Genomic DNA, 55770 nt, shown 5'->3' on the forward strand with positions numbered 1-55770 from the left:
GGGCAGCGCCCCCCGACGCCCGGCCGGCGAGGCCAACGGGGGCAAGGGGGCGAAGCCCCCATTAGGAACGGAAAGGCGGGGACTCACGCGAGCCACACACCACGGCGGCGCCCCAAGGCGCCACCCGCACCTCACCACGAACGGCACCTCCGGTGAGAAGGTCCACGCCGTCCCAGGGCAAAGGCACACACACCTCCTCGTCCCCGTGGTTGAGGACAAACAAATACGAGGACTCATCGGACCCCCGCACCACAACCTCGACGGAGTCGGGAACCCCAGCCACAACCGGCCGCACACCAGCCCCCTCAAGGGCAAGCTCAAGAACATCCCCGATACGTTCACCCAGATGGCACCCGACATACCAGGCGGCCCCCGCCCCGCGGGCCCGCCGCGTAACAGCGGGCACCCCCCTCAGCGGCCCCGACCCGTACGCCGCAACAACATCGGCCCCCTCAAGACAGAGCCACTCACTCCAGAGGGTCGCGGACGCGGACGCAGACGCGGCCCCGGACGCAGACGCGAACGCAGACGCAGCCCCACCCGAAAGCCCCACCTCCCAGGACTCCCCATCGGCCACAGGCCACCACTCATCAACGGCAACCCCCAACACCTCCCGAAGAGGCCCAGGCGCACCCCCCGGGTGAACATGATCATGCTCATCCACCACAGAAGAGAAGGGCCCACACACGAGGTGCCCACCACCTCGTGTGTACGCGTCCAGCGCGCCAGCATCCTCGCCCCGCAGCAGATAAAGATTCGGCGCGAGCAGCACCCGATAAGCGCCCAGCTCCACACCCCCCGCCCCCGGCCGGACGAAATCCACGGTGACGCCGCGCGCATACAGCGCGGCGTACCAGGGCCGGAGCAGCTCCCGCCAGCGCATCCGCGCCGAAGGCCGATCATCGAGCTCAAGGGCCCACCAGGACTCCCAGTCCAGCAGAATCCCCACCTCAGCCCGAGTGCGGGACCCCGCAACCCGCGCGAGCCGCGCCAACTCGGCGCCGAACCGCACAGTCGAGGCCCACCCACGCGACCCCGTCCCCCGGTGCGGCAGCATCGCGCTGTGGAACTTCTCCGCACCGGCGACGGAGGCCCGCCACTGGAAGTACATGATCCCGTCGGCGCCCCGGGCAAGCGCCTGGAGCGACCACAACCGCTGCAACCCAGGCGGCTTGGGAACGTTGACGGGCCGCCAGCTGACGGCCGACGGCGCCTGCTCCATGAGCAGCCATGGCCGCCCCCGCTTGAGCGACCGCATGAGGTCGTAGTTGAGCGCCGCCTCGACATGCGCGCGGGGATCGGCGGGATCCGGATAGGCGTCGTCGGAGACGACGTCTTCCTCGGCGGCCCAGGCCCAATAGTCCAGCGGCTTGAACATCGACATGAAGTTCGTGGTGACGGGCGTACCGGGCGCGACCTCGTCGAGAACGGCCTTCTCCGCCCGGTAACAGGCCAGCAGCGCGTCGGAACAGAAGCGGCGCCAGTCCAGGCCCTGCGTCGGATTGCCGGGCCCCGGCGCACGGCGCGGCGGCTCGATCTCCTCGAACGCCCCGTACCGCTGCGACCAGAACGCCGTGCCCCAGGCATGGTTCAGCGCGTCGAGGGTCCCGTAGCGCGCCCGCAGCCAGCGGCGGAAATCGGCGGCCGACTCGTCGCAGAAGCACTCGGTGACGTGGTCGCCGTACTCGTTGTGGATGTGCCACAGGGCGAGCGCCGGATGGCCCGCGTACCGTTCGGCGATCTTCCGGGTGAGGGTGACGGCGGCCGAACGGTAGGCGCCGGACGAGGGGCAGTAGTGCTGCCGCGAGCCGAACTCCAGGCGTACGCCGTCGGCGGTGACCGGCAGGATCCCGGGGTGGGCACGGATGAGCCAGGCGGGCGGCGAGGCGGTCGCGGTGGCGAGATCGGCGGCGACGCCATGGTCATGGAGCAGGTCAAGAAGCCGGTCGAGCCACCCGAAGTCCCATTGGCCGGGCCCGGGTTGAAGACGGGCCCACGAGAACACACCGAGGGTCACCATGGTGACCCCGGCCTCGCGCATCAGCGCGGCGTCCTCGGCCCACACGGCTTCGGGCCACTGCTCGGGATTCCAGTCGCCGCCGTACAGCAGCCCGGGAACGCGGGTGAGGAAGTCACCGGGAACACGGCTGAGGGGGTCAGGGGCCTCGGAGGCACGGGGAGTAGTCATCGTGCGGAGCGTCCTTCCAGCGTCATATGCAAACTTCCACCTCTCGACATCGCGCGCGCGTGGCCTCACCCCTTCAGCGCGCCCCCCAGCAAGCCCGCCACGAACTGCCGCTGGAACAGCAGAAAGACGACCAGCAGCGGAAGCGTGGCGAGAAGAGAGCCCAGCATCAGCCCGGAGTAGTCGACGTGGGTGAGCCCGGTGAGGGTGTTGAGCGCGACGGGGACGGTGTACTTGTCCTCGGTGTTGAGCATCAGCAGCGGCCAGATGAAGCTGTTCCACTGCGTCATGAAGGTGAAGATGACGAGGGCGCCCAACTGCGGCCGTACACACGGCAGGACGATGCCGTAGAACGTACGCAGCTCGCCCGCACCGTCGATACGCGCGGACTCCAGCAGCTCGTCGGGAAAGTCCAGGAAGCCCTGGCGCATGAGCAGGATGCCGAAGGAGTTGGCGAGGAACGGGATGATGACGGCCTGGTAGGTGTTGACCCAGCCGAGGCTGGCCATCATCTGGAACAGCGGCACCAGAAGCACCTGAAGCGGAATCATCATGGTGGCGAGGATGGCGCCGAGGAGCAGGCCCCTCCCCCGGAACCGGAACTTGGCCAGCCCATAGCCGCACATGGCGGACAGCAGGGCGCTGAGCACCGTGTGGACGACGGCTATGCCGAGGCTGTTGGCCATGACACGGCCGAAGCCGACGGTGTCCTGGAGCCTGGCGAGGTTGCGCAGCAGCTCACCGCCGGGCAGGAACGGCGGCGGCGAGTGGAAGAGGTCCCCGGTCCTGTGCGTGGAGGCGATGGCCATCCACAGGAACGGAATCAGACTGAGCACGGCACCGGCGAGAAGCAGGACACCCAGCAACCGGCGGCCGGTACGCGCGGGGTCGAACCTGAACCGCGCGGGACCGGTACGGCGGCGCGCGGGGTCGGAACCGGAACGCGCGGGGACGGAACCGGAACGCGCGGGGACGGAACGACGGCGGCGCGCGGGGTCGAGACGGAGGCCGGTCACCGTTTGCGCTCCCTTCCGAAGAAGCGGAACTGGAGGAAGGAGATCACCGCGATGACGGCGACCACGACCCAGGCGATGGCGGCGGCGTAGCCGAAGTCCATCTGCTGGAAGCCGACTTTGTAGAGGTAGAGGACGGGCGTGAGGGTGGCGTCGTCGGGGCCGCCCTTGGTGAGGGTGTAGTTCTCGTCGAAGAGCTGGAGCGTGCCGATGGTCGAGGTGATGACGCAGAAGAGCACCACGGGTCTGAGCTGGGGCAGGATCACCTTGGTGTAGGTGGTGAGCGTGCCGGCTCCGTCGATGGCGGCTGCCTCGTGCTGTTCGCGGCCGATGGACTGGAGCCCGGCGAGCAGGATGACGGCGTTGTACCCGGCCCAGCGCCAGGTCATGGAGCCGATGAGGGCGACGCGGGCCCAGGTGGGGTCGTTGAGCCAGTCGATCGGGGAGAGCCCGAGTGCCGTGGCCGTCTGGTTGACGAGGCCGCCGTCGGTCTTGAGGAGGACCTGGAAGACGACGGCGTAGGCCACGAGCGTGGTGACGGCCGGCAGGAAGTAGACGGCACGCCAGGTGCCGCGGAAGCGCAGCCAGGACTGGTTGAGGAGGACGGCGAGCACCAGCGCGAGGCCGATCATCAGCGGGACCTGGACGACGAGGATGAGCCCGGTGTTGACCATGGAGTCCAGGAACGACGGGTCGTGGAGCATCCGCGCGTACTGGCTGAGTCCGACCCAGGTGGTGCGGCCGTTCTCGGTGCTGGTGAAGCTCTGGTAGAAGCTGGCGCCGAGGGGATAGGCGAAGAAGACGGCGAAGAGCACGGTGGCGGGCCCGGCGAAGATCCAGTGGGTGAGCCGGGGGCGTCTGGGATGCCGTGCCCGCGCGGGCGCCGGTAGGGGTACGGGGGGCGCTGCCGGGGTCTGGACGGCCATGGGGTGCCCGCTTACCTGAGGGAGCCGGAGACGGTCTCGCGGCCGGTGGCACCGGCCAACTGTGCGGCGGCAGCGCGCAGTTCGCCCGCCGGGTCGTGGCCGCGCAGCACCGCGCCGCTGACGGCCTTGTTGGCGATGTCCTTTGCCTTGGCGCCGTCCTTGTTGCGCTCGACGGGCGGGATGTGCGGGGCGAGGTCGGCGAAGACCCGCCAGGCGCGCTGTCCTCCGTAGTAGTCCTGCGGGGCGCTGAGATAGGGGTGTTTGAGGGCCGGGAGGTAGGCGGGGAAGAGCCCCTCGCGTTTCAGCATCGACACCTGGTTGTCCTTGTCGGTGAGGAGGAAGCGGGTGAAGGCCCAGGCGAGGCGGGGGTTCTTGCTCTGGGCCGGTATGCACAGGGTGGAGCCGCCGTCGTTGGAGGTGCGGGGCCCTCCGGGGGTGAAGGCGGGCAGTGGTACGACGCCGAACTTGCCCTTCAGCTCGGGCATTTCGCCGGTGAGGGTGCCGCTCCACCAGGCGGCGTAGGGCGTGCTGGCGACCTTGCCCTCTTTCGTCGCGGTGACGAGTCCGTCCCAGCCGCGCTCCCAGCGGATGAGGCCGCGGTCGCCGAGCGCCTTGATGAGGGTGAGGGCGCGTACGGCCTGGGGGGTGCCGAGGGCGACCTTGCCGCCGTCCTTGTACCAGCGGTGGCCCTGCTGCTGGAGGAGGCAGGGGAAGAAGGAGTCCTCGTTCGGGTCCATGATCAGGAGCTTGGTGCCGGTCTTCTCCTTCACCGCGACCCCGGCCTTGACGTAGTCGTCCCAGGTCCTGAGCGAGTGCGGGTCGACGCCCGCCCTGGCGAACAGGTCGGAGCGGTAGTAGAGCGCGAGCGGGCCGATGTCCCAGGGCAGCGCGAAGGCCCGGCCCTCCTCGGAGACGACGGTCTTCCACGCGGCCTTGTCGAAGTCACCGGCGTGCCGGCCGACGAGGTCGGTCAGGTCGTGCAGCCCCTTGGGGAAGTTGCCGATGTAGGCGGGCAGTTGGGAGCCCTCGACGGTGAGCAGGTCGGCGAGCCCGGTGTCGGCGCGCAGCCCTACGGTGATCTTGTCGTAGGCGTTGTCGTAGCCGATGTCGACGACGTGGACGGCCGTGCCGGGGTGCCGGGCCTCGAACTTCTTCGCGAGCCTGGTGAGCGCCGCCGCGGCCGAGTCCCAGGACCACACGGTGATCCGGCCGCGCAGCGGGCCGGTGGCTCCGGGCGCGAGGCGTACGGCTTCGCGGTTGCTGATCCCGCCGGTGGCGCAGCCCGCGACGCCGGTCAGGGCCGCGGCACCGCCTGCCGCCAGTAGCGCTCTGCGGGTCAATTGTCCGTGCACCCTTGCCTCCTGACGCCCGAGCACTTAATTCTGTATACAGAACACTGAATGACGCCCCGTGCGTCAAGACACGTACACCGAGCAACTTCTGTTTCCGGCCGAGAAGTTGTTGATCAACTGTTTCCGCACCAGAAGTTGTTGATCGACAAGTCCCCGGCCTGTTGATCACCAAGCCGTTGCCCCACCACGCCCCGGAAGGCGGCTCCATGACCGCGACTCCCCCGTCAGGCCCTGCCCCCCGGGCCGCACAGGCCCCGCACGCACACCCGTACATCCCCAACTCGGCGCCCGAGGTGAAGCGGGCCATGCTGGAGGCCATCGGCGCCGCAGGCGTCGAGGACTTCTACGCCGACATCCCCGAGGAGCTGCGGCTGCGGCGCCCGCTCGACCTGCCCGCTCCGCTGCGCTCCGAGGCCCAGCTCGTACGGCACGTCGGCGGGCTCCTGGCCCGTAACACCTCCACCCGCGAGGTGCTCTCCTTCCTCGGCGCAGGGTGCTACCCGCACCACGTGCCCGCCGTGGTGGACGAGGTCGTCAACCGCAGCGAGTTCCTCACCGCCTACGCGGGCGAGCCGTACGAGGACCACGGCCGCTTCCAGGCCATGTGGGAGTACCAGTCGCTGATGGCCGAGCTGCTGGCGGCCGAGGTCGTCAACGTGCCGGTCTACGACGGCTTCCAGGCCGCGGGCACGGCGCTGCGCATGGCGGGGCGCTGTACCGGACGCGCCCGCGTGCTGGCCGTCTCCGACACCGGGCCCGACAAGCTCAGCAAGGTCGTGGACTACCTGCGGCCCGAACACCAGCTCGTCACCGTCCCGGTGCGCGCCGACGGACGCGCCGACCTCGACGCCGTACGCGCCGAGCTGGCAGCGGGCGACGTGGCCGCCGTCTGGGCCGAGGCACCCGGGTACGCGGGGCTCGTCGACGAGGGCCTGCCCGAGCTGGGCGAACTCGCCCACGCCGCAGGCGCGTTGTACGTCGTCGGCTGCAACCCCGCCTCGCTCGGCGTGCTCGCGCCCCCGTCCTCGTACGGCGCCGACATCGCCTGCGGTGACATCCAGCCGCTCGGCATCCATATGAGTTACGGCGGCGGCAACGCGGGCTTCGTCGCCACCCAGGACGACGAGCGCCTCGTCGCCGAGTTCCCCACCCGGCTCTTCGGCCTCGTGCCCACCGCCGTCGAGGGCGAGTACGGATTCGGCGACGTGGCCTTCGAGCGCACCTCGTTCGCCGTGCGCGAGGAGGGCAAGGAGTGGGTCGGCACCGCGGCTGCCCTGCACGGCATCGCCGCCGGGGTCTACCTCTCCCTCATGGGCCCGCACGGCATGCGCGAGCTGGGCGAGACGGTGCTCGCGCGTACCGCGTACGCCAAGCAGCGCCTCGCGGACGTGCCGGGCGTCGCGATACCGCACGCGGACGCCGTGCACTTCGCCGACTTCCCCGTCCGCTTCACCGGCTCCCGCACCGCCGGCGAGGTCAACGCCGCGCTGCGTGAACGCGGCATCTTCGGCGGCGCCGTACGCACGGACCGCGACCCCCGCGAAGCGCTCTACTGCGTCACCGAGACCCACACGGCCGACGACATCGACCTGCTCGCCGACACCCTCAAGGAGATCGCCCAGTGAGCGCACCCAAGCCGGCCACCGAGCCGACCCGCGAGGAAGCCCGGATCGCGCCCAAGCCGCCGCTGCGCCGCTTCCACCAGGCGCGCTGGGACGAGCAGTTGATCTTCGAGCTGGGTACGCCGGGCGAACGCGGCATCTCCGTACCGGCGCCCGAACCCGAGGTGCGGGAAGCCGTCGGCGACCCCGCGGCTGCGCTGCCCGCCGCACTGCGCCGCAGCACGCCGCCCGCGCTGCCCGAACTGGGCCAGCAGCAGGTGCTCAGGCACTATCTGCGGCTCTCCCAGGAGAACCTGGGCGCCGATCTGAACATCGACGTCGGCCAGGGCACCTGCACCATGAAGTACAGCCCCAAGGTCAACGACACCTTCACCCGCGACCCCCGCGTCGCCGCGCTGCACCCGCTCCAGGACGCCTCCACCGTGCAGGGCGTACTGGAGATCCTGCACCGGCTGGAAGGGCTGCTCAAGGAGATCTCCGGCATGGACAGGGTCTCCCTCCAGCCGGCGGCGGGCTCCTCGGCGATCTGGACCAACGTGGCCATGATCCGCGCCTACTTCGCGGCACGCGGCGAGGCGGAAGAGCGCGACGAGGTCATCACCACCTCCTTCTCCCACCCCTCGAACGCGGCCTGCGCCAAGACCGCCGGATACCGCGTGATCACCCTGCCGCCCGACGCCGACGGCTACCCCGACATCGAGGCACTGCGGGCAGCCGCGGGACCCCGTACGGCCGCGCTGCTCATCACCAACCCCGAGGACACCGGGATCTACAACCCCCGGATCGCGGAGTTCGTCCGCATCGTGCACGAGGCGGGCGGACTGTGCGCCTACGACCAGGCCAACGCCAACGGCATCCTCGGCATCACCCGCGCCCGCGAGGCGGGCTTCGACCTGTGCCATTTCAACCTGCACAAGACCTTCTCGACCCCGCACGCCTGCGGAGGGCCCGCTGCGGGCGCCTGCGGCGTCACCGAGGCGCTGGCGCCCTATCTGCCCAGCCCCACCGTCGAGTTCGACGGCACCGACTACCGCCTGGAAGCCGACCGCGCCGAGTCCATCGGCTCCGTACGCCCCTTCTACGGCGTCATCCCGAACCTCGTACGCGCCTACGCCTGGATCATGTCGCTGGGCGCCGAGGGCCTGCGCGAGACAGCGGAGATCGCCGTACTCAACAACAACTACCTGCTCGCCAAGGTCAGCGCGATCCACGGCGTCTCCGTCCCCTATGCGCAGGGGCGGCCCCGGCTGGAGCAGGTCCGCTACTCCTGGGAGCGGCTGCACGACGACACCGGCGTGCACAGCGAGGAGATCGGCCTGCGCGCCGCCGACTTCGGCACCCACTACTGGACCAGCCACCACCCGTATCTCGTGCCCGAACCCATGACCCTGGAGCCCACCGAGTCCTACTCGCGCGCCGACCTCGACGAGTACGCGGCGATCCTCACGGAGGTCGCACGCGAGGCGTACGAGGACACCGGTACCGTCCGCACGGCGCCGCACCGCTCCACCGTCCACCGCACCAAGGAGGACACCCTGGAGTCCCCCGCCACCTGGGCCGTCACCTGGCGTGCCTACCGGCGCAAGATCCTCGGCGAGAGCGTGTGAGCGCCGTCCGTATCGGCCTCGTGGTCAACCCGGTCGCCGGCCTCGGCGGCCGGGTCGGCCTCAAGGGCAGCGACGGCGCCGCCGTACAGACCCGGGCACTCGCCCTCGGCGCCGTCCCGTGCGCGGGTGAGCGTGCCGCCGTCGCGCTCGCCGAACTGCGGGCGCGGGGCGGCGAGTTCGAGCTGTACACCGCGGCAGGCCCGATGGGCGCCACCCTCGCGGGAACGGCCTGCCACACCGTTCACCGGCCCCCCGCCGTCACGTCGCCCGACGACACGGTCGCCGCCGTACGCGCCCTGGTGGCGGCCGGGGTCGGCCTGCTGCTGTTCGCCGGGGGCGACGGCACGGCGCGCGATGTCCTGCGCGCCGTCGGGGACGGCTCGACCCTGCCCGTGCTCGGTGTCCCCACCGGCGTCAAGATGCACTCCGCCGTGTTCGCCGTGAACCCGCGGGCCGCCGGGGAGGTCGCCGCCGCGTATCTGCGCGGCGGCGTGGACGTACGCCGCTGCGAGGTCATGGACCGCGACCCGGAGGCGCTGCGCGCCGGCCGGCTCGCTTCGAGGCTCTACGGCTGGCTGTCCGTCCCGCACGTCCCCGTACGGGTGCAGTCACGCAAGGCGGGCAGTGCGGCCGTCTCCCCCGAGTCGGCCGGCGGGATCGCGGCGGAGCTGCGTGCCCGGATGTCCCCCGGTTCGCTCCTCGTCCTCGGGCCCGGCACCACGACCCGGGCCGTGGCGGCTGCGCTGGGCGTTGACGTGTCACCGGACGGCGTCAACGTGCTGGAGACGGGACGCGGTTCGGCCGCGCTCCTCGCACAGGACGCGAACGCCGACGGCCTGCTCGCCCTCACCCACGCGCGCGAGGCACACCTCGCGCTCACCCCCATCGGCGGCCAGGGCTTCCTGCTGGGGCGGGGAAACCAGCAGCTCACCCCGGACCTGCTGCGCCGGGTGGGCCCGGCCAGGATGGCGATCGTCTGCACGGAGGCGAAGCTCGCGGCGCTGGGCGGGCGCCCGCTGCTCGTGGACACGGGGGACGAGGAACTCGACGCTGCCCTCACCGGACACCACCGGGTGATCACAGGACGGCGCACCACCACGATGTACCGGCTCGTCAGCTAGCGGCACCGTCAGCCGGCGGCACCGTCAGCCGGCGGCACAGGAAACGTCAGCCGACACAGCAGTGCGGCACGCACACAGGAAGAACAGGAGCCAGCAATGATCGACCTCACAGGGAAGAGCGCCGTCGTCACGGGAGCCGCCTCCGGGATCGGGCGGGCCACGGCCGGCGTGCTCGCCGAGCTGGGCGCCCATGTCGTGCTCGCGGACGTGGACAAGGCCGGCGGCGAGGAGGCCGCGAAGGAGACCGGCGGGACGTTCGTGCGCTGCGACGTGTCACGGCGCGAGGACTGCGAGGCGGTGGTGCGTACCGCCGTGGAGACGTACGGCGGTGTGGACGTGCTCTTCAACAACGCGGGCATCATCCGCCGTTCGACGGTCTGCGAGATCACCGAGGAGGACTGGGACCTGGTGATGGCGGTGAACATCAGGTCCGTCATGCTGCTGAGCAGGCTGGTCATACCGTTGATGGCGGAGAAGGGCGGCGGCAGCATCGTCAACACCGGCTCGGGCTGGGGCATCAAGGGCGGTGGACAGGCGATCTCGTACTGCGCCTCCAAGGGCGCCGTGGTCAACATGACCCGGGCCATGGCCATCGACCACGGCCCGCAGAACATCAGGGTCAACTGCGTCTGTCCCGGTGACACGGCAACGGGCATGCTCGCCGACGAGGCCAGGCAGCTCGGTGAGAGCGCCGACGCGTTCTACGACGACGCGGCGGACCGGCCGCTGGGCCGCATCGGGCAGCCCCGCGACATCGCACAGACGGTCGCCTTCCTGGCGAGCGACGCCTCCGCCTTCGTCAGCGGCGCCGTCATAGCCGTCGACGGCGCGGGGACCGCCTGACCGCCCGAACGGAGCCGCCACGAGCTGACGGATAATCGGGGGACCGAACGAGACCGAGAAGGGGACGCTTCAGATGGGTATCGAGCGGCGGCCACTGCGCGAGCAGGTGAAGGACGAGATCCTGGAGTTGCTCGGACAGGGGCGGCTCGACGCGGGCGAGCCGATCAATGAGATCCAGCTCGCCGAGGAGGTCGGCGTGAGCCGGACCCCGCTGCGTGAGGCGCTGATCTCCCTCGAACGCGAGGGGATCATCACCAGCGAACGCGGCAAGGGGTTCAGGTTCGCGCCGATCGGCGCCCGGGAGCTGCGGGATGTCACGGCGATCCTGATCTCGCTGGAGTCGCTGGCGCTGGAGCTGTCACCCCCGGAGCACCTGGCGACGATCGCGCCCAGGCTGCTGGAGGAGGCCCGCGCCTTCTCCGCGCCGCAGGCCCCGCACGGCACGATCGAGCGGCACGACGACGCCTGGCACGACCTGCTGCTCTCCGGCTGCCCCAACGAGCGGCTGATGGACATGATCGCGTCGTTGAAGCTGACGCTGCACCGCTACGAGCGGGTGCTCGTGCCCGACGAGGAGATACTGCAGCGGGCAGCCGAGGAGCATGAGCTGATCGCCCAGCACCTCCAGGCGGGCCGCCTCGGCGAGGCGGTCGTGGCACTCAAGGCCAACTGGACGGGCGGCATGAACCGCATCCTGGAGCGGCTGACCCCCGCGGAGAACGTGTGAGCTGAACGCACCGCGCGCCGCGCGCCGCCCCGAAGCGGCGCGGCCGAGCGTGTGTCGTCGCGGCTGGTGGGAGGGGTGCGGGCCAGGATGGTCAGGTCCCATCGCCGCACCTAGGATCGCCCTGATGGCCAAGCGCACGCCGAAGTCGAACCGCTCGCAGGGCCGGCCGAAGCAGCTGTCCCTCCGTGTCTTCCTGCTGTGGGGGGTCGGACTCTCGGCGCTCGTTCTCGGGCTCAGTCTGCTGGCCGGTTCCGAGGCGCGGCTGCTCGGCCTGCTGATCTTCTTTCCCGCCATCGCGGCGAGCGTGGGCACCGTACGGCAGACCGTCGCCGCCTCCACCTGGACGGCACTGGCCGCGCTCGGATCGGTGATCCGCGCCCCCACGCCTCACCCCATGGAGGGCGTGCTGGTCGTCCTGCTCACCGTGGTGTTCGGGGCGATGGCGGTGTACGGGTGCCACTGGCGGGTGGCGCGCGAGACGGAGCTGGTACGGCTGCGGTCGACGGCAGCCGTGATCCAGCAGCACATCCTGCACCCGCTCCCCGAACTGACCGCGTGGGTGCTGGTCGACGGGGTCTACGAACCGGTGCACGAGGACAAGCTGTTCGGCGGGGACATCTACGACGTGGCCGACACCCCCTACGGAACGCGGGTGCTCATCGGCGACGTACAGGGCAAGGGCCTGTCGGCCGTGGGCATCGGCTTCGCCGTCCTCGGCTCCTTCCGCGAGGCGGCACACCGGGAGCCGACCCTGGCAGGGCTGGTGGAGGCGCTGGAGACCTCCGTCGTACGGGACAACGCCTACGCGCACCAGGCGGGCGAGCCGGAGCGGTTCGTCACGGCGCTCATCCTGTGCATCAACGGCCCCGAGTCGGCGCAGGCCGTCAACTGCGGCCACCTCGCGCCGTATCTGCTGGGCCCGACGGGAACCGAGCGTGGACAGGTGAGGCTGAACCCGACGAGCGTGCCGCTGGGCCTCGCCTCGCTGATCGAGGAGCCGCGCGGCATCGCCTCGTTCGACTTCCCGTCCGGGTCGACGCTGCTGCTGTACACCGACGGGCTGAGCGAGGCACGCAACAAGGACGGCGCGTTCTATCCGCTGGAGCGGCGACTGGCCGACCTGGCGCCGGTCCACAGGACACCGGCCTCCCTCACCCACGCGATCCGCGACGACGTACGCAGCTTCACCCGCACCCAGCAGCAGGACGACATCGCCATCCTCGCGCTGCGGCACGCGCCGGACCTGGGACGCCCCGGGAACTGACGGCGAGGACGACGGACGGCTCACGGAGAAGGACAGGCGGGGACACGGGGGTTCCGGTGGTGATGGCCTCGCTGGACGAGGGCGGCTGCGACCACGGGGGCCCGGCCGCGCGGATCGCCACGGCCGGCGAGGCCGCTGCCTGGACACCGCGCCGCGTCAGGCGCTCTTGGGCGGCGGGTGACCTCCACTTCCCCGCCGCCCGGACCACAGGGCCGCGCTACGGCTTGCGGCCGACGCCGCCGTACGCGTCCACGGGGGCCGCGTTCATCGACGTAGTACCAAGCGGCACTCGGACCGGAGACCACCTTGCCCAGATAATGCCGGTAATTCGTGGGGCACCTCATGAATTCTGCCCGTGTTAAGGGTGGACCCGCCACTTGTGCCGGGTGAGTTTCACATTCTCATCGGTGGCCGCGCTGTAATCGCGACGATAGAAGGCAGCTTCCCGTTCCTGGGCGAACTCGTCACAGGCGGGGCAGCCGGGCACGCCTTCGGGCCAGCTCGGGGACTTCGTCGTCGCGCACACGTTCTCCATTTCCAGGTCCGTTCCATGCCGGCGTCGGGGGTGCGTGTCAAGGCTGCAACGCGATCCGACGTGCTGAACAGCGTGCCGATGTAGGGTTTTTGCGGATTCCTACGGAGAAGGGAAGGGGCGGGTGGACCAAGCGAGCAGCAGGGCCAATCCCCTGCAAGGGATGACCAGTCGTGCCCCGAGCGCATTGGGGTTCTTGACGCTGAAGTTGGAGGAACTGCGTAAGGAACGGGGCCTCTCCTTCGAGGCGCTTGGCAAGCAGATCGGCTATGACCGTGCCGACCTGCACAAGCTGGAGAAGGGCACGAAACTCTGCTCCACGTACGTGATCGGAAAACTCGACGGGTTCTACGGAACCGGTGACATGTTGAGCATGCTGTACGAACTGGCCAAGAAAGAGGGCCTGCTCGACACCTACAACGCGTACAGAAGGTTGGAGGGCAGCGCCGCCGTCCTACATCAGTACGCGATGGGGAGCATGCCGGGGTTGCTCCAGACGGAGGCGTATACCCGCACTCTGCTTCGAACGGCTCCCGCCTGGGACGAGCGGGAGGTGGAGGCGACGGTCGCGGACCGGAGCAACCGTCAGCAGCGGCTCACTGGACCAGAGCCGGTGCACTACCGGGCCATCCTGGATGAGTCGTGCCTGCGCCGGATGCCGGCGGCTGACGGCTCGGAGGAGATCCGGGCAGGGCAACTCGCACGCCTTGTGGAAGTGGCGCAGTTGCCGAACGTCGCGATCGAAGTCCTGCCGTACGCTGCGGGGCTCCACAACCTGATGGACAGCAATCTGATTCTGCTGTGGCAGCCTGCCGGGCAGCATCACGCGTACCAGGAGAGCAGCCACTCAGCGCGACTGGTGGAGGAAGCGAAAGCCGTGGCTGAACTGCGGCTGTCCTACGATGCTTTGAGAAACGCGACGCTCCGGCCCGGTGAGTCGCTGGAGTTCCTGCGACAGATGGAGGCATGTACGACATGCTCATCCCCCGACCCGACCTGACCGCCGCACAGTGGCGGAAGTCCAGCTACAGCAACGCCCAGGGGGCCGAGTGCGTGGAAGTCGCCGACGGCTTCCCCGGCGTTGTTCCCGTCCGCGACAGCAAAGTCCCGCACGGGCCTGCACTGATCATCCCGTCGGCAGCGTGGTCCGCGTTCGTGGAGTCTGTGAAGTAGCCGAACCCGTTGCCTGCCAGCACGTCGTCGGACGCCGCGCCGCGTCAGGCGCTCTTGGGCGGCGCCGGGTGACCGTCGCCGCCCCGCACGCCCGGGCTACGGCTTGCGGCCGACGCCGCCGTACGCGTCCACGGGGGCCGCGTCCGTGAGGGGGGCCACCTCGCGTCGCCAGTCGGGGCAGGGGACGACGCCGGGTTCCACCAGTTCGAGGCCCTCGAAGTAGCCGGCCATCTGCTCGGGTGTGCGCAGGTGGTAGACGACGCCGCCGCCCTCGTTGTCCTCGTTGTGCGCCTGCTGGGCCTCCAGCAGCTCCGCGTTGGTTGCCGTGCCGTCGCAGACCAGCAGGTAACTGCCGGAGGGCAGCGCATTGAGCAGGTCGGCGACGATGGCGCGGGCCTCCTCGTAGTCGGCGACGTGTCCGAGGATGCCGCTGAGAATGAGCGCGACGGGGCGCTCGAAGTCGAGGGTCCTGCGGGCCCGTTGGAGGATGGTGGCCGGGGCGCGCAGATCGGCGTCGAGGTAGTCGGTCACGCCGTCGGGGTGGCTGGTCAGCAGCGCGTGCGCGTGCAGCAGCACCAGCGGGTCGTTGTCCACGTAGACGATGCGCGCCGCGGGATTGACCCGCTGGGCGACCTGGTGGGTGTTGTCGACGGTCGGCAGGCCCGTGCCGACGTCGAGGAACTGGTCGATCCCCGCCTCGCCCGCCAGGTGGCGGATGGCGCGCGCGAGGAAGTGGCGGAAGGCCCGTGCGTTGTCGACGATGCCGGGGAACGCCTCGCGGAACTGTTCCCCCGCGACGCGGTCCACCTCGTAGTGGTCCTTGCCGCCGAGCCAGTAGTTCCAGATCCGGGCCGAGTGCGGCTCGGTGGTGCTGATCTGTGCCGACTGCTCGTCGTGAGCGTCTGTCATGGGAACTCCGCGCGTCGGGCCTGCTGTTGCCGCCGCCCAACCTAGCGAACGGCCCCGGGGGAGTTCGCACGGGTGTGCCTCCACCCCGGCGCACGCGGCGGCCCGCGGGCAGCGGTGCGGCATCGGCAGCACGCGGTGCGGCATCGGCGGCAACGGGGCGTCCGGTCGGGAACCGTGGCCTGACAGGGTCGCGTCCCCCGGGAGACCGTCGAAAGGACGCCCATGAGGATCGACGCACGCCGCCCGGACGGGCGGTCGCCGTACGGCAGGCCGCTGAGGCCGTACACGCCGATGCGGCGACGGCTGCGTGAGGACGAATGGCCGCCACTGGGCGAGGTGTTGCGCGGGCGGCGGGAGCAGATACCCCGCGGGCTGCTGCTGGTGCTGCTCCTCCCGTGCCTGTGGTGGCTGACCGTGCCTCTGCTGGCCGGGTACCAACTGGCCCGCCCGGCCCGCCGTATGGCGCGACGGATCTTCCCCGTACACCCGGCAGGGCACGTCGAGGACACGGCGGTGCGCCGGGTGCAGCGGGTGCGGGCCTGGGTGGCCCTCGGCATGTCGGTGGTGCTGCTCGTCGGGTTCGGTGGCTGGCAGGACGTGGGGGACGCACAGGCGCAGCTCCTGCAACGGCTGGTGCTCGCGCCGTGGTTGGCGCTGCTGAGTGCGGCGGTGGTGATGGCGGTGTTCTTCTGCGTGGCCAGGCCCGGGACGCGGCGGGCCATGCGGACGCGGTTGCGGCCGGCCGGCCGGTCGGCCCTGTGGTACTTCGGCGCCTGGGCGCTGGTGCCGCTGCTGTTCATGGCGGCGGCCAAGGGGACGGCTCTGCTGCCCAACAGCTTCATCGGGAAGTCAGGGCTGCTGCTCATGGTGGTCGTGATGTTCGTGAGCTTCGCGTTCTGGGCGCCGTTCTGGGGGGTGATCTTCTTCCTCTGCTTCGCCTCCGCTCCGGCGCTGCGCCATGCCTTCAACCTGACCGCCGTGCACGCGGCGCTGCCCGCGCTGGTCACCTCCGTCCTGGTCTGGATTTTCGCCTTCCTCGGCCTGTCGACGGGCGGTCTGCCGCCGGGCCCGGTGCCGCTCGCGGTCGGTGCGCTCCTCGGTGGCCCGGTGTCGGTGACAGCGGTGGCCTGGTGGGAGATCCACCGGCTGCGGCAGCGGAGTTAGGGCCCTTCTGACGGAACGTGCCGGGCTCGCCGCCGCGCGGCTCCGTGTCCCGCGGGTCTGCACCCCGCGGGTCTGCACCCCGCGGCTCTGCACCCTGCGGCGGGCGCACAGCCCCGAAGCGGCGCGCCGGCACCACCGGGGTCAGCGGTGCAGCGGTGCCTGACCAGGACCCCACGGGCACCAGCAGACATCAACGGGCAGGACGGCAACGGGCGTGCGAGGCTGCGGGTGTGACAGAGAACTCGCCAGGAGGGCCGGCGCCCGGTGTACGGACCGCTACGGGCCTCCGCCCGGCTGGGCGCCGGACGACCACTTTCGGCGTGGAGGAGGAGTACCTGCTGATCGCCGCGGACAGCCTGCGGCCCGCGCCGCTCAACAGCCGGGTACTGGCCGAGGCACGCGCCGCGCTGGGGAGCGGTCCCGGTGATCTGTCGCCGGAACTGCTGCGGTCGCAGATCGAAATCGCCACGCCCGTGTGCCGGGAGCTGGGCGAAGTGGCCGGGCACCTGGGGCGGCTGCGCCGCCTGGTCGGCGACGCCGCTGCGGCCGTCGGATGCCGGGTGGCGGCGACCGGGGCGGCGCCGGAGCAGGGCCCTGGCCCGGTCCTGGTGACGCAGGGCGTGCCGTTCGACGACCTGTCCGCCGATACCCCGCCGTTCATCCATCAGCACATGATCAACGGCATGCACGTCCACGTCGGCGTCGAGGACCGGAACCTGGGCGTCCAGGTGCTCAACGGACTGCGTCCATGGCTGCCGGCGCTGACGGCCATGGCCGCCAACTCGCCGCTGTGGAACGGGCGGGACACCGGTTTCTCCAGTTGGCGCACCGTCGCGTACGGGCGGTGGCCGGTCGCCGGTCCGCAACCGTTCTTCCGCGACGCCGGCGACTATCAGGCCCGTACGGCGGCACTGATCGAGGCCGGCGTGATCCGCGGCAGGGGCCAGCTCTACTGGCAGGCGCGGCTGTCCGACCGCTACCCCACGGTCGAGGTCCGCGCCATGGACACCCAGTTGACCGCCGAGGAAGCGGTGATGTTCGCCGGCCTGACCAAGGCACTGGTGACGACCCTGGCGGAACAGGCCCGCCGGGGACGGAAGCCGCGAAGCGTACCGCAGGAGCTGCTGTCGGCAGCGGTCTGGCGTGGTGCGCGCGACGGGCTGGACACGTCCTTGCCCGATCCGGAGACCGCGCGGTCGGCGCCGGGCGCCGAGGTCGTCGGGGCGCTGATGGAGCTGGTCGCACCGGCATTGGAGGACACGGGAGACCTGGACCGGGTGGCCGGTTCCGTGGCACGCCTGCTCAGGGACGGTACGGGCGCCGCGCGGCAGCGGGCCGCCCTGGAAGGCGACGGCGGCCCGGCGGCGCTGGCCGAGCTGCTGACCGCCGGGACCGGCTGCTGACCTGCGGCCCGTACGGAGGCGACGCACTGTCAACTTGTCGATGCGCACGCGGCCGGAACGCCCATTCCCTTCGCCGTAGAGCCTGATCCGGGCCGGTGGCCATCGGGGCCGGTATGGCTCGCTGCCCCTGTCCTCGATGATCCGGGGGCGCCGGCGCCGGTCCCGGGGCACCCTCGCTCTGCTAGGTTCGCCCGCATGTTCCTCTCCCGTGCATAGGAGCCCGTGCCGGCCGCGCCCCTAGGGCGGGGCCCTCAGCGCCCCCGCACGTGTGCGCCCTCACTTCGGGCGCCGGCTCCCCGAGGAACAGACACCCATGCCTTCGCCTTCCACGGCCCCGTCGTACGCGACTGTGCTGCGCACCCGCCATGCCTGCCGCACGTTCGGTGCGGCGCTGCTGGGCCGGCTCTCCTACGGAATGTTCAATCTGTCGCTGGTGCTGGCGGCCAGAGAGGCCACCGGCTCCTACGCCGTCGCCGGTACCGTCATGGCCCTGTACGGGCTGACCGGTGTCTGCCTCTCGCCTGCGCGTGCCGGTCTGATCGACCGCTACGGGCCCCGCCGGGCGCTGCCACCCATGGCAGCCGCCTTCGCGCTGCTGCTGATCGCGCTGGCCTTCGCGACCTCGCGGTCGGGCACGTCAGGAGTCCTGTTGGGGGTGCTTGCCGTGACCGCGGGCGCCAGTGTGCCGCCGCTCGGGCCCGTGATGCGGAAACTGTGGAGCGACCTGGTTCCCGACAAGCGGCTGCTGCAGCGCGCGTACAGCCTGGACTCCGTCGCCGAGGAACTGCTCCTCGTCACTGGGCCGTTGCTGGTGGGCCTGCTGATCACGGTCACGGTCCCCTCGGCAGGGCTCGCGGTGAGCGCCGCACTCGTCCTGACCGGCTCGCTGCTCCTGGTCTCCTCGCCCGCCGTCCGCGGCAGCGCCGGACACGGGAGGAGCCGCGCCGTTGCCGTACCGTCCCAGCAGCCGGGCCCCGGCGCTGAAACGGTGCCGGGGCGGCGACGTGCGCTGCGAGCCGACCCCGGGTTCCGGCAGGCGGTCGCGGTCTCGGCCGCCGTGGGCATGGGCCTGGGTGCTTTCGATCTCCTGGTGATCGCCTTCGCCGACGAGCGGCACGCCCCCGAGACGGTGGCCTGGACCCTGGCCGCGCTGTCGGCGGGCAGCGCGATCGGCGGCCTGGCCTACGGAGCCGTGCCCTGGCGTGCCTCCAGCAGGCTGCGGCTGCCGCTCCTCGCCGCGGCGCTGGGCCTGTCGCTGGCCGCGACGGGACTCGCCCCGCACTCTTACGTGCTCATCGCGTGCGCCGCACTCTCCGGGCTGTTCGTCGCCCCCGCTCTCACCACCGCGTATCTGATCGCCGACGAGTCGGCGGGCCCAGCCTTTCGGACCCGCGCGGGCGCCTGGGTCAACACCGCCTTCAACGCCGGTTCTTCGGGCGCGACAGCCGCCACGGGATTCCTGGTGGGCCGCCTCCCCCTGTCCCTGTGCTTCGCACTCGCCGCTGCGCCGGCGGTGCTGTCGGCGGCAACGGCCCTGAAGCGGCCCCGCTGAGCGCGCCGGCTCAACCCGGGGCCCTCCAGGGCACGTTGGGGGCGGGGGCCCGCGCCTCCCGCGGTCAGCGGGTGGGGCGCCTGCCGGCGCGGCGGAAGCGGAAGGCCCCGTACGCCAGGGCGACGACCAGCACGACGATGCCGATGACGAACAGGTACAGCAGTCCCTTGACCACCGTGCCGAAGATGCCCAGCACGATCGCCACAAGGACCAGGAACAGGAACAGCGCCATGGTGCGTCCCTCCTGCCGTGCGGCTCAGCGCCTGGCGAGACGGCGCTCCCCGCCGGCGCCGGGCGCGTACGCCAGGTCGTAGTGGGCGAAGACGGACTCCTCGTCCTCGGCCGCCAGCACATCGTCGGTGCCCATCGAGGGCGCGTCCTTGACGACGCTCTTCGGGTAGCGGACCTTCAGGTACTCGGGGCCGACCTTCGCACCGTTCAGCGGGACGAAGACCAGCCGGTGCCGCGTGGGCACTCCCACGGTGACGGTGGCGAACGAGGGCTCGTCGGTGCCGGTGTCCACGTAAACGGACTCCATCGTGCCGATCTTGTGGCCGCCGTCGTCGACCACATCCTGACCGCGCCACTCCCGGATGTCCTCTGGCTCGAACATCTGCGCCTCCACGGACGGGCTTGTTCCCCCATGTTCCCACCGTTGTGCCACTTCGGCGCCCCGAGCTTCTGACCTGCGAAATCACCGCCGCTCTTTCGTGTGAAGCCGGCATCTCCCGGGGGCTCGCGGGCAGTGAAGTGAGGCTCGGAAAACCTGGATGAGAGGAAAACCCTCATGCGTCTCCGCCACACCGTCGCCGCGGGTCTCGGCGCCCTCACGCTGGCCCTGACCGTACCGGCCTCGGCCGGTGCGACCTCCGGACAGTTCTCGTACCTGTACGAGACCCACTCGGGGCCCGAGCCCTACACCCTCGTGGACCCGCCCAGCCATGAGTGCCTCACCCTCCCGCAGGCCGCCGACCCGCACAGCCAGCCGCCTGCGCACAGCCCCCGCAACCGCACGGCCTCCAGGGCCGTGGTCTACGACGGCCCCGACTGCACAGGACAGAGCTTCGCCCTCCGCGCCCACACCGGATACGGCACGGAACGGCTGAAGGTGCGCTCCGTCTACTTCGAGTAAGGGCTCTGCTTCGAGCAGGGGCGCCGCTTCGGGCAAGGGCGCTCCTTCGGGTAAGGCGCGCATACGTCCTGTGAGCCGTACGGCCCGCACGGAGGGAGCGGAAACGGAGGGCGGTCGCCGCGTGCGCCCGCCCTCCGCCGTGCGAGGGCCGGTGCGGAGGGACGCGGTACGAAGGGCGCACAAGGGCTGGTGGGGGCCGCTCACCGCTGGTACGTTCCGGTGCGCTCCGGGCGCGCTCGGCGCCGCTCCCTCCCGCGAAGGAGGACCATGACGGACACCAGGTTCCAGCGGCGGCGCCGCCGCGTCCCGACGGCCGTGTGCACCCTCGCCCTCGCCCTGCTCCTCACCGCCTGCACGGCGCTCACCCCGGGCAGCGACACGGGAGGCAACGGGCCCAGGACGGTGCCCCGTTCGACGGCGGTGCCCGACGAGGACATCACGCTGCGGCTCACCTTCGCCGACGCGCCGGTGATGGTCGACGCGCTGATCGCCGCGTTCAGGAAGAAGCATCCGCGGATCACCATCGAGCCGTCGTACACGCAGTTCGCCGACTACGTGAAGAACATCAAGCTCTCCATGGCCTCCGAAACGGCGCCCGACATCGCACAGTTCGCCGTGGGCATGGACGACATCGCGGCACGCGGCGACATCCTCGACCTGGCCCCGTACCGGGACACCTACGGCTGGGACCGCGACTTCCCCGCAGCCAACCTCGAACAGCTCTCCGGTTCAGGGGAACAGGCCACCACCGGGCGGCACTTGTACGGCGTCCCCGCGGGACTGTCCATGACCGGGATCTACTACAACAAGGAACTGGCGGCGAAGGCAGGGATCACCGGGCCGCCCAAGACGCTCGCCGAGTTCGAGCGGCAGCTGGCCGCGGTCAAGGAGGCCGGGATGACCCCGCTGGGCGTCGGCGCACTCGACTCCGGAGGGCTGCATCTGTGGGCTGCCCTCGTCAACAACATGATGCCGCCCCGCGACTACCGCGACTGGGTCAAGGGCGCCGACGGTGCCACCATCAAGACGAAGGAGACCCTGGCGGCCACCGACAAGCTCACCGAGTGGAGCCGCAAGGGGTACTTCAACGAGTCGGCCAACGGCACGGGGCAGGTCGACTCGACGGGCCAGTTCACGCGCGGCGACAGCGTCTTCCTCATCAACGGCAACTGGGCCGCGGGTCAGTTGGCGCAGGCCATGGGCGACAAGGCCGGCTTCTTCCTGATGCCGGGCGAGAAGCCCTCGGCCCGTGCCGTCTCGTCCGGATTCAGCGTCTCCTACGCCATCTCCTCGCGTACCGAGCACCCCGAGGCAGCGGGCGCCTTCCTCGACTTCCTCGGTTCCCCCGAGGCCGCGAAGATCGTCGTCGCCAACGGCTTCCTGCCGCCCGACGCCGGAGCCGTACCCACCCCCAAGGGCGTGCTCGGCGAGGTGGCGCGCGAGCACAAGCGGGTCACGGCCGACGAGGGGATGAACCACTTCCCCGACTTCACCGCGCCCAACATGCTCGATCCGCTGCGCGCCGGCGTGCAGAAGCTGATCGCCGGACGCGTCTCCCCCGGCGGCTACCTCGACTCGCTCCAAGCGGTATGGAAGGAGCGAAATGGGAAATAAGTGGCGCGGCTATCTGTTCGTGCTGCCCGCGCTCGCCGTCTATCTGGCGTTCGCCGTCCTGCCCGCGCTGCACACGGCGTACCTGTCCTTCTTCGACTGGGACGGGGTCACCCTGGGCAGCTGGACGGGCCTGGACAACTACGCCGAGGTCTTCCAGGACCCGGGACTGCGCGGCTCGGTGCTCAACGCGCTGGTCCTCGTCGTGTTCTTCGCGTTCCTGCCCATCCTGATGGGGCTGGCCATGACGGGCCTGCTGGCCCGCCACCGCAGACCCGGAATGGCCGCTTTCCGGCTGCTGTTCATGCTTCCGCAGGTCGTCCCGCTCGTCGCCGTCGGCGTGACCTGGCGCTGGCTGTACGGGGACGACGGCGTGCTCAACGAGACGCTGAGCGGCATCGGACTCGGCGGGGTGACCCGCGCCTGGCTGGGCGACTTCGACTGGGCGCTGGTCGCTGTGGGCGTCGTCGGCACATGGGTGCTCAGCGGCCTGTGCATGATGCTCTTCCTCAGCGGCGTCCAGAAGATCGACACCCATCTGTACGAGGCCGCCAGGCTCGACGGCGCGGGCGCCGTCAGGGAGTTCGTCTCGGTGACGCTCCCCCACCTGCGCGGCGAGATCGCCGTTGCCCTGACCGTGACGACGGTCGCTGCACTCGCCAGCTTCGACATCGTCTACGTCACCACCGGCGGCGGCCCCGGCGAGGAGACGACGGTGCCGGGACTGCTCGTCTACCGGCTGGCGTTCTCCGACGGCAAGGTCGGCCTGGCCTCGGCGCTGGGCGTCGTGCTCAGCCTGCTGATCCTGGTACTCGTCTACGTCATCAACCGACTGTCCAGGGACGAGAGATGAACGCTGACGAGCCGGCGACGAAGGTCGAGGGGGAGCGATGAACACAGCGCCGCGCGCCGAGCGCTGGTCCGGGTACGCGCTGCTGACGGTGCTGGCCATCGCCGTGATCGTCCCGTTCCTGAGCGTCTTCCTGGCCTCCATGCAGCCCTCGGGCGAGCCGGTGGTGGGGATGGCGTGGCCGGAACAGTGGAGCCTGGAGAACTACCGGAACGCGTGGTCGGTGGCCGGGTTCTCCGAGCTGATGCGCTCCAGCCTGATCATCGCGGTCGGCGTGGTGCCCGCCTCGCTGGTGCTCGCGGCACTGGCCGGATACGCGCTGGGCACCATGCGGCTGCCGGGCGGGAACGCGGTGGCGGCACTGTTCATCGCGGGGCTGACCATTCCGGTCGAACTCATCGTCGTACCGCTCTACTTCGACCTGCGCACCGTGGGCCTGAGCGACTCCTACCTCGGCGTGATCCTGGTGGAGATCGCGCTGTTCATGCCGTTCAGCGTCTTCTGGATGCGCACGCACTTCCGTACGACACCGCAGTCGCTGGTGGAGGCGGCCCGTATCGACGGTGCCTCCTCGGCAACGATCCTCTTCCGGGTGCTCCTGCCACTGGCGCGTCCGCCGCTGATGACACTGGGGCTGCTGGTCTTCATGTGGTCGTGGAACCAGTTCCTGCTGGTGCTGGTGCTCATCCAGGACGCCACCAAGCGCACGGCGCCGGCGGGTCTCGGCTTCTTCGTCGGCCAGAACAACACCGATGTGCCGATGCTCGCGGCCGGCACCATCATCGTGATGCTGCCGATCACCCTCCTCTACCTCCTCTTCCAGCGCAGCTTCGTCTCCGGGCTGCTCCAGGGAGCGTTCAAGGGTTAGGGCCCTTCTGACGGATCTTGCCGGGCTCGGGGTCCCTCCTGGCGGGGCGCCTCTTCGGCGCGGCAGGCGCCGCTTCTTCAAGGGGCGGCCGTGTCCTCCAGCGGCGGCAGCGTCAGGCGGAAGCGGGCTCCCGCGCCGGGGGAGGTCTCCAGTTCGACGTCGCCGCCCTGGGCCCGTGCGAGGGAGCGGGCGATGGCGAGCCCGAGCCCCGCTCCGGCGCCGCCCGAGCGGTTCCGGGAGCGGTCGGCACGGTAGAAGCGGTCGAAGACGCGGCCCGCCTGCCCGGCCGTCAACCCCGGCCCCTCGTCGACCACTTCGAGCACGGAGCGGCCGTCCGCCGTGCCGACACCGATACGGACCGGGGTGCCCGGCGGCGTGTGCGCTGCGGCGTTGCCCACGAGGTTGGCGACGACCTGCCGCAGCCTGGCCTCGTCGGCGTACACCTGAGCCGGCCCGAGCGGGCCGCCGCCGGGCCCCGTCAGCTCGACCGGCCGCGTCGGGTCGAGGGCACGCAGATCGTGCCGCGCGTCGTTGGCGAGGGTGCGCAGATCCGTCGGGGCCCGGTCGAGCTGCCCTTCGGGCGCCTCGTCGAGCTGGGCGAGCAGCAGCAGGTCCTGGGTGAGTGCCGTGAGGCGGGTGGCCTCGCCGTCGATGCGGCGCATCGTCTCGTCGACGTCGGCCCGTTCGGGCATCGCACCCATCCGGTACAGCTCGGTCGAGCCCTTGATGCCGAACAGCGGGGTACGCAGCTCATGGCTGACGTCCCAGACGAAGGCGCGCATCCTGGCCTCGGACGCCGCCCTGTCGGCGAAGGCGCTTTCGAGCTGGCCGAGCATGGTGTTGAGCGACGCGGCGAGGTGCCCGATCTCGGTGCCGCGCGGTGCGAGCGCCGGGACGCGCCGGGCGAGGTCGCCGCCGGCGATGGCCGCCGCCGTGTGCTCGATCCGGCGCAGCGGTCGCAGCCCGCGGCCGAGAGCGAACCAGCCGACGACCGTCAGCAGGACGAGCAGCACGGCGCCGCTGACGACGCTGCTCCTGCGGAGACGGGCGATGGTGGCATCGGCCTCGGTGAGGGGCGCCGCCGCGACCACCGTTCCCTCCCTGCCGACGGTCCCGCGCGCGACGGCCCGCCAGCGTCCCGAGTCGTCGGCCGCGCGCAGGCCGACCGCCGTACCGTCGGCGGGGACCGCACGCAGCTCGCGGCGCGGGGGCACGGTCGCGCGGTCCAGCCGCGGTGAGTGCGCGTCCCCCACCACCCTGCCGTCGGCGTCCAGGTACAGCAGATAAGGGGCGCCGAACAGGTCCAGCCCGGAACCGAGCAGTTCGGGGTGACCGGGGGTCTTCCCCACCTGGGACAGCCCCTCGTCCGGCACCCGGGAGATGAGCTCGGTGAGCGAGCGCAACTGGCTGTCGAGCCGGCCGAGCTGGTAGCTCTCCAGGCGGTCCGAGACGACCGCGCTGATGAGGCTCAGCCCGGCCAGCAGCAGACACACGGTGAGCAGCAGCAGCCTGGCCCGCAGCGAGAGCCCGCGCAGCGGATGCCTCAACGGCGCGAGCCCGCGCAGCGGTTGCCTCACCGCCGGGGCGCCCGCAGCACGAAGCCCACGCCGTGCACGGTGTGGATGAGCTTGGGCTCTTCGACGTCCACCTTGCGCCGCAGATACGAGATGTAGGTGTCGACGATGCTGGCGTCCCCTCCGAAGTCGTAGCGCCACACCCGGTCGAGGATCTGCGCCTTGGACACCACGCGGCCCGCGTTCTCCATCAGGTAGCGCAGCAGCCTGAACTCGGTGGGCGAGACCCGCACGGGTCGCCCCGCACGGGTCACCTGGTGCCCCTCGGCGTCGAGTGCGAGCGTGCCCACCGTCAGCACGTCGGACCGGTGGCCGGCGGTTCGGCGGAGGATGGCGCGGATGCGGGCGATCAGTTCCTCCAGGTCGAAGGGCTTGGTCACATAGTCGTCGGCGCCGAGGGAGAGCCCGGTGACCTTGTCGGCCTGCCGGTCCCTGGCGGTGAGGAAGAGGACCGGCACCAGCACGCCAGGGCTCTCGGGGCGCTGCTCACGAAGCCGCCTGACCACCTCGAAGCCGTCCATGTCCGGCAGCATCACGTCGAGCAGCACCAGATCGGGCGGCTCCTCGGTGGCGGCGGCGACCGCCTCGGTGCCGGTGGCCGCCGAGGTCACCCGGAACCCGGCGAAGCGCAGTGTCGCGGAGAGCAGTTCGCGTACGGTCGCCTCGTCCTCCACCACCAGCAGCCGTTGGGCCTCGGTTCCGGGCGTCATCGCCTGACCTGTTCCTTCCACGTGCGTCAGGATACGGAGCGCCGGTCGGGCAGCCCTGCGAACGAGCGGACGGCTGCGTACCGTCGACGGGGCCGACCGGCGACGAGCAGCGGTCCCCCCGCCGCGACGGGGCCCAGCGCGCGTCCCTAGGGCCCTTCACACGTCGCGGCGCCGGAAGACGAGGAACGCCGCGGCCAGTACGGCGGCGATCCCGAGGCACATTCCGCCCAGGTTCAGCCAGGGGTGCGGGTAGGCGGGGTCCGTGACCGTCGTGAAGACCGCGGCAGCGCCCTTGGTCGGCCAGTAGTCGAACAGGCCCTGGAGCCACGAGGGGAAGAGGCCCGAGACGGCGGGCACCAGGAAGACGATCCCCACCAGGGTGGCGAGCGCGCCGGCCGTGGCCCGCATGAGCGTGCCGAGGCCGACGGCGAGCAGGGCGATTGCCGCGAGGTAGAGGCCGCCGCCCGTGACGGCTGAGAGCACTCCGGGGTCGCCGAGCGCCGCGCCTGGCACGTGCTGTCCGCTCAGGAGGAGCTGTCCGAGGAAGAACGAGGAGAACATCAGTACCTGGCCGGCCACCATGGCGACGGCGGTGGCCACCACCACCTTGGCAGCCAGCAGCCGGTGCCTGCGGGGCGTGGCGGTCAGCGATGTCCGCATCAGGCCGGTCGCGTACTCGGAGGTGACGACCAGGATGCCCAGGACCGCGATGACCAACTGGGCGACGATGTACGTCGTCAGGCTGAGGCCGGCCGGGTCCCATGCGGCCCGCTCGGCGGCCGTACCGCCCGTGTAGTCCTGTCCGGCCGAACTCATCGAGAGCGCCGTGATGCCGAGCCCGACCGTCAGGAGGCAGGCGAGCGTGTACCAGGTGGAGCGCAGGCTGCGGAGCTTGATCCACTCCGCGCGCAGTGTGTGCGCGAAGGTCACCACGGGCGTCCCCGGCGCCCGGGGTGCCTCCCACGCGTCGGGCTCCTCGGGCACTCCGGGCGCGGTGGCGAGCGTGGTCATGCGGTGGCTCCCTGGTACTCGACGCTGTCCTTGGTCAGTTCCATGAAGGCGTCCTCCAACGAGGGCTGTTGCGGGGAGAGTTCGCCGAGCGTGACGCGGTGGTACGCGGCGAGCCTGCCGATCTCGTCGCTGGTCATGCCGGACACCAGGAGCGAGGGTTCGGGCCCTTGCCGCACGGTGGCTCCGGCCGCGGTCAGCCGGAGCGCGAAGGCACCGGCCTCGGGCGTACGGACGAGCACCGTGCCCCCGCCGTTGGCGCGCAGGAACTCGCTCATGCCGGTGTCGGCGATGAGCCGGCCACGGCCGATGACGACCAGGTGATCCGCGGTCTGCGCCATCTCGCTCATGAGGTGGCTGGAGACGAGTACCGCCCGGCCTTCGCGGGCGAGCGAGCGCATGAAGTCCCGTATCCAGCGGATGCCTTCGGGATCGAGCCCGTTCACCGGCTCGTCGAAGATCAGCACGCGCGGGTCGCCGAGCAGTGCCGACGCGATGCCGAGCCGCTGCCGCATGCCGAGCGAGAACCCGCCGGCCCGCTTGCCCGCCACGCTCTCCAGTCCGGTCCTGGCCAGCACCTCCTCGACCCGGCGCCGGGGAAGGCCGTTGCTCACGGCGAGTGCGTGCAGGTGGTCGTACGCCTTGCGACTGCCGTGGACGGCGGCGGCGTCGAGCAGCGCGCCCACCTCGGTCAGTGGCACGGGAAGGTCGCGGTAGTCGCGGTCACCGAGGGTCGCGGAGCCCGCTGTGGGGGCGGCCAGGCCCATGATGATCCTCATGGTCGTGGACTTGCCCGCCCCGTTCGGGCCGAGAAAGCCGGTCACCTGCCCGGGTTCCACGGTGAACGACAGGTCGTCCACCACGGTGTCGGGCCCGTACCGCTTGGTCAGGCCCCTTACGTGAATCGTTGTCATGAGCGAGAGCCTGGCGGGCCGTGCCGACCGGTTTCTGAGAGCTTCTGGGAGGACCCTGAGAGTCCGGCGCCCCGGCGAGGCCCGGCAGCACCTGAGCGCGCCGCCGCGCGCCCCACTCACAGAGAACTCTGAGGGCCGCCGGCACGTCATCGGGCACCGATGACCCGCCCTGCCCTCCTGATCCGGTGATCCGGACGATGCGCAACGGGAGTTCACCCGGCGTTCACCGCGCGCACCGTGGTCCGTCACAGGCCGCGGGTGACCATGGAGTCTCCCGTAGATCTTGCGTTTCCCGCAGGTCCCGAACCCGGAGGAGGAGGATGCGAAGCGGTGTGACCGTGCGGCGTGCGTGCGCGTACGCCGTCGCGCTGGTGCTCTCCCTCCTGCTGGCGGGCGCGGGAACGGTGGCGCAGGAGGCGCAGGCCGCCCAGAGCCGCGCCGCCTCGGTCCAGGAGAGCGCGTCCCCGCCTGCCGGGGAGACGGAGCAGGAGCACGCCGACTGCCACGCGCGCGGCGCGGCACGCGCAGCGGCGGCGCCGCCCGTGCCCGGTGAGAGGCCCCGCAAGCCATGGGAGCCCCGCGACCACGCCTTCGAGGAGCGCCGGGGCAAGGGCGCCCCCGCGACGGGGAGCGCCGGGATGCCGTGGCGCAGATCCGTCGGCGTGCCCGTACTGCATCAGGTGTTCCGGCACTGAGGGGCGTTCCACGCCCACGTGTCCGCACCGTACCTACCCCCACGCGAGGTAGTCCTCATGCAGTCCCTCATACCCCACGTCCGTAACTTCCCTTCCCATGTCAGCGGCCGTGCCGAGGAGCGCGAGAGCTTCGGGAAGCTCGCCCAGGGCCAGGCGCCCGAGGCCCTGTTCATCACCTGCTCCGACGCGCGGGTGGTGCCCGCCGTGTTCACCGGGGCCCGCCCCGGCCAGCTCTTCGAGCTGCGTACGGCGGGCAACGCCGTGCCGCCCTACGGCGGCCAAGCGCACCCCAGCGGTGAGGCGGCGACCATCGAGTACGCCGTCAGCGTGCTCCGCGTACCCGAGGTCGTCGTGTGCGGGCACTCGCACTGCGGCGCCGTCGGCGCGCGGGTGCGCGGCGACGACCTGGCGGCCGTGCCGGCCGTCGCCGGCTGGCTGGAGGCGCAGCTCGCCGCTCCGGCCGAACTCGCGGCCGGGAGCGGGGAGGAGGCACAGGCCGATGTGGCAGCCGCCGTGCAGCGGCACGTACGTGCCCAGTTGGCGCGGCTGCGCGGCTACCCGTGCGTCGCGGAGCGGGAGGCGGCGGGGCAGCTCAGGCTGCGCGGCTGGTTCTACGCCATCGACACCGGGCTTGTCCTCGAACACCAGCCGCACGCCGACGCCTTTCTGCCCCTCTGAGGACCGCCATGACCCCCACTCCCCTTCTCACGAAACTCAATCCCTTCCGCAGCCGGGGCACGCTCAGGGCCGATCTGACCGCTTCCGTCGTCGTCTTCCTGGTCGCGCTGCCGCTCTGCGTCGGCGTGGCCGTCGCCTCCGGTGTACCGGCCGAACTCGGCCTGATCACCGGGATCGTGGGCGGCCTGGTCACCGGCTTCCTGCCGGGCAGCAGCCTCCAGGTGAGCGGTCCCGCCGCCGGACTGACCGTGCTGGTGTACGAGGCCGTACAGGCCCACGGCCTCGCGGGGCTCGGCGTGCTGGTGCTCGCCTCCGGGCTGATCCAGATCGCACTGGGCGCGCTGCGGCTGGGCCGCTGGTTCCGGGCGATCTCCGTCTCGGTCGTCCAGGGCATGCTGGCCGGCATCGGCCTGGTGCTGATCGCGGGACAGCTCTACGCGCTCGCCGACGCGACGGCGCCCAGCAGTGGCCCCGACAAGATCCTCGGGCTGGCCTCGCTCGTCGGGAAAACCGTCGGCGACTCCACGGCACTGACCGCTGCCGGCATCGGTGTGGCCACGGTGCTCGTACTGGTGCTGTGGCCCAGGTGGAAGGCGGGTGCGCGGGCGCTGCCCGCACCGCTGGCCGCGGTACTGCTGGCCACGGGTGCGACGGCCGCTCTCGGCCTGCCCGTGGCGCGCGTCGAGGTCACCGGGCTGCTCCAGGCCGTACAGCCGCCCGGCCTGGGCGACTTCGCCGGGCTGGCCTCTGCCGGGATGCTCGGGACAGTGCTCGCGTTCACGCTGATCGCCTCGGCCGAGTCGCTGTTCTCCGCCGCCGCCGTCGACCGGCTGCACGACGGTCCGCGTACCGACTACGACAAGGAGCTGATGGCACAGGGCGCGGGCAACACCGTGTGCGGGGCGCTGGGCGCGCTGCCCATGACGGCGGTCATCGTGCGCAGTTCGGCCAATGTGTCGGCCGGCGCGCGCACGAAGGTCTCCCGCGTGCTGCACGGGGTGTGGCTGCTGCTGTTCGCCGCGGCCTTCCCCGCGGCCCTGGAGCTGATCCCCGTCGCCGCGCTGGCCGGTGTGCTGGTGCACGCGGGCTGGAAGCTCCTCCCGGTACGGGACCTGGCGCCCATGTGGCGCGAGCACCGGGCCGAGGCCGTGGTGCTGGCGGTGACCGCGCTGGCGATCGTGGCCACGGACATGTTCCAGGGGGTACTGCTGGGGCTGCTCACGGCCGTCGTCAAGACCGCATGGGAGACCTCGCACATCCACGTGGAGACCGAGGACCCGGGCCCCGGACACCCCCTGCGGGTCCTGGTGCTGGGCAACGCGACGTTCCTGCGACTGCCGAAGCTCCAGGACCAACTGGACGCGCTGCCCACCGACCGTACGGTCGAACTCCGCCTGGACGGGCTGCGGCACATGGACCACGCGTGCGGTCTGGCGCTGTCCACCTGGGAGGAGCGACACAACAGGACGGTGCGGGCCGCCTCACGCACCGGTGAGCGCATACCGGGCTGAGACGGCTCAACTGCCCACTGGTGAACGCGCGTTGGCCCTCGCGGCGCCTCGCTGCCCCACCGCGAGGAAGGAGCGCTCCAGCGCGGGCGCGAGGACCTTCGGGCCGGCCATGTGGTTCTGGCCCGCGAGGACACGGCGTTCGGCGCCCGCTACCTGCGCGGCCACGGCGTCGCCGGCCCGGAGGAGGAAGTCCGGGCCGGCGTCGCGCGTGAACACCGGGCGGGGCACGTGATCCGAGCGAGGCGCCGCACGGGCCCGGGGAGAGGGCTCAGCAGCGGGGAGACGCGCTTGCGGGCACCCGCTCGCCTGGTGGCTGCCCGCTCCACCGGCCCGCCTGCTCCAACGGCGTTCCTAAGATGGGCCGATGACGCGATACGAGGGCTACGGAGTCATGGTGACGGGCGCGGGCCGGGGCATCGGGGAGGCGGTAGCGCGGCGCTTCGCGGCCGAGGGAGCGCGGGTCCTGGTCACCGACCGCTACCCGGAGCGGGCCGCCGCCGTGGCGGAGGCCATCGGCGCGGGCGGCGGCACGGCGGAGCCGTACGCGTGCGATGTCACCGACGGTGCCGGGGTCCAGGCGGCCGTCACCCACGCGGCCGAGGTCTTCGGCAGCCTCGACGTACTGGTCAACAACGCCCACTCCTGCCACATGGACACCGAACGGTTCGAGGAGGGCCAGGAGGCGCCGTGGTACGAGGACTTCGAGGTCACGCTGCACGGCGCGGCCCGCTGCACCCGCGCGGCGCTGCCGCATCTGGCGGCGGCCGGCGGACGGGGCTGCGTCGTCAACATCGGCTCGGTCAACGCGGAGCAGCACTACGGCGATCACGCCTACAGCGCCGCGAAGGCGGGCCTCGCCTCGCTCACCCGTACGCTCGCCGTCGAGTCGGCACCGCGCGGCGTACGGGTCAACCTCGTCGAGCCCGGCACCGTACGCACCGACGTGTGGCGCGACCGCGCACGCGCGCTCGAACTGCTCGCTGAGCACTACCCGTTGGGCCGCGTCGGTGAGCCCGCCGACATCGCGGCGGCCGTCGCCTTCCTCGCCTCCCCCGACGCGGCCTGGATCACCGGCGTCACCCTCCCCGTCGACGGCGGGCTCCTGGTGAGCAACCTGGCGATGCACCGCGCGATGTCGGGCCACTGACGCCCGCCGGCTCCGCGTCGCACTCCCCTCTTCTGCCGCGAGGGGGCGATACTTGTGCGATGCGTGTTGCGGTGATGACAGCGGGTTCACGGGGAGACATCGCTCCCTACACGGGGCTGGCGCACGGCCTGGCCAAGGCGGGGCACAGGGTGACGGTCGCCACCCACGGCTCGTTCGGGCCGCTGGTGAAGGCGACCGGAGTGGACTTCCACCCCTTGCCCGTCGATCCACGGGCCGAGCTGGAGTCGGGGCGTGGCCGTGCGCTGCACGACAGCGCGTCGGGCCCCGGCAAAATACTGCGACTGGTCGGAATGGCACGCGCCCTGGTCGGCGACATGGTGCCGCCCCTGGTGGAGGTGGCGCGGGCGAACGATGTCCTGCTCCTCTCCAGTTCACTGGCCCCGCTGGGCCACGCCATCGGCCAGTGCCTCGGCGTACCCACCATGGGCGTCTTCCTCCAACCCCTGCACGCCACAAGGGAGTTCGGCCCCTCCGTACTGGGTGGCCGCTCCTGGGGCCCCGTGGGCAACAAACTGGCCGGGCGCATGGTCAGCGGGGCCGTCGACCAGGTCTTCGCCGACGCCGTCCGTACAACGGTCCGCGAGGTGTTCGCCCTCCCCCGCGGCACGGCCCGCACCGCCGGCCACCGCGCACGCGAGCGCCACCGCTGGCCCGTGCACCACGGCTTCAGCCCTCTGGTGGTGCCCCGCCCCGACGACTGGCGCAGCGGCCTGACCGTCTCCGGATACTGGTGGCCCTACGACACACCGGACGCCCAACTACCCCCGCACGTACGCCAGTTCCTGGACGCGGGCCCTCCCCCGGTCTTCGTCGGCCTGGGCAGCGCCACCGTCCCCGAACCCCGACGCACCACCACCCTGGTCGTTCGCGCCCTGCGCGCCGCGGGGCTGCGCGGCGTACTCCAGCGCGGCTGGGCGGGCCTGGGAACCGACGCAGGCACGGACAGGAACGGCACACACGAGGACGTACTCACCATCGACGAGATCCCGCACGCACTGCTCTTCCCGAAGATGGCCGCCGTGGTGCACCACTGCGGTGCGGGCACGACGGCGGCCGGCCTGCGTGCCGGGGTCCCCGCCGTACCCGTGCCCATTCAGTTCGACGGGGGCTTCTGGGCGGCACGCCTGTCGACACTGGGCGTGGCCCCCGACCCCGTCCCCCTGCGCCGCCTCACCTCCGACCGCCTGGCCGCCGCACTGACGGTCGCCACCCGCCGCCCCTCTCACGCACGCCGAGCCACCGAACTGGCCACGAAACTACGGGAGGAGGACGGCGTGGCCCCCGTACTGGCAGCGATCGAGCGCCTTGCCGCACGGCAGTGAACCACCCCGGCTGAACGAGGAACCTCTCAGTGGAGGGCGCCGACCACCAGGAGCACAGCGCCCGCGAGCGCGGCGACACCCGTGCCGACACCGAAGCCGAGGACCTTGTTGTTCTCACCCTTGAGCAGTTCACGCTCGGACTTGACCGACATGACGAACAGCCCGCCCTCGGCCGGTGCACCCACGGAGAGCCCACCACCCTCGTCGCTCGCCTCGCCATGGACGTAGAACCGGCTGCCGGGCCGTACGACCCACTCCTCACGCCGGAAGCCGACGGTGCCGCCGCCTCCGCCGAGACGCAACGGGCCGACCCGCACACCGCGCCGACCGCCGGTGTGCGGGTCGAAACGGTCCAAGATCTTCTCGGCGCCCGTGACCTCGCGACTGCCGGGCCGTATCACCGTCTTGCCGGTGGCGTCCTCCACGAAGAACGCGGTGGAACTGGAGAACTCGGACACCTTCTCGGTACGCGTCCTGCGCCGCCGGTTGCCCTTGCCGTCGCGGTAGATCTCCTCGTATTTACGCGTGATCCGGTGCCGGTGCCAGACGCACTCGACACCTTGCAGCTCGGAGCGCAGAGCCCCGTCCTTGTGGGCACGCGCATGACCGGCAACCTCGCTGACGTACCGGAAGTGCCCCGCACCGGCCGACTCGGCAGCGGCCTCGCGCAGGGCGCGCAGATCGCGCGCGGCAAGCGTCTCGGTACTTTCCATCTCCCGGGCACGCGCGTTGGCCGCCCGCGAGAGAAACGCACAGACAACGGCAACGAACAGCCCCCCGACGCCCGCCCAGATCACTGCTTCTCGCGCTCAGCCCGCGTCACCACATTGACGGGCCCCGCACCATCGTCGCCCCGCTTCATCGCCTTGGCCTCGCTCTTGAGAATGCGCGTCGACTTGCCCATGTTCCGGGCGACTTCGGGCAACTTCCTGGCCCCCAGGAGCACAACGGCGACGAGGAGAAGAACGGCAATCTCACTGAGGCCGAACAAGCTGACTCCCTGAGACGGCAACAACAGAGGAGACCCCGCCCCCTCCACGGACCCACAAAACCTAACAGCCACCCCACCTCCCCCACAGCCCCACCCAGGACCGCACCAGACACCCACCGCCCCGACCGGCCAACAAAACTCCAGGGCTGGTCCCCCACGCGGGGCGGGGGGAGTCCTAGAGGGTGGGGGTCCCCCCGGACGGAGTCTGGGGGAGGAGCCCCCCTCTAGCGGGGGGCTGTTGGGGGGCGGAGCCCCCCAACGCCCGGCCGGCGAGGCCAACGGGGAAAGGGGCGAAGCCCCATATACACCAGCATCCTGTAAGGGAAAGACAAGAAACACACAGCAAGGTGCAAAGGGGGCGGAGCCCCACATCGGGTACCCACCGAGCCTCACGCGAAGAGCCGTTAGAGTCACACGCATGGCAGCGGGCAACAGCACACAAAGCGACACCACCGGCGACCCGCCGGCCACCGTGCTGGCGGAAGCCGCAGCCGCCTTCGGCCTGCTCGCCTCACCGGCCCGCCTGCACATCGTCTGGGCACTGGCCCAGGCCGAAAGCGACGTGAGCCACCTGGCCGAACGGGTAGGCGGCGCACTCCCCGCCGTGAGCCAACACCTGGCGAAGCTGAAGCTGGCCGGCCTGGTGCGCTCACGCCGCGAGGGCCGCCGGGTGGTGTACCTGGTGGACGACCCCGACGTGGTGGCCGTCGTACGACTACTGATCGAACGACTCACCCAGCGAACCGTCCCCGTAAACGAACCGGGACGGAACCGTGGCCTGGGCGCCTAACCCGCCCCGCACAGGCGCAGACGCAGACGCAGGCGGCGCAGACGCAGGTACAGGCGGCGCAGACGCAGGCGAACGCACAGGCACCAGCGCACCCAGCGCATCCCGCATGACCTCCCTAGAGGCCCTACGGCACCTGAACACAGGCCCCCGCGGCCTACTGAACGCAGACGCGGACGACAGACTGGCGCGGTACGGCGAGAACACCTTCCCCGGACGCCGTACCCCCTCGTGGCCGGCGCGACTGGCGCACGCGATGCGCGACCCGTTCACAGCGGTCCTGCTGTGCCTGGGACTGGTATCGGCGGTCATCGCCTCATGGGGCACCGCATGCGTGATCGCGGTACTCGTCGTGGTCAGCGGCGCGCTACGGGCCAGCGGCGAGTACCGCGCAGACCGCTCCCTGGCCACGCTCGGCGCACTGCTGCCGACGACGGCGACGGTACGCCGCCGCGCGACCGAGGACGCGCCGCCGGAGACACGCGAGGTCCCCGTCGACCAGCTCGTGCCGGGCGACGTGGTGCGACTGGGCCCCGGCGACCTGGTCCCGGCCGACCTACGGCTGCTCCGCGCGACGGGCCTCACCGTCCACCAGGCCGCACTGACGGGCGAGTCGGCCCCCGTGACCAAACACCCGGTGGAGGCACCAACGACGGCACCACCGGGGGCGCAGGGCACACCCGAAGACGGCGACACGGCATACGCCGCACCCCAACTCTGCTTCCAGGGAAGCAGCGTGGCCTCAGGCAGCGCCACCGGCGTGGTGGTGGCCACAGGCGCGGCCACCCACTTCGCCGACGCCCACCGCGGCGGCCACAGGGGCGCCCACCGAGGCGCCCCCACCCGCCAGCGGGCAAGCGCGTTCGACCGCTCGGTCAACGGGGTCGCCTGGATCCTCATCCGCTTCATGCTGCTCACCCCGCCCCTGGTCCTGATGGCCAACGCGGCACTGCGCGGAAGGGGCCTGGAGACGCTGCCGTTCGCCGTAGCCGTAGCGGTCGGGCTCACCCCGGAGATGCTGCCCGTCGTGGTCACCACGGCGCTGGCACGCGGCGCCTCCGTACTGGCGCGGAGCCGCGAGGTGATCGTGCGGCGACTGCCCGCGCTGCACGACCTGGGCGCCGCCGACGTGCTGTGCACGGACAAGACGGGCACCCTCACACAGGGCCGCCCGGTACTGGACTGCTCGCTCGGCCCGGACGGCGCACCCGATCCCACGGTGGCGCAGTGGGCGGCGCTCAACAGCTTCTGGACCCTGCACCTGGCCGAACTCCCCGTACCTGACGCACTGGACGAGGCCCTGCTGGACCAGCTCCCACCCGACGACGAGGACACAACGGCCGAACCGGCCGAACCCGGCATCGGCGAATGGGAGGGCGTGGCGGCACTCCCCTTCGACCCGGTACGCCGCATCTCCTGCGCGGTCGTACGCGCCCCGTACACCCCGTCCGGCGCGGACACAGGCACGGCGGACACAGTCGCGGCGGACACAGGCACAAGCACAGGAACGAGCACAGGCAGAGACCGAGGCACAGGCAGAGGCGCAGACAGAGGCACCGACACCGTCGTGGTCAAGGGCGCGGCGGAGGACGTACTGGAGCGATGCGCCCTGGAGGAGGGCACGCGGGCCACGCTACGGCAGCGCGCCGCGGCACTGGCCGAGGACGGCCTGCGGGTACTGGCCGTAGCGACGGCCGAACGACGCGCACGCCTGGGCCCGTACGTCCCGGGCGACGAGCGCGGACTGACGTTCCGCGGCTTCGTAGGGCTGCGCGACGCGCTGGTTCCGACGGCGGCCGAGGCGCTGGCCGACCTCGCACGACAGGGCGTCACGGTGAAGGTCCTCACCGGCGACCACCCGGGCACGGCAGCCCGAGCCTGCCGCGACCTGGGACTACTGGCTGAGCCCTGGTCCGGTACCGGTACAGGACCAGGGACTGAGCACACACGACGTGGGGACGACGAGGTCGTCACGGGCGACCGTATCGACGCGCTGGACGACACCGAGCTGGCCGAAGTGGCCTGCCGCTACACGGTGTTCGCACGCTGCACCCCCGCGCACAAGGCCCGAGTGGTCGGCGCCCTGCGCGCACACGGGCACAAGCACGGGCGCGGGCACACGCACAGCCGCGGACACAAGCGCGGCCAAGGGCACGAGCACACGCAAGGGCACGGCCACAAGCGCGGATACACGCACGAGCACGGGCACACGCACACGCAAGGGCACATCACAGGCTTCCTCGGCGACGGCGTCAACGACCTGGCCGCCCTGCACACGGCCGACATCGGCCTGGCTCCGCGCGACGCGGCACCCGTGGCCCGCGAGGCGGCGGACGTGGTGCTCGCGGCGAAGGACCTGACGGCGATCGGCGAGGCCATCGCCACGGGCCGCCGCAGCGGCGGAAACATCGCGTCCTATCTGCGGATCGTCCTCTCCTCCAACCTCGGCAATGTGCTGGCGATGCTGGTGGCCGGGCTGATGCTGCCGTTCCTGCCGATGTTCCCCGCACAGGTGCTGGTGCAGAACCTGTGCTTCGACGCGGCGCAGCTCGCCTTCGCCTTCGACCGCCCCTGCAGGTCGACGCTGCGCGGCCCTACGGTGCTGCGGCCCCGCGCGCTGCTGGGCTTCATCACCGGCTTCGGACTGCTCAACGCGGTCGCCGACCTCGCCACGTTCGCCGTGCTGGGACTGGCACTGCACGGGATGCCGGGCGAGAACTCCCAGGATGTCTTCCACGCGGGCTGGTTCACCGAGAACCTGCTGACACAGGGCATGGTCATGGTGCTGCTGCGCACAGGGCGCGGCGCCGCCTTCGCCCGTACGCCGGGCCCGCTGCGCCTCGCGGTCGCGGGGCTCACGGCCGTCGGCCTGCTGCTGCCGCTCTCTCCGCTGGGCCCACCGCTGGGCATGACGGCGCTGCCGCTCGTGTACTACCCGATGCTCGGGCTGGTACTGGCTCTGTACGGCGGCGCGCTGGTCGCGGCCAGGGCACGCTACGAACGCCGCGCGGCCTCCACCCCGCGCACCGTAGGCGACGATGGGCCCGGTACAACCGGGAACACAAGCGCGAACGCGAACGCGCACGCGAAGTCGAAGCCGAAGACCAAGACGAAGCCGAACGCAAAAACCAAGGCAAAGACCAAGGGGAAGGCGAAGGCGAACGCGGGCGTGGAGCGAGGGGAGGCGGAGGATGGCTGAGGCACGGAAACCATGGGCCTGGTGGGTCATTCCGGTCCTGGTGCTGGTCGTATGGGGGATGGCACGCGGAGGCAAGGACCCTGACGGCGGGCAGGCGAGCCCGCCTGAACGCCCTTCGGGCAGCCCCTCCGCTTCCGGCACGCACTCCCCGTCGCCGGACGAGCCGCCGGCCGGAGGCTCCTCGGCCACGCCACGCAAGGACCGCAACTACGACCCCGCGCGCTACGCGGACCCCGTACGCCGGCACGCCAGAAGCGCGGGGGTCAGCCCCCGGCTGGTGATGGCGATCCTCTACAACGAGGCGTACAAGCCGCACGACCCCGAACTGGAGCGCTCCTGGCAGCGGTTCAAGCCGGACGCGGCGTTCGGCATCGCCAACATGCACCGCGCTGCCTACGAGGAGACCCGCCGCAACCGCGACTTCGCCTCACGCTCCTGGGACGAACTGCCCGACGACCGCGATCTCGCGATCAAGGCCGCCGCATGGCATCTCCACGACCTCGCAGCGCAGCTCGACGCCGCGGGGCAGGACGGCCCGTACACGAAGGACCAGTTGCTGGCGCTCGGCTACAACGCCGGTTCCGGCAACATGCTCGCTTTCGCACGCGGGGCGAAGCCGGGCCGCCAGGCCCAGTCGTACCTGGACCGCCTACGGGACAACTGGAACAAGGCAGGCAAGGCCGTAAGCCCGTAGAGCCGCAGGGCGGCGCGGGCCCAGCAAGATCCGTCAGACCAGCAAGGTCCGTCAGAGGGGCCCTAACCGTAGGAGAGGCCCGAGCACAGGTCGTCGTCGGCCGAGCGGGCCTTGTCGCGTCCGCCGGGAGCGGAGGAGCCGCCCGAGCCGGAGTCCGAAGTGGGCCCGCCCTCGGGGTTGTCGGCGTAGTCGCGGCCGAGGGTGACGGTGAGGCCCGGTTCCCGCGTGGCCTCGACCTTGGCTCCGGGGAAGAGACGGGCGGCCTTCTTCGCCGCCGCGGCCTCGCCCGGCCCGTGCGTGACACGGGTGGTCGCGACGGCGGGCCCGGAGGCGTTGCCCGTCCCCGTGACGGTGAAGTCGCTCTCCTTCAGCAGTCCGGCGCCGCGTGCTGCCAGACCCGTGATGCCGGTGCCGTTGTGCACGGCGACACTGACGCCCTTCCCGGAGACGGCGCGCCGGGACTCCGACGCGCTGGGCGCCGGCTTGCGCGAGGAGCCGCCGGAGCCGGAGTCCCCGCCGGAGCCGGAGTCCGCGTCCGCGTCGAGGGGGCGGTCGGCCCTGAGGTCGGCCCACAGCTTCTCGGCCTCGGATTCGACCACCGCGACCCTGGGCCCCTGGTAACGCCAGGGGAGGGTGACGAACTTGGTGTTGTGCAGGTCGACGTCCTTGAGCGACATCGCGAAGGACACCATCTTGTCGGCCGTGCCCAGCCCCTCGTCCACGGTCAGCGACCCGGTGGCGGCGTTGGCCAGCGGCAGCAGGGTGCCCGGGCTGAAGCCCTTGTCCTTGATCTTCTTGATCAGGCTGGAGATGAAAGCCTGCTGACGCTGGATACGGCCTATGTCGGAGCCGTCGCCGATGCCGTGCCGGATACGGACGTAGTCCAGGGCCTTCTGCCCCTCGACGGACTGCCTGCCCTTGGCGAAGACGCGCTTGCCACGTGAGCCCCGGTTGGGGTTGAGGTCACCCTGGTAGACGTCGTTGGGCACGCAGACGGGGACACCTCCGACGGCCTCGGTCATCTTGGAGAAACCCGCGAAGTCGACCACGACGGTGTGGTCGACGCGCAGCCCCGTCAGCTTCTCGACGGTGTTCTGGGTGCAGGCCGGGTTGCCCTCGGCGGTCTCCCCGAGAGTGAAGGCGACGTTGAACATCTCCTTGCTCCGCTCCCGTGACCAGGTGCCGTCGGGCAACTTGCAGCGCGGGATGTCCACGAGCGCGTCCCGCGGAAAGGAGACGGCGGCGGCGTGCCTGCTGTCGTTGTAGACATGCAGCAGGAACGCGGTGTCCGAGCGTCCCACGTCACCCTCGCCCCCGCCGAACGACTTGTTCGCGCCCGAGCGCGAGTCGGAGCCGATGACCAGTACGTTCTGGCCGCCGGCCCCCGCCTCCGGGCGGTCACGGCTGAGGCCGTCACCTGCGAAGGTGGAGATGTTGCCGTTGAGCCGGTGGTAGATCCAGCCGGTACCCGCTGCGAGCAGCACCAGCAGGGACAGGCCGGTCACGGCGGCGATCCGCAGCCGTGACCTGGGCCGCCGTTGACGGCCCGCGCGCCGCGCGACGCGCCTTTCGGCGCCCGCCCTGTGACTGCCTGGCATGCACTCCCCCACCCGTCGCGCTGTTGGTTATACACTTGCGCAATGTAGCAAGCGATACTCGGAAAGGCGGACCGCCCGCGATGTTCCTCCGCAACGGCCTGGAGCCGTGGCACCTGATAGTGGTGGCGCTCGTCGTCATCCTGCTCTTCGGCTCCAAGAAGCTCCCGGACAGCGCCCGAGCCCTCGGCAAGTCCCTGCGCATCCTCAAGAGCGAGACCCGCGCCATGCGGCAACAGCCCGCCGCCGACACCGCCTCACCGGAAGCGGAACGCGGCCCCGATCCCGAACCGGGTCCTGGTCCGGGTCCGGGTCCCGGAACCGGAACCGGAACCGGGGTCGCAGCCGCAGCCCGGACTGGGGCCGGTACTGAGGCCGCGACTGGGGCCGAGCCTGGGACTGGAGCTGGGACTGGAACTGGAGCTGGGACTGGAGCTGGGGCCGGGACCAAGTCCCCGACCGAGGCGAGTACCTGACCCGACTCGCCTCCCGCCTCCCGCCTCCGGAGCCGGTGCGTGGCCGGCGCCGCCGCGTGGTCCGACAACCGGTCCCGGGCGAGCCACAACGGTCAGTTGTGCGCGCCTAGGGTGAACCGGTGGACACCGAGGCATTGCGATCGTTCGTCCGGGCGGCCCAGCTCGGACAGTTGCGCCATGCGGCCGACGAGCTGGGCGTGACGCAGCAGGCGGTCTCCAAGCGGATCGCCGCCCTGGAGCGCGAGCTGGAAGTCCGCCTGTTCACGCGTACAGCGCGAGGGGTTGAGCTGACGCTCGACGGTCAGGCGTTTCTGCCGCACGCGCGGAGCGTCGTCGCGGGTGTCGAGCGCGCCGTCGGCGCCGTAAGGCCGGGCTCCCGGGCCCTTCGGATCGACGTTCTCGGCCTGCGGACCTCGGAAGCCTGCCAGGACTCCCCGAATCGGCCTGGCTCCCGTCCTGGGCAACGGCGCCACGTCACGCCGCGACGCCAGGGACAGCGACAGCGACAGCGACAGCGACAGCGACAGCGACAGCGCGAACGTTCGCAGGCCCCCCGCCCCGGCACATCCGCTGACCCCCGCACCGGCAAAGGCGATCCGACCGGCTGCTGACAGCAGCCTCCACCCGCCCTCCCGGCCTTCGGGGCGCGGCTTGCCTCGGTCACCGGCACACCAGAAAGGACCGCAGCATGTCCAGCGACCGTCTCATGCGCATTCACAGCGCCGAATTCCAGGCCATGGCCGAGAGGGTTCTGCGGGTGACCGAGCTGACCTCCCGCCTGAACGTCCTGCCCTTCGAGGACGAAGCGGGCAAGGCGGAACTGTTCGAGCAGATACTCGGCAAGCCGCTGCCGGAGCGAGTCACGATCTATCCGCCCTTCTACACGGACCACGGACTCCATCTCGACCTCGCCGAGCGCGTGTTCATCAACCAGAACTGCACGTTCCTGGACTACGCCGGCATCCGGCTCGCCGAGCGCGTCATGGTCGGCCCGAAAGCCACGTTCATCACCGGCGGCCATCCGGTCGACCCGGAGGAGCGGCGGCTGTATCTCACCGGCGCGCCCATCGACATCGCGGAGAACGTGTGGATCGGCGCCGGTGCCACGATCCTGCCCGGCGTGAGCATCGGCCGCGACGCGGTGGTCGCCGCCGGCGCGGTCGTGGCCGACGACGTTCCGCCGGCGACCCTGGTGACCGGCAGCAAGGCCACCGTGCACCGCCAGTGGTGACAGCCTCCCCCTCGGCCTCCCCGGGGGCTCCTGTCCCGAGGGCCCCGGAGCCTCCCCTGGGGCTCCCCCCGGGTGGGTGCGGCTCTCGGTTGCCTCTCCGGGGAAGGCAGGGGATCAGGGTCAGTGGTCCTGTTCGGTCAGGAGGCGGGCGTAGTTGCCCATCGAACGCTGGTAGCGCGGCAGATGAGGGGCGAGCGCGGTCAGTACGTGCCCGACACCTTCCCGTGCCCGGCCCAGATCGGTGAGTGCGAGCGCGAGCACCGCGCGTACGGCGTCGTCCAACTGGCCCTGCGGTGCCCCCAGTTCGGGCGTGAGCAGCGCGACGCTCTCCTCCGGGCGCCCGAGGTTGCGCAGCGAACTCGCGAGCTGGATCACCGCGCGCTGCCGCCGCTCCCCCGTCAGTCCGGCACGCAGCGCGCTCTCGTAGAGAGGTACGGCCAGGTCGGGGTGGCCCGTGGAGTCGAAGGAGGACGCACGCTCGAAGTCAGCGGGCGCGCTCCCCTGTGGCTGTTCGGCGGCCAGACTCCCGATCAGGTCACGGAAGGCCGCCTCGCCGTGCTGGTCGGTGTACGCGTCGATCCCGGCCCAGGCGTCGGCCACACGACGTTCCCACTCCGCCGAGGGCAGGCTCGCGGAGGGTTCGCTCCCAGAGAGTGCGCTCGCGGAGGGTGCGGCGACCGCCGATGCGTCAGCGCCGTCTCCCCGCGCGTCAACGCCGTCTCCCGTGGCGATGGCCTCGCCCTCCGACGCGTCCGGGCCTCCCGGCGCCCGGCTCGCACCTGCGGGGGCGTTTGCCTGATCACTGCGATGCATGGGCGAAGCTTCACACAGGGTTCGGCTCCCTTGCCAGACCGTCATCCGCCCTACCCTGCGCCCCTCCGACCAGCCGACCCGTCGGCCAGCCAGCCCGTCGGCCAGCCAGCCCGTCGGACCGTCGGACCGTCGGACCGTCGGCCCTCCAGCCCGCCGTCTCCGGGGCGACTGCTACGCACTCAGGCCCATGTGGCCCTCCCCACGGGGAACGTGACCGTGATCGCGAGCCCGCCCTCGGGGCCGGGCACCGTGGTGACGCGGGCGCCGTGTGCCGTGGCGACCGCGTCCACGATGGAGAGGCCCAGACCGTGCCCCTCGGACGAGCCGCGTGGGCCGAGGCGCTGGAAGGGCTGGTAGAGGAGGGGTATACGGGCCGGATCCATGACCTCGCCGCTGTTGGCGACGTGCAGGAAGGGACGGCCTTCGCTGGTGCCGGTGGAGAGGTGTATCCAGCCGTGCCCGGGGGTGTAACGCAGCGCGTTCTCCACGAGGTTGATGACCAGCCGTTCGACGAGCGCGGCGTCACCGCGCGTGGCTGCCGGCGCCAGAGCCGTGCCCGTACGGGCGTCCTCCCGGTCACGCAGCACGTTCCTGGCGACCATCGCGAGATCGACCGGGCCCGCGCGCTCGGGGTCGAGGCCACGCTGACCGCTGGCGAGCGTCAACAGGGCCTCGATCAGCCGCTCTTGACTCTCACCGGCGGCAAGCACCCTCCGACACACCTCACGCAACGCCTCCACGTCCGCCGCGTCCGCCTCCGCTGCCGCGTCCGCCTCAACGTCCGCCGCGTGCGCCTTCGCCTTCCCGTCCGTCTCCGCCGCCGCGTCCGCCATCGCCACCACATCCACGTGCGCGTCCACGCCCGTATCCGTGACCGAGGCAGTCCCCGTAACCGCACCCGTCTCCCCAACCGGATCAGCGCCCGAGGCCGGGCCCGCCCTCGCGTCCCGGCCCGCTCCATGGGCTGCCAACGCGACCTCGATCATGGCGCGTTGGAGCGTGAGCGGGGTACGCAGCTCGTGCGAGGCGTTGGCGACGAACCGCTTCTGGGCCTCGAAGGCCGCGTCCAGCCTGGCGAGCAGCCCGTCGAACGTGTCACCGAGGTCCTTGAGTTCGTCGGAGGGGCCCGCGACGGCCAGCCGCTCGTGCAGGTTGCGTTCGGAGATCCGCCGCGCCTTGTCCGCCATGGTGCGTACGGGGCGCAGCACACGGCCCGCCATGAGCCAGCCCAGCGCAACGGAGACGGCCGTCATACCGCCGAGCGCGACACCGGACTCGGTGAGCAGCGTGCGCAGCTCGGCGCTGCGGCGTTCGCTGACGACATCCTCGATCTGGGCCCTGAACCGGCTGGGCGCACCGGGCATCGGCCCTGCGCTCCCCCAGGCGGCCCGTACCCGGGTGTCCTTGGAGACGGGACTCTGCGCGACGAGGACAAAGGTGGAGGCCAGCAGCGCGGCGCCGGAGACGAGGAAGAGCGCACCGTACATCAGCGTCAGCCGGAGCCTGGCCGACCAGCGGATGGGACGGCACACGGGCCCTGACACGGTGTCCGGCGTCTCCGACAGGGTGTGCGGCGTCTTCGACACGGTGTCCGGCGTCTCCGACACGGTTCGCGGTGCCCCGGGCACGGTGTCCGGCATCTCAGATGCGGTACCCGGCATGGGGCACGGTCTCGATCACGGGTGGATCTCCCAGCTTGCGGCGCAGCCTGCTGACGGTGACCTTGACGGTGTTGGTGAACGGGTCGGCGGACTGGTCCCAGGCCCGCTCCAGCAGCTCTTCGGCCGAGACGACGCCTCCGCGCGCCGCCATCAGCAGTTCCAGCACGGCGAGTTCCTTGGGCGACAGGTCCAGCCGCCGGCCCGCGCGCCGCGCCTGCCGCTCGGCCGGCACCAGGGTGAGGTCGCCCCGGTTCAGTACGGGCGGCACGGCGGGCGTGGAGCGGCGTGCCAACGCCCTGACCCGCGCGATGAGTTCGGCGAAGGCGAACGGCTTCGCGAGGTAGTCGTCGGCGCCCAGTCCGAGCCCGTCGACGCGGTCCTCGATGGTGGAGGCGGCGGTGAGCATGAGCACGCGGGCGCGCGCTCCGTTCCGGGCCAGTGCGCGGCACACCTCGTCGCCGTGCAACCGGGGCAGATCGCGGTCGAGGACGATCACGTCGTAGTCGTGCACGGTGGCCTCCTCGACGGCGCGCTCACCGTCGAAGGCCAGGTCGACGGCCATGCCGTCGCGGCGCAGCCCCGTGGCCACCGTCTCGGCCAGCTCCCTGTGGTCTTCCACGATCAGCACACGCATGGCGCCAGCATGCGCGAAGGGGCATAACAGCGGCGTAACACCGCCCGTTCCCGCCGTGTAACCCTCTGCCGCGTAGAACTCCCTCCCATGGTCATCACACGAAAACCAACTCTTCTGCGCGGCCTGCCCGTTGCCGCGATGCTGCTCTCCGGCGTCCTGCTCACCGGCTGCGGAGGCGACTCCTCGGCGGAGCCCTCGGCGAAGGAGAGCAGCGGCGGCGCAAGCTCCGGCGGCGGTGAACGAGCCGGCGGGGGTGCGGGCAAGGGGTTCGACAAGGCCCTGGAGTACGCGGAGTGCATGCGGGACAACGGGGTGACCGACTTCCCCGACCCGAAGCAGGACGGCGGCGGCGTCCGGATGGAGGTCGACAAGGCGGCGCGGGACTCGCCCCACTTCAAGAAGGCTGAGCAGGCGTGCCGCGACAAGGCACCCCAGATGGGCGGCGGGGGCGGCGGCAAGCCGCTCGACGCGGCGAAGGTCGCCGCCTGGGCGCAGTGCATGCGCGAGAACGGGCTCACCGACTTCCCCGACCCGGAGATCAACGGCAGCGCCATGTCCCTGGACCTGCGGGAAAGCGGCATCAGCCCCAAGAGCAAGCCGTTCCAGGACGCGCAGAAGGCGTGCAAGGACAAGTACCCCGGCGGCGGGCTCATGATGAAGGGCGGAGGCCCCCAGTGACACCCCACGAGGAGGCCACACCCACCGGCGACGAACCACCCGCCCGGCACGGCACGACCACGGACGCCGGGACCACGGACGCCGGGACCACGGGCACCGGGACCTCGGACCCGGTGCCCACGGACGAGGGGCCGCAGCGGCGTACGAAGCGCCCGCTGCGGGCCTCCCTGATCACGCTGGCCGCGATCACGGCCGTCGGCGCGGCCGGAGTCGCGGCGACCGGCTCGTTCGGCGGGAGCGCCGGGACGGCGGAAGCGCCGCGCGCTTCGGGCCCCGCACGCACGGCGAAGGTGGAGCGCACCACGCTCACCCGTACGGAGACGGTGGACGGAACCCTCGGTTTCGGCACGCCGTCCACGGTCCAGCAGACGGGCACCAGCACAGGCACCGGCACCGGCACGGGCACCAGCACAGGCGCCGGCACGGACACCGGCACCCCGGGCGACGGCAACTCGCAGGCGTCCGGGTCCGCCGCCCCACAGGGGTCCGGCTCCCCATCCGGCCAGGGCGGCGAACAGCCGGGCGAGGGGGAGCAGTCGGGCCGGGGTGACGGAGAGGACGAGGCGGGGATCGTCACCTGGCTGCCCGCCGAGGGCGAGACGCTCACGCGCGGCGAGACCGTCTACAGCGTGGACGAGCACAAGGTGCCGCTGTTCTACGGTTCCAAGCCCTTCTACCGCACGATGAAACCGGGCACCGAGGGCGGCGACGTCGAGACGCTGGAGAAGAACCTCTCCGCGCTCGGATACTCCGGCTTCACCGCCGACGACACGTACACGGACGGCACGGCCGACGCCGTACGGGACTGGCAGGACGACATGTCCCGCGAGGAGACCGGCACCGTCGGGCCGGGGGACGCCGTGGTCGCACCGGGTGCGCGGCGCGTCTCGGAACTGAAGACCTCGCCGGGCGCCCTGTCCGGCGGCGAGGCGCTCACCTGGACCGGGACCGAGCGCAACGTGACGGTCGATCTGGAGGCGGGGTTCGAGGATCTCGTCGAGAAGGGCACCAAGGCCACGGTGGGGCTGCCGGACGGCGGCACCGTCGAGGCCGAGGTGACCGACATCGGCTCGCCCTCGGGCTCCGGGGAGGCCAAGGAGGGAGGTTCCGAGGAGTCCGGAGAGGGCTCAGGAGCCGACGAGGCGACGCTGCCGGTCGAGCTGAAGGTCGGCGCGCAGCGGGAACTCGGCCGCTACCAGGCCGCTTCCGTCGATGTGACCCTCAAGGCAGAGACCCGTAAGGATGTGCTGGCTGTTCCGGTCAACGCGCTCCTCGCCCGGTCGGGCGGCGGCTACGCCGTGGAGACCACGGGCGTCGACGGGCGGAGCCGGCGCACGCCGGTGAAGCTGGGGATGTTCGCGAACGGCAAGGTGGAGGTGTCCGGCGCGGGCATCAAGGAGGGGCTCGACGTGGGGGTGCCCCGGTGAGCCACGCGCACACACCACCACAGGGCACCGCGGCGCCGGGAGCGCCACCGTCCCCCACCACACCGTCCACCACGCAAGGTACCGCCACACAAGGTCCCGCCACACAGGGCCCCACCGCACAGGACCCGTCGCCGTCCACGGCCGCGGCGCCGGGTGGCCGGCCGGCGCTCGACCCGCCGGTCGTCGAACTGGCGGGCGTATCACAGCGGTACGGGGACGTGACCGCGCTCGCCGACGCCGACCTGGTGATACGGCGGGGCGAACTCCTCGCCATCGTCGGCCCGTCGGGCTCGGGCAAGTCCACGCTGCTCAACATCATGGGCACGCTCAGCCGCCCGTCGGGAGGCACCGTACGGATCGACGGACACGACGTGGAGGACCTGTCCGACCGCGAACTGTCCGCTCTGCGCGCGGGAACGATCGGCTTCGTCTTCCAGCAGTTCCACCTCTCCCCCGGCGTCACGGCGCTGGACAGCGTCTCGGACGGGTTGCTCTACGGGGGTGCGCGGCGGGCCGAGCGCCGCGCGGCGGCCGAGAGGGCGCTGCGCAGGGTCGGCCTCGGTGACCGGCTCCGCCACGAGCCGCACCAGCTGTCCGGAGGCGAGAAACAGCGCGTCGCCATCGCACGGGCCGTGCTGGGCGGCCCCTCCCCGGCCTCGGGCACGGGCGGCGAAGGCGGAGGCGGAGGAGGCGAAGGCCCCAAACTGCTGCTCGCCGACGAGCCCACAGGTGCGCTCGATTCGCGGTCAGGAGCCGCGGTACTGGAACTGCTGCACGACCTGCACCGCGCCGGTACCACCGTCGTGATCATCACGCACGACCGGGACATCGCGGCCTCACTGCCCCGTGAAGTGCGGCTGCGGGACGGGCACATCGAGCACGACGCGCGGCCCCCCGGCGGCGCACCCTCACGGCACGCCGCGCCCGCACCACCCGGTGCACTCCCACCGTCCGCACCATCACCCGGTGCACCCAGTGCGTCCAGTGCACCCGCGCCGCAGGACGCGCCCCACCGGGCTTCCGCCGGGGGCGTCCGATGACGGCCCGTACGCCGCGGGAAGCGGGGCGTGCCAGGCCGCGGGCCGCGCGGATGAGTCCCGCCGATGTGCTGCGCGTGGGCGGTTCGGGACTGCGGTCGCGGCCGATGCGGGTGTTCCTCTCCGCGCTGGGCATCGCGATCGGGATCGCCGCGATGGTGGGGGTCGTCGGCATCTCGACCTCCAGCACCGAGGACCTGAACCGCAGGCTGAACGCGCTGGGCACCAACCTGCTCACCGTGACGCCGGGCCAGTCCTTCGACGGCGACGAGGCCCATCTTCCGGCCGGCGCCGTTGACATGATCGGGAACATGCCGGACGTGGAGTCGGTCTCCGCCGTGGGCAAGACGGACGCCAACGTGTTCCGCAGCGACCACGTGCCCGAGGAGGAGACGGGCGGCATCTCGGTGTTCGCCGCCCGTACCGACCTGCCGGAAACGGTCGGCGCCGAGGTCACGGCAGGGCGCTGGCTGAACGCTGCCAACGCCCGCTACCCCGCCGTCGTGCTGGGCCCCACGGCCGCCGAGCAGCTCGGCGTGCGGGACCCGGGGCCCGACACCCAAGTGTGGCTGGGCGACCGCTGGTTCAGCGTCGTCGGAGTGCTCGCACCCAACGAACTGGCGCCGGACCTGGACAGCGGCGCACTGGTCGGCTGGGGCGTGGCCGAGCGTTACCTCGGCTTCGACGGCTACCCCACGACCGTCCACACCAGGGCGGAGGAGACGGCCGTCAACGAGGTCCAGGAGGTGCTGGGTCCGACGGCCAACCCCGAGAACCCCAGCGAGGTGAACGTCTCGCGCCCCTCCGACGCGCTCGCCGCCAAGCAGGCAACCGACGACACCCTCAGCGGCCTGCTGCTGGGACTCGGCGCCGTTGCCCTGCTCGTGGGCGGTGTGGGCGTCGCCAACACCATGGTGATCTCGGTGCTGGAGCGGCGTTCGGAGATCGGCCTGCGCCGGGCACTGGGCGCCACCCGCGGACAGATACGCGGACAGTTCGTGTGCGAGTCCCAACTGCTCTCCGCGCTCGGCGGGATCGGCGGCGTACTCCTGGGCATCGGCGTGACAACGGGCTACGCCGCCTACCAGGGCTGGCCCTCCGTCGTACCCGCCTGGGCGATGGCAGGCGGCGTCGGCGCCACCCTCCTCATCGGCGGCCTCGCCGGTTTCTACCCCGCCGTACGAGCCGCCCGCCTCCCCCCGACCGAAGCCCTGGCAACCGGCTGAGCCCGCCCACCCCCGCGTACCCCCGACCCGGCTACAGCCACGCGTACAGCCACGCCCACGACCCCGCCGTGGCGTATCAAATGGCCGCCGCGAATTCAAAACCGCTACGGGGACGCATTCCTCTGCCGGAAGCGGCCCGGTAAATCAAGACTTACTTTTGCGGGTTCTCTTCCCTACGGTGAGGGCGACCCACCTGCTCCCGAATGCCGGACGAAGCGCTGCGGAATCGTGCTGCGCCCGTGCGTTCGGCAGGTAACGGCGGAAAGGGAAACGGATATGGAACGTGACCTCGGTGAGAACGCCATTCAGTGTCTGCGGCGGCTGGAGGCGTACGACTTCGACGGTATGCGCGCGATGTTCACGCGCGCGGCGACCGTATGGCACAACGACGGAAAGGGTGAGCAGACCATTGACGAGAAGGTCGGACAGCTCAAGCCACTTGCGGGGGCCTTCGATGCACTGCGGTTCGAGGTGACCCGGCAGTTCCGGAAGGGGAACGAGGTGCTCCAGCAGCAGGTACTTCATCTCACGCGGGCGGACCGGTCCCGCAGCGAAGTGCACGCCACGGTGTACTTCCGCTTCGAGGGCGGCCTCATCGACCGGATGGAAGAGTGCGTCTGCTCCGTACCGGCCGGCGGGCGCCCGGCATGAGCGCCGTGGACGTGACCGAAGGCAGGGTGTCCGTGCCGGGAGGCGAGGTCTGGTGGCGCAGGATGGGCCGCGGCGGGCCTCCGCTGCTGCTCGTGCACGGTGGGCCCGGGTACCCGAGCGACCCCCTGTTCGCACCGTTCGAGCCGCTCGCCCGGGAACGGGAGGTCATCTGGTACGACCAGCTCGGAGTGGGGCGCTCGGACCCGGTCGAGGACGCCTCGCTGCTGACGGTCGACCGGTTCCTGGACGAACTCGGCGCGGTGGTCGAAGGGCTCGGTCTGGAGCGGCCCCATGTCTACGGCCACTCATGGGGCGCCATGCTCGGCCTTCAGTTCGCGGCGCAGCGTGCGCCCGACTGGTCGAGCCTCGTCTGCGCCAACGGGCCGGCGAGCGTGCCCCGTTTCGTGGAGGAGGTCCGTGGGCTGCTGGCCGGGCTCCCTGGCGATGTGCTGGACCGTACCTACGGCCGTGAACTGCGGGGAGAGACCGCTGACCCGGACTACGCCGTCGCCCAGGACGCGTACATGCGGGCATGCGTGGTGCGCACCGCGGAGGTCGGCCTCGACCCTCGGCTCATGAGCCTGGATACGTTCACGACGCTGATCGGCCGGGCCGACTACCACGTGACCGGAACCCTCAAGGACTGGGACATGTTCGACGAGTTGCACCGCATCCGCGTTCCCACACTCGTACTCGGCGGAGAATTCGACGAATGCGTACCCTCGCATCTCGCTGATATCGCGGCCCGTATCCCGGATTCCGAGCACATCACGCAGTACGGTGCCGCGCATATGGGCTTCCTCGAAAAGGAGCCGCTCCGTACGGAGTATGTCGCGCTCATCCGGGACCACATGGCCCGCATCGACGCACGCAGCCGCTCAAGGAAGCGCCCTCGCCAAGGAGGCGCCCGGTGAGCCCGCCCGCCGACGGCGTCCCGTCAGGTGAGCGGCGAGAAAGGGGTCGGCCAGGCGATCAGTGAGGTGGCTTCCAGGATCTCCTCGGGGCCGCCGGGCGGGGGCCACTGCCCTGAGGCGTAGAGGTCCCTGCGGAGGGCGACGCGCTCGTCGAGGCTGTGGAACGGCCAGATCTGAATGATGCGGGTGGGCCCGTCCAGCGCGTACATCACCACCGTCAGCGGATCGATGCGGTGCCTCTCGGGCAGTGCCTTGCGCCAGCCCGCGATCGTCGCGGGCAGACCGCCGGGGCGCAGGTGGTAGTCGCGGATCTCGTACGCGGGCCCGAACCGGCCCGTCCGCACGGGCGGGACGAACGGGAACGGCGCGAAGCTCTGCATCGTGAGGTCGGTCAGATGGTCACCGGCACCGAAAGGGCGGTCGCTGGCGCGCGCCCGCATCCGCTCCCGCGACAGCTCCGCCTCATCGGTGAAGCCGCGCAGCACGAGCAGCCGCCCGAGGGTGCCGTTCTCGGTCTGCCAGCAGCCCAGAAGCTCGCCGTGCGCTTCGGGGCTGTTGACCCAGGGCTCGACCCCGGCGGCGGCGCGGTCGCCGTCGAGCAGGCGGAAGGCGAGGGTCGTCAGCTCGTACCGGATGTTCTGGTGTTCCTGAGGGACGTCTTCTCCGGTGATCGGCGCCGGCTGTGTCATCGCCGTCATCGCTGTGCCTCCGGCTGGGTTCCGGTGCGGGTGTGGGTCCAGCTCGCGAGGAGGTCCAAGGCCCGTTTCGAGGGGGATTCCGGCTCGGCCGTGTAGACGAACAGGGTCGTGTCGGGGTCGCCGGGCGGGGAGAGGGTTTCGTAGGCGACGGTCAGTTCGCCGACCAGCGGATGGCTCAGGCGTTTGGTGCCGTGCGTGCGCTGGTGGACGCGGTGCTGCTCCCACCACTGGTCGAACTCGGGGCTGTGGGCCCGCAGTTCGTCGAGAAGTTCGGCCGTGGCCGGGTCGTCAGGGTTCCGGCCGACCTCAAGGCGGAGGCTCTCGACGGCGGCCCGCGCCTGCTCCTCCCAGTCGAGGAACAGGGAGCGTGCCTCGTCGTCGAGGAACATCCAGCGTGCGTAGTTGCGGTGCCGGGGCGGCAGTTGCTCGAAGTCGGTGAACAGCGCCCTGGCCATCCGGTTCGCCGCGAGGACATCGGTGCGCCGCCCCAGGACGAGGACGGGTTCGCCGTCCAGCGCTTCGAGGAGCTGGCGGAGGCCGGCGCGTACCCGCTGGACACCACGGGGGCGCCGCCGTACCGGCCCGGCCTGCACCCCGATGAGGTCCCGCAGGTGCGCACGTCCCGCCTCGTCGAGCCCGAGGGCACGGCCGACGGCTTCGACGACGGCGGGTGAGGGAGTGATGGGGCGCCCCTGTTCGAGGCGCGCGTAGTAGTCGGTCGACACCCCCGCCAGGAGCGCGACCTCCTCGCGGCGCAGGCCCGGCACCCGGCGGACGCGGCCGTCCGAGGGCAGCCCTGCCTGCGTGGGGTCGCTCTGACCGCGTGCTCGCCTGAGGAAGTCAGCCAGTTCACGGTTGTTCACAGTCACGTACAACAGTGTCTCCGATCCCCCGCATTCCTGACTGGCCCTCCCCGTCCCAGGACGCGGAGTCCGAGGTCGCACAGGGCCCGGTAGGCGCCCTCTGATACGTCGCGGAGCCGCTGCGTCACCGTAAGGAACCGCCCTGACCGGCGCACACCGGCGCCGGGGGCGCCGGGCGCTGTGGGAGGGTGGACGGGTGAACCTGGAGGATCTGGCCCGGTTGCGCCGGGCCCGTGACGCGATGGACCGCGACTACGCGCAACCGCTGGACGTTCCGGCGCTGGCGCGGGTCGCCCTGATGTCATCGGGACACTTCTCCCGCAGCTTCCGTGCCGCGTACGGGGAGACGCCGTACGGCTATCTGATGACGCGCCGGATCGAGCGCGCCAAGGCGCTGCTGCGGCGGGGTGACCTGCCGGTGACGGAGGTCTGCTTCGCGGTCGGCTGTACGTCGCTGGGCTCGTTCAGCTCGCGCTTCACCGAGCTGGTCGGCGAGAGCCCCAGCGCGTACCGGGCACGCCGCCATGACGAGGGCGCCGCCATCCCCGCGTGCGTCGCGAAGATCTCCACGCGGCCGGTCAGGAACGGAGAAGCGAAACCGACCCCCGGCCCGTAGCGTGACGCGCATGGACATCAAGCTTTCGACCTGCTTCATCGCCGTCGACGACCACGACAAGGCGCTCGCCTTCTACCGCGACGTTCTCGGCATGGAGGTGCGCAACGACGTCGGGTTCGAGGGGATGCGCTGGGTGACCGTCGGCGCACCGGCGCAGCCCGATGTGGACATCGTTCTCGAACCGCCCCTCGCCGACCCGAACGCCTCGGCGGCCGACCGGCAGGCGGCGGCCGAGCTGCTGGCGAAGGGCCAGCTGCGCGGCGTCATCTTCCAGACCGGCGATGTGGACGCCACCTTCGAGCGCGTACGCGCGGCGGGCGGCGACGTGCTGCAGGAGCCGATGGACCAGCCCTACGGCGTCCGCGACTGCGCCTTCCGCGACCCCGCGGGCAACATGCTGCGCTTCAACCAGCCCCGCAAGGACTGAGACCGCGCCCTGTGCGGTGAGGCGGACACCTTCCGTGTGGCCGCGCTCACCCGCGGCCCCACGGCGGGATCAGAGGGTGAGGACGAGCTTGCCCCGGAGGTGACCGCCGTCGAGCAGCCGGTGCGCGTCGGCGACGCGCTCGAAGGGGAATGTCTCCTGCACATGGACCCCGAGCCTGCCCTCTTCGACGAGGTCGACGAGACCTCTCAGGGCGACCGGATCGGGGTCGACCGCGATGCTGCTGAAGCGCATGCCTGCCGCCTCGTACGTGGCGACGAGCGCCGGATCGCAGCGCCGGGGCTCGGGGCCGGCCTGCCCCGAGCCCCAGAGGGCTGTGCGCCCTCACCTCTCACAGGTACGCCTCACCTCTCACAGGTGAGGGTGCCGTCTGCCACCCCCTCGATCAGTGCGCTGTGCGCGTCGCGCAACCGGGAGGCGTCGGCCTTGAGCACCTCGCGGTCGTAGGTGAGCAGGCCGTTCAACTCCCCTTCCAGGTCGGTGATCTGGGTGTAGACGGCGCCGCTGCTCCCGGAGCACGCGGCGAACCGCCGCACCTCCGCCAGCTTGGCGAGATATTCGTCCGTGTACTTGTCCTTCTCGACGCCGACGTACGTGTGCCGCACGGGCCACGCGTGGCCGGGAACGGCGAGTCCCAGTCCGCCGTACTCCCCGCTCACCAGCGCGCGTGAGCCGTCGGGAGCGGGCAGTTGCGCGTGGGGATAGCCGTGCGCGTCGGAGATGTCGCCGTTGCCGCCGTCCACGGCCCCGCAGCAGTTGTGGCCGCTCATGTTGTTGACGAGGCGGGTGGGGTCGAGGGACTTGGCGTAGTCCGCGATCCTGGCCTGGTCGTACTGGCCCCAGCCCTCGTTGAAGGTGACCCACATGATCACCGAGGGATGGCTGTCGTGCTGCGCGATCATCTGCTTCATCTCGTGCTCGTACTGCGCGCGTGCCGCGGTGTCCGGGGTGCGTCCCGCCTCCATGGACGGCATGTCCTGCCAGACCAGCAGGCCCAGCCGGTCCGCGTGGTAGAACCAGCGGTCGGGCTCGACCTTGATGTGCTTGCGTACGGAGTTGAAGCCCATCTTCTTGTGCGCGCGCAGGTCGTAGGCGAGCGCCTCGTCGGTCGGCGGCGTGTGCAGGCCCTCGGGCCAGAAGCCCTGGTCGAGGGTGGCCATGGAGAAGACGGGCTTGCCGTTGAGCACCATGCGCCGTTTGCCGTCGACGGTCTCGACGGAGATCTCCCGCATCCCGAAGTAGCTCGTGACCGCGTCGGCCGAACGCCCCTTGCCCACGGTCACCTTGAGCGTGTAGAGGTGCGGGTCGTCGGGTGACCACAGGTGGGGCGAGGGCAAGGGGACGCCGACCGGTCCGCTGCCGGTGCCGGAAGCGCGGCCGACCTCCTTCTTCCCGTCGTAGGCGACGGCCGTGACGGGCACGCCGTCACGTACGCCGCGCGCCTTCACGGTGACCTTCTCGCCCTTCACGTCGGGCGTCGTCTTCACATCGGTGGTGTGATCGGCGGCGACGGGCTCCATCCACACGGTCTGCCAGATGCCGGACGACGGGGTGTACCAGATGCCCTCGGGGCTGAGCCGCTGCTTGCCGACGGGAGGGTTCTCGCCGTTGTCGGCGTCGGTCGGGTCGTAGACGCCGACGACGATCTCCTGGTGGCGGCCCGGCTTGAGCGCGTCGGTGACATCGGCGGTGAAGCGGTC

General features: G+C 71.3%; 54 protein-coding genes and 2 pseudogenes (1 of these 56 only partly in view). 34 read left to right on the forward strand and 22 right to left on the reverse strand.

The features are described from left to right. Nucleotides 1-61: 61 nt before the first annotated feature. The 4 genes from NMN56_RS20470 to NMN56_RS20485 form a co-directional block, all read right to left on the reverse strand. Nucleotides 62-2188 carry a beta-galactosidase gene (locus tag NMN56_RS20470; RefSeq protein ID WP_274046620.1) on the reverse strand — a complete coding sequence of 709 codons (2127 nt, stop codon included), beginning with the start codon at nt 2186-2188 and terminating at the stop codon, nt 62-64. Nucleotides 2189-2253: 65 nt separating this feature from the next. After that, on the reverse strand, nt 2254-3201 hold the full coding sequence (locus NMN56_RS20475) for a carbohydrate ABC transporter permease (RefSeq protein WP_274046619.1): 948 nt from the start codon (nt 3199-3201) through the stop codon (nt 2254-2256). Continuing rightward, nucleotides 3198-4124 (reverse strand): carbohydrate ABC transporter permease, encoded by a 927-nt coding sequence (locus tag NMN56_RS20480; RefSeq protein ID WP_274046618.1) that lies wholly within the window; start codon nt 4122-4124, stop codon nt 3198-3200. The genes NMN56_RS20475 and NMN56_RS20480 overlap by 4 nt, the downstream gene beginning before the upstream one ends. An 11-nt stretch (nt 4125-4135) precedes the next feature. Further along, nucleotides 4136-5476, reverse strand: coding sequence for an ABC transporter substrate-binding protein (locus NMN56_RS20485; RefSeq protein WP_274046617.1), 1341 nt, complete (start codon nt 5474-5476; stop codon nt 4136-4138). Nucleotides 5477-5682: 206 nt separating this feature from the next. Here NMN56_RS20485 and gcvPA point away from each other — a divergent pair, with 206 nt between their 5' ends. From gcvPA to NMN56_RS20525, 8 genes are all read left to right on the forward strand, one after another. Next, nucleotides 5683-7101, forward strand: a complete 1419-nt coding sequence (gcvPA, locus tag NMN56_RS20490) for an aminomethyl-transferring glycine dehydrogenase subunit GcvPA (protein WP_274046616.1) — start codon at nt 5683-5685, stop codon at nt 7099-7101. Further along, on the forward strand, nt 7098-8705 hold the full coding sequence (gene gcvPB / locus NMN56_RS20495) for an aminomethyl-transferring glycine dehydrogenase subunit GcvPB (RefSeq protein ID WP_274046614.1): 1608 nt from the start codon (nt 7098-7100) through the stop codon (nt 8703-8705). Before gcvPA ends, gcvPB begins: the two co-directional genes overlap by 4 nt. Continuing rightward, nucleotides 8702-9826, forward strand: coding sequence for an ATP-NAD kinase family protein (locus NMN56_RS20500; RefSeq protein ID WP_274046613.1), 1125 nt, complete (start codon nt 8702-8704; stop codon nt 9824-9826). The genes gcvPB and NMN56_RS20500 overlap by 4 nt, the downstream gene beginning before the upstream one ends. A gap of 96 nt (nt 9827-9922) precedes the next feature. Further along, the gene (locus NMN56_RS20505) at nt 9923-10669 is read left to right on the forward strand and encodes an SDR family NAD(P)-dependent oxidoreductase (protein ID WP_274046612.1); all 747 of its coding nucleotides are present in this window, start codon (nt 9923-9925) and stop codon (nt 10667-10669) included. A gap of 73 nt (nt 10670-10742) precedes the next feature. Next, nucleotides 10743-11396, forward strand: coding sequence for a GntR family transcriptional regulator (locus NMN56_RS20510; RefSeq protein ID WP_274046611.1), 654 nt, complete (start codon nt 10743-10745; stop codon nt 11394-11396). A 124-nt stretch (nt 11397-11520) separates the two neighbouring features. Beyond that, on the forward strand, nt 11521-12660 hold the full coding sequence (locus NMN56_RS20515) for a PP2C family protein-serine/threonine phosphatase (RefSeq protein ID WP_274046609.1): 1140 nt from the start codon (nt 11521-11523) through the stop codon (nt 12658-12660). A gap of 695 nt (nt 12661-13355) precedes the next feature. Continuing rightward, the gene (locus tag NMN56_RS20520; protein ID WP_274046608.1) at nt 13356-14192 is read left to right on the forward strand and encodes a Scr1 family TA system antitoxin-like transcriptional regulator; all 837 of its coding nucleotides are present in this window, start codon (nt 13356-13358) and stop codon (nt 14190-14192) included. Further along, nucleotides 14168-14365 carry a DUF397 domain-containing protein gene (locus tag NMN56_RS20525; protein ID WP_274046607.1) on the forward strand — a complete coding sequence of 66 codons (198 nt, stop codon included), beginning with the start codon at nt 14168-14170 and terminating at the stop codon, nt 14363-14365. Before NMN56_RS20520 ends, NMN56_RS20525 begins: the two co-directional genes overlap by 25 nt. 96 nt (nt 14366-14461) lie before the next feature. Here NMN56_RS20525 and NMN56_RS20530 read toward each other — a convergent pair whose 3' ends face one another. Continuing rightward, a complete protein-coding gene (locus NMN56_RS20530; RefSeq protein WP_274046606.1) occupies nt 14462-15274 on the reverse strand; it encodes an SAM-dependent methyltransferase in 813 nt (270 codons plus the stop codon). A 222-nt stretch (nt 15275-15496) separates the two neighbouring features. Here NMN56_RS20530 and NMN56_RS20535 point away from each other — a divergent pair, with 222 nt between their 5' ends. From NMN56_RS20535 to NMN56_RS20545, 3 genes are all read left to right on the forward strand, one after another. Further along, a complete protein-coding gene (locus NMN56_RS20535) occupies nt 15497-16438 on the forward strand; it encodes a cytidylyltransferase family protein (protein ID WP_274046605.1) in 942 nt (313 codons plus the stop codon). A gap of 230 nt (nt 16439-16668) precedes the next feature. Beyond that, nucleotides 16669-17841, forward strand: coding sequence for a carboxylate-amine ligase (locus NMN56_RS20540; protein WP_274046604.1), 1173 nt, complete (start codon nt 16669-16671; stop codon nt 17839-17841). A gap of 313 nt (nt 17842-18154) precedes the next feature. After that, nucleotides 18155-19393, forward strand: coding sequence for an MFS transporter (locus NMN56_RS20545; RefSeq protein ID WP_274046603.1), 1239 nt, complete (start codon nt 18155-18157; stop codon nt 19391-19393). 64 nt (nt 19394-19457) lie between these two features. Here the strand turns inward: NMN56_RS20545 and NMN56_RS20550 are convergent, their stop codons facing one another. Together NMN56_RS20550 and NMN56_RS20555 are read right to left on the reverse strand one after the other, a co-directional pair. After that, complete coding sequence (locus NMN56_RS20550; protein WP_274046602.1) at nt 19458-19625, reverse strand: hypothetical protein; 168 nt, start codon at nt 19623-19625, stop codon at nt 19458-19460. A 24-nt stretch (nt 19626-19649) separates the two neighbouring features. Next, complete coding sequence (locus tag NMN56_RS20555; protein WP_274046601.1) at nt 19650-20006, reverse strand: PRC-barrel domain-containing protein; 357 nt, start codon at nt 20004-20006, stop codon at nt 19650-19652. 174 nt (nt 20007-20180) lie between these two features. Between NMN56_RS20555 and NMN56_RS20560 the strand changes: the two genes are divergently transcribed. The 4 genes from NMN56_RS20560 (at nt 20181) to NMN56_RS20575 (ending at nt 23854) form a co-directional block, all read left to right on the forward strand. Continuing rightward, nucleotides 20181-20525 (forward strand): hypothetical protein, encoded by a 345-nt coding sequence (locus NMN56_RS20560; RefSeq protein ID WP_274046600.1) that lies wholly within the window; start codon nt 20181-20183, stop codon nt 20523-20525. 267 nt (nt 20526-20792) lie between these two features. After that, nucleotides 20793-22139 (forward strand): ABC transporter substrate-binding protein, encoded by a 1347-nt coding sequence (locus tag NMN56_RS20565; RefSeq protein WP_274046599.1) that lies wholly within the window; start codon nt 20793-20795, stop codon nt 22137-22139. Then, nucleotides 22129-22989 carry a carbohydrate ABC transporter permease gene (locus tag NMN56_RS20570; protein ID WP_274046598.1) on the forward strand — a complete coding sequence of 287 codons (861 nt, stop codon included), beginning with the start codon at nt 22129-22131 and terminating at the stop codon, nt 22987-22989. Before NMN56_RS20565 ends, NMN56_RS20570 begins: the two co-directional genes overlap by 11 nt. Nucleotides 22990-23026: 37 nt before the next feature. Beyond that, a complete protein-coding gene (locus NMN56_RS20575; RefSeq protein WP_274046596.1) occupies nt 23027-23854 on the forward strand; it encodes a carbohydrate ABC transporter permease in 828 nt (275 codons plus the stop codon). A gap of 77 nt (nt 23855-23931) precedes the next feature. Here the strand turns inward: NMN56_RS20575 and NMN56_RS20580 are convergent, their stop codons facing one another. From NMN56_RS20580 to NMN56_RS20595, 4 genes are all read right to left on the reverse strand, one after another. Next, nucleotides 23932-25431, reverse strand: coding sequence for a sensor histidine kinase (locus NMN56_RS20580; protein ID WP_274046595.1), 1500 nt, complete (start codon nt 25429-25431; stop codon nt 23932-23934). Then, nucleotides 25428-26138 carry a response regulator transcription factor gene (locus NMN56_RS20585; RefSeq protein ID WP_274046633.1) on the reverse strand — a complete coding sequence of 237 codons (711 nt, stop codon included), beginning with the start codon at nt 26136-26138 and terminating at the stop codon, nt 25428-25430. The genes NMN56_RS20580 and NMN56_RS20585 overlap by 4 nt, the downstream gene beginning before the upstream one ends. Before the next feature lie 156 nt (nt 26139-26294). Next, nucleotides 26295-27149 carry an ABC transporter permease gene (locus NMN56_RS20590; protein WP_274046594.1) on the reverse strand — a complete coding sequence of 285 codons (855 nt, stop codon included), beginning with the start codon at nt 27147-27149 and terminating at the stop codon, nt 26295-26297. Further along, complete coding sequence (locus NMN56_RS20595; protein WP_274046593.1) at nt 27146-28060, reverse strand: ABC transporter ATP-binding protein; 915 nt, start codon at nt 28058-28060, stop codon at nt 27146-27148. The genes NMN56_RS20590 and NMN56_RS20595 overlap by 4 nt, the downstream gene beginning before the upstream one ends. A 320-nt stretch (nt 28061-28380) precedes the next feature. Between NMN56_RS20595 and NMN56_RS20600 the strand changes: the two genes are divergently transcribed. Genes NMN56_RS20600 through NMN56_RS20610 form a run of 3 tightly spaced genes read left to right on the forward strand, consistent with a single transcriptional unit; the run spans nt 28381 to nt 30944 of the window. Next, complete coding sequence (locus tag NMN56_RS20600) at nt 28381-28755, forward strand: hypothetical protein (protein WP_274046592.1); 375 nt, start codon at nt 28381-28383, stop codon at nt 28753-28755. Between the two features lie 57 nt (nt 28756-28812). Further along, nucleotides 28813-29433 (forward strand): carbonic anhydrase, encoded by a 621-nt coding sequence (locus tag NMN56_RS20605; protein ID WP_274046591.1) that lies wholly within the window; start codon nt 28813-28815, stop codon nt 29431-29433. An 8-nt stretch (nt 29434-29441) separates the two neighbouring features. After that, nucleotides 29442-30944: a SulP family inorganic anion transporter gene (locus NMN56_RS20610; RefSeq protein ID WP_274046590.1), complete on the forward strand. Its 1503-nt coding sequence runs from the start codon at nt 29442-29444 to the stop codon at nt 30942-30944. Between the two features lie 6 nt (nt 30945-30950). Here NMN56_RS20610 and NMN56_RS20615 read toward each other — a convergent pair whose 3' ends face one another. Next, nucleotides 30951-31172 carry a hypothetical protein gene (locus tag NMN56_RS20615; protein ID WP_274046589.1) on the reverse strand — a complete coding sequence of 74 codons (222 nt, stop codon included), beginning with the start codon at nt 31170-31172 and terminating at the stop codon, nt 30951-30953. Nucleotides 31173-31308: 136 nt separating this feature from the next. On the opposite strand from NMN56_RS20615, the gene NMN56_RS20620 reads away from it, so the two are divergent. Further along, nucleotides 31309-32091 carry an SDR family NAD(P)-dependent oxidoreductase gene (locus NMN56_RS20620; protein ID WP_274046588.1) on the forward strand — a complete coding sequence of 261 codons (783 nt, stop codon included), beginning with the start codon at nt 31309-31311 and terminating at the stop codon, nt 32089-32091. Between the two features lie 59 nt (nt 32092-32150). Continuing rightward, complete coding sequence (locus tag NMN56_RS20625) at nt 32151-33434, forward strand: glycosyltransferase (protein WP_274046587.1); 1284 nt, start codon at nt 32151-32153, stop codon at nt 33432-33434. 26 nt (nt 33435-33460) lie between these two features. Here NMN56_RS20625 and NMN56_RS20630 read toward each other — a convergent pair whose 3' ends face one another. Further along, the gene (locus tag NMN56_RS20630; RefSeq protein ID WP_274046586.1) at nt 33461-34147 is read right to left on the reverse strand and encodes a GIDE domain-containing protein; all 687 of its coding nucleotides are present in this window, start codon (nt 34145-34147) and stop codon (nt 33461-33463) included. 80 nt (nt 34148-34227) lie between these two features. Continuing rightward, nucleotides 34228-34425 (reverse strand): twin-arginine translocase TatA/TatE family subunit, encoded by a 198-nt coding sequence (locus tag NMN56_RS20635; protein ID WP_274046585.1) that lies wholly within the window; start codon nt 34423-34425, stop codon nt 34228-34230. 418 nt (nt 34426-34843) lie between these two features. Between NMN56_RS20635 and NMN56_RS20640 the strand changes: the two genes are divergently transcribed. The 3 genes from NMN56_RS20640 to NMN56_RS20650 all read left to right on the forward strand — a co-directional run bounded on the left by NMN56_RS20640 (nt 34844) and on the right by NMN56_RS20650 (nt 39105). Beyond that, nucleotides 34844-35215 (forward strand): ArsR/SmtB family transcription factor, encoded by a 372-nt coding sequence (locus NMN56_RS20640; RefSeq protein WP_274046584.1) that lies wholly within the window; start codon nt 34844-34846, stop codon nt 35213-35215. A gap of 106 nt (nt 35216-35321) precedes the next feature. Continuing rightward, nucleotides 35322-38411, forward strand: a complete 3090-nt coding sequence (locus NMN56_RS20645) for a P-type ATPase actuator domain-containing protein (RefSeq protein ID WP_274046583.1) — start codon at nt 35322-35324, stop codon at nt 38409-38411. Then, entirely contained in the window at nt 38404-39105 is a 702-nt protein-coding gene (locus NMN56_RS20650; protein ID WP_274046582.1) for a lytic transglycosylase domain-containing protein, read from the forward strand. The genes NMN56_RS20645 and NMN56_RS20650 overlap by 8 nt, the downstream gene beginning before the upstream one ends. A gap of 62 nt (nt 39106-39167) precedes the next feature. Here the strand turns inward: NMN56_RS20650 and NMN56_RS20655 are convergent, their stop codons facing one another. Then, nucleotides 39168-40703 carry an LCP family protein gene (locus NMN56_RS20655; RefSeq protein ID WP_274046581.1) on the reverse strand — a complete coding sequence of 512 codons (1536 nt, stop codon included), beginning with the start codon at nt 40701-40703 and terminating at the stop codon, nt 39168-39170. Nucleotides 40704-40783: 80 nt separating this feature from the next. On the opposite strand from NMN56_RS20655, the gene tatA reads away from it, so the two are divergent. The 3 genes and pseudogenes from tatA (at nt 40784) to NMN56_RS20670 (ending at nt 42407) form a co-directional block, all read left to right on the forward strand. Further along, entirely contained in the window at nt 40784-41176 is a 393-nt protein-coding gene (gene tatA, locus NMN56_RS20660) for a Sec-independent protein translocase subunit TatA (RefSeq protein WP_274046580.1), read from the forward strand. Between the two features lie 119 nt (nt 41177-41295). Beyond that, nucleotides 41296-41598: pseudogene (locus NMN56_RS20665) on the forward strand (LysR family transcriptional regulator); the annotation flags it as partial. A gap of 266 nt (nt 41599-41864) precedes the next feature. Further along, the gene (locus NMN56_RS20670; RefSeq protein ID WP_274046579.1) at nt 41865-42407 is read left to right on the forward strand and encodes a DapH/DapD/GlmU-related protein; all 543 of its coding nucleotides are present in this window, start codon (nt 41865-41867) and stop codon (nt 42405-42407) included. Nucleotides 42408-42527: 120 nt separating this feature from the next. Here the strand turns inward: NMN56_RS20670 and NMN56_RS20675 are convergent, their stop codons facing one another. From NMN56_RS20675 to NMN56_RS20685, 3 genes are all read right to left on the reverse strand, one after another. After that, on the reverse strand, nt 42528-43034 hold the full coding sequence (locus NMN56_RS20675; RefSeq protein WP_274046631.1) for a tetratricopeptide repeat protein: 507 nt from the start codon (nt 43032-43034) through the stop codon (nt 42528-42530). Between the two features lie 365 nt (nt 43035-43399). Next, on the reverse strand, nt 43400-44860 hold the full coding sequence (locus NMN56_RS20680) for a sensor histidine kinase (RefSeq protein WP_274046578.1): 1461 nt from the start codon (nt 44858-44860) through the stop codon (nt 43400-43402). 1 nt (nt 44861) lies between these two features. Next, nucleotides 44862-45515, reverse strand: a complete 654-nt coding sequence (locus NMN56_RS20685) for a response regulator transcription factor (RefSeq protein WP_274046577.1) — start codon at nt 45513-45515, stop codon at nt 44862-44864. Nucleotides 45516-45602: 87 nt separating this feature from the next. On the opposite strand from NMN56_RS20685, the gene NMN56_RS20690 reads away from it, so the two are divergent. The 6 genes from NMN56_RS20690 to NMN56_RS20715 all read left to right on the forward strand — a co-directional run bounded on the left by NMN56_RS20690 (nt 45603) and on the right by NMN56_RS20715 (nt 51448). After that, complete coding sequence (locus NMN56_RS20690; protein WP_274046576.1) at nt 45603-46193, forward strand: hypothetical protein; 591 nt, start codon at nt 45603-45605, stop codon at nt 46191-46193. Next, on the forward strand, nt 46190-47620 hold the full coding sequence (locus NMN56_RS20695; protein ID WP_274046575.1) for a peptidoglycan-binding protein: 1431 nt from the start codon (nt 46190-46192) through the stop codon (nt 47618-47620). The genes NMN56_RS20690 and NMN56_RS20695 overlap by 4 nt, the downstream gene beginning before the upstream one ends. A 188-nt stretch (nt 47621-47808) precedes the next feature. Next, nucleotides 47809-48660, forward strand: a complete 852-nt coding sequence (locus tag NMN56_RS20700; RefSeq protein ID WP_274046630.1) for an ABC transporter ATP-binding protein — start codon at nt 47809-47811, stop codon at nt 48658-48660. Then, a complete protein-coding gene (locus tag NMN56_RS20705) occupies nt 48657-49883 on the forward strand; it encodes an ABC transporter permease (protein ID WP_274046574.1) in 1227 nt (408 codons plus the stop codon). Before NMN56_RS20700 ends, NMN56_RS20705 begins: the two co-directional genes overlap by 4 nt. 276 nt (nt 49884-50159) lie before the next feature. Continuing rightward, entirely contained in the window at nt 50160-50534 is a 375-nt protein-coding gene (locus tag NMN56_RS20710; RefSeq protein ID WP_274046573.1) for a nuclear transport factor 2 family protein, read from the forward strand. Further along, entirely contained in the window at nt 50531-51448 is a 918-nt protein-coding gene (locus NMN56_RS20715; protein ID WP_274046572.1) for a proline iminopeptidase-family hydrolase, read from the forward strand. The genes NMN56_RS20710 and NMN56_RS20715 overlap by 4 nt, the downstream gene beginning before the upstream one ends. A 23-nt stretch (nt 51449-51471) precedes the next feature. Here NMN56_RS20715 and NMN56_RS20720 read toward each other — a convergent pair whose 3' ends face one another. Together NMN56_RS20720 and NMN56_RS20725 are read right to left on the reverse strand one after the other, a co-directional pair. Then, nucleotides 51472-52146 carry an NIPSNAP family protein gene (locus tag NMN56_RS20720; RefSeq protein WP_274046570.1) on the reverse strand — a complete coding sequence of 225 codons (675 nt, stop codon included), beginning with the start codon at nt 52144-52146 and terminating at the stop codon, nt 51472-51474. Next, on the reverse strand, nt 52143-53015 hold the full coding sequence (locus tag NMN56_RS20725; protein WP_274046569.1) for a helix-turn-helix transcriptional regulator: 873 nt from the start codon (nt 53013-53015) through the stop codon (nt 52143-52145). The genes NMN56_RS20720 and NMN56_RS20725 overlap by 4 nt, the downstream gene beginning before the upstream one ends. 190 nt (nt 53016-53205) lie before the next feature. Here NMN56_RS20725 and NMN56_RS20730 point away from each other — a divergent pair, with 190 nt between their 5' ends. Continuing rightward, a complete protein-coding gene (locus tag NMN56_RS20730) occupies nt 53206-53625 on the forward strand; it encodes a helix-turn-helix domain-containing protein (protein ID WP_274046568.1) in 420 nt (139 codons plus the stop codon). A gap of 10 nt (nt 53626-53635) precedes the next feature. Beyond that, a complete protein-coding gene (locus NMN56_RS20735) occupies nt 53636-54052 on the forward strand; it encodes a VOC family protein (protein WP_274046566.1) in 417 nt (138 codons plus the stop codon). A 69-nt stretch (nt 54053-54121) separates the two neighbouring features. Here the strand turns inward: NMN56_RS20735 and NMN56_RS20740 are convergent. After that, nucleotides 54122-54340 (reverse strand): annotated as a pseudogene (locus NMN56_RS20740) (zinc-binding dehydrogenase); the annotation flags it as partial. A 74-nt stretch (nt 54341-54414) separates the two neighbouring features. Continuing rightward, on the reverse strand, nt 54415-55770 hold the 3' portion of the coding sequence (locus NMN56_RS20745) for a PA14 domain-containing protein (RefSeq protein ID WP_274046564.1). The gene runs 1272 nt beyond the window's last position; 1356 of the gene's 2628 nt are visible here — the last part of the coding sequence; its start codon lies off the right edge, out of view; its stop codon occupies nt 54415-54417.

It is taken from the genome of Streptomyces iconiensis, from assembly GCF_028657195.3.
Lineage (GTDB): Bacteria > Actinomycetota > Actinomycetes > Streptomycetales > Streptomycetaceae > Streptomyces > Streptomyces iconiensis.

Excerpts from the sequence above, each read along its gene's own strand:
- NMN56_RS20470 (WP_274046620.1), bottom strand. The coding sequence starts at position 2,188 with ATGACTACTCCCCGTGCCTCCGAGGCCCCTGACCCCCTCAGCCGTGTT.
- NMN56_RS20480 (WP_274046618.1), bottom strand. The coding sequence starts at position 4,124 with ATGGCCGTCCAGACCCCGGCAGCGCCCCCCGTACCCCTACCGGCGCCC.
- gcvPA (WP_274046616.1), top strand. The coding sequence starts at position 5,683 with ATGACCGCGACTCCCCCGTCAGGCCCTGCCCCCCGGGCCGCACAGGCC.
- NMN56_RS20505 (WP_274046612.1), top strand. The coding sequence starts at position 9,923 with ATGATCGACCTCACAGGGAAGAGCGCCGTCGTCACGGGAGCCGCCTCC.
- NMN56_RS20510 (WP_274046611.1), top strand. The coding sequence starts at position 10,743 with ATGGGTATCGAGCGGCGGCCACTGCGCGAGCAGGTGAAGGACGAGATC.
- NMN56_RS20515 (WP_274046609.1), top strand. The coding sequence starts at position 11,521 with ATGGCCAAGCGCACGCCGAAGTCGAACCGCTCGCAGGGCCGGCCGAAG.
- NMN56_RS20520 (WP_274046608.1), top strand. The coding sequence starts at position 13,356 with ATGACCAGTCGTGCCCCGAGCGCATTGGGGTTCTTGACGCTGAAGTTG.
- NMN56_RS20525 (WP_274046607.1), top strand. The coding sequence starts at position 14,168 with ATGCTCATCCCCCGACCCGACCTGACCGCCGCACAGTGGCGGAAGTCC.
- NMN56_RS20530 (WP_274046606.1), bottom strand. The coding sequence starts at position 15,274 with ATGACAGACGCTCACGACGAGCAGTCGGCACAGATCAGCACCACCGAG.
- NMN56_RS20535 (WP_274046605.1), top strand. The coding sequence starts at position 15,497 with ATGAGGATCGACGCACGCCGCCCGGACGGGCGGTCGCCGTACGGCAGG.
- NMN56_RS20545 (WP_274046603.1), top strand. The coding sequence starts at position 18,155 with ATGCCTTCGCCTTCCACGGCCCCGTCGTACGCGACTGTGCTGCGCACC.
- NMN56_RS20550 (WP_274046602.1), bottom strand. The coding sequence starts at position 19,625 with ATGGCGCTGTTCCTGTTCCTGGTCCTTGTGGCGATCGTGCTGGGCATC.
- NMN56_RS20555 (WP_274046601.1), bottom strand. The coding sequence starts at position 20,006 with ATGTTCGAGCCAGAGGACATCCGGGAGTGGCGCGGTCAGGATGTGGTC.
- NMN56_RS20560 (WP_274046600.1), top strand. The coding sequence starts at position 20,181 with ATGCGTCTCCGCCACACCGTCGCCGCGGGTCTCGGCGCCCTCACGCTG.
- NMN56_RS20565 (WP_274046599.1), top strand. The coding sequence starts at position 20,793 with ATGACGGACACCAGGTTCCAGCGGCGGCGCCGCCGCGTCCCGACGGCC.
- NMN56_RS20570 (WP_274046598.1), top strand. The coding sequence starts at position 22,129 with ATGGGAAATAAGTGGCGCGGCTATCTGTTCGTGCTGCCCGCGCTCGCC.
- NMN56_RS20575 (WP_274046596.1), top strand. The coding sequence starts at position 23,027 with ATGAACACAGCGCCGCGCGCCGAGCGCTGGTCCGGGTACGCGCTGCTG.
- NMN56_RS20585 (WP_274046633.1), bottom strand. The coding sequence starts at position 26,138 with ATGACGCCCGGAACCGAGGCCCAACGGCTGCTGGTGGTGGAGGACGAG.
- NMN56_RS20590 (WP_274046594.1), bottom strand. The coding sequence starts at position 27,149 with ATGACCACGCTCGCCACCGCGCCCGGAGTGCCCGAGGAGCCCGACGCG.
- NMN56_RS20595 (WP_274046593.1), bottom strand. The coding sequence starts at position 28,060 with ATGACAACGATTCACGTAAGGGGCCTGACCAAGCGGTACGGGCCCGAC.
- NMN56_RS20600 (WP_274046592.1), top strand. The coding sequence starts at position 28,381 with ATGCGAAGCGGTGTGACCGTGCGGCGTGCGTGCGCGTACGCCGTCGCG.
- NMN56_RS20605 (WP_274046591.1), top strand. The coding sequence starts at position 28,813 with ATGCAGTCCCTCATACCCCACGTCCGTAACTTCCCTTCCCATGTCAGC.
- NMN56_RS20610 (WP_274046590.1), top strand. The coding sequence starts at position 29,442 with ATGACCCCCACTCCCCTTCTCACGAAACTCAATCCCTTCCGCAGCCGG.
- NMN56_RS20620 (WP_274046588.1), top strand. The coding sequence starts at position 31,309 with ATGACGCGATACGAGGGCTACGGAGTCATGGTGACGGGCGCGGGCCGG.
- NMN56_RS20625 (WP_274046587.1), top strand. The coding sequence starts at position 32,151 with ATGCGTGTTGCGGTGATGACAGCGGGTTCACGGGGAGACATCGCTCCC.
- NMN56_RS20630 (WP_274046586.1), bottom strand. The coding sequence starts at position 34,147 with ATGGAAAGTACCGAGACGCTTGCCGCGCGCGATCTGCGCGCCCTGCGC.
- NMN56_RS20640 (WP_274046584.1), top strand. The coding sequence starts at position 34,844 with ATGGCAGCGGGCAACAGCACACAAAGCGACACCACCGGCGACCCGCCG.
- NMN56_RS20645 (WP_274046583.1), top strand. The coding sequence starts at position 35,322 with ATGACCTCCCTAGAGGCCCTACGGCACCTGAACACAGGCCCCCGCGGC.
- NMN56_RS20650 (WP_274046582.1), top strand. The coding sequence starts at position 38,404 with ATGGCTGAGGCACGGAAACCATGGGCCTGGTGGGTCATTCCGGTCCTG.
- NMN56_RS20655 (WP_274046581.1), bottom strand. The coding sequence starts at position 40,703 with ATGCCAGGCAGTCACAGGGCGGGCGCCGAAAGGCGCGTCGCGCGGCGC.
- tatA (WP_274046580.1), top strand. The coding sequence starts at position 40,784 with ATGTTCCTCCGCAACGGCCTGGAGCCGTGGCACCTGATAGTGGTGGCG.
- NMN56_RS20670 (WP_274046579.1), top strand. The coding sequence starts at position 41,865 with ATGTCCAGCGACCGTCTCATGCGCATTCACAGCGCCGAATTCCAGGCC.
- NMN56_RS20680 (WP_274046578.1), bottom strand. The coding sequence starts at position 44,860 with ATGCCGGACACCGTGCCCGGGGCACCGCGAACCGTGTCGGAGACGCCG.
- NMN56_RS20685 (WP_274046577.1), bottom strand. The coding sequence starts at position 45,515 with ATGCGTGTGCTGATCGTGGAAGACCACAGGGAGCTGGCCGAGACGGTG.
- NMN56_RS20690 (WP_274046576.1), top strand. The coding sequence starts at position 45,603 with ATGGTCATCACACGAAAACCAACTCTTCTGCGCGGCCTGCCCGTTGCC.
- NMN56_RS20705 (WP_274046574.1), top strand. The coding sequence starts at position 48,657 with ATGACGGCCCGTACGCCGCGGGAAGCGGGGCGTGCCAGGCCGCGGGCC.
- NMN56_RS20710 (WP_274046573.1), top strand. The coding sequence starts at position 50,160 with ATGGAACGTGACCTCGGTGAGAACGCCATTCAGTGTCTGCGGCGGCTG.
- NMN56_RS20715 (WP_274046572.1), top strand. The coding sequence starts at position 50,531 with ATGAGCGCCGTGGACGTGACCGAAGGCAGGGTGTCCGTGCCGGGAGGC.
- NMN56_RS20720 (WP_274046570.1), bottom strand. The coding sequence starts at position 52,146 with ATGACGGCGATGACACAGCCGGCGCCGATCACCGGAGAAGACGTCCCT.
- NMN56_RS20735 (WP_274046566.1), top strand. The coding sequence starts at position 53,636 with ATGGACATCAAGCTTTCGACCTGCTTCATCGCCGTCGACGACCACGAC.